57 protein-coding genes, 1 pseudogene and 1 riboswitch (2 of these 59 only partly in view) are annotated in these 55,739 nt (G+C 51.1%); of the genes and pseudogenes, 24 read left to right on the top strand and 34 right to left on the bottom strand.

The features are described 5' to 3' along the window. Positions 1-405: the 5' portion of an Lrp/AsnC family transcriptional regulator gene (locus ACF8OF_RS12735; RefSeq protein ID WP_004237343.1), read on the bottom strand. 60 nt of this gene lie to the left of the window's left edge; 405 of the gene's 465 nt are visible here — the first part of the coding sequence; its start codon is at positions 403-405; the stop codon falls past the left edge of the window. Between the two features lie 193 nt (positions 406-598). Here ACF8OF_RS12735 and ACF8OF_RS12730 point away from each other — a divergent pair, with 193 nt between their 5' ends. After that, positions 599-1,207, top strand: a complete 609-nt coding sequence (locus tag ACF8OF_RS12730) for a LysE family translocator (protein WP_262882893.1) — start codon at positions 599-601, stop codon at positions 1,205-1,207. Positions 1,208-1,259: 52 nt separating this feature from the next. Here the strand turns inward: ACF8OF_RS12730 and ACF8OF_RS12725 are convergent, their stop codons facing one another. The 3 genes from ACF8OF_RS12725 to ACF8OF_RS12715 form a co-directional block, all read right to left on the bottom strand. Further along, positions 1,260-1,664, bottom strand: coding sequence for a type II toxin-antitoxin system death-on-curing family toxin (locus tag ACF8OF_RS12725; RefSeq protein ID WP_262861215.1), 405 nt, complete (start codon positions 1,662-1,664; stop codon positions 1,260-1,262). Next, entirely contained in the window at positions 1,664-2,116 is a 453-nt protein-coding gene (locus ACF8OF_RS12720; RefSeq protein WP_392496825.1) for a type II toxin-antitoxin system Phd/YefM family antitoxin, read from the bottom strand. Before ACF8OF_RS12720 ends, ACF8OF_RS12725 begins: the two co-directional genes overlap by 1 nt. Before the next feature lie 83 nt (positions 2,117-2,199). Further along, positions 2,200-3,621, bottom strand: a complete 1,422-nt coding sequence (locus tag ACF8OF_RS12715; protein ID WP_392496824.1) for a PLP-dependent aminotransferase family protein — start codon at positions 3,619-3,621, stop codon at positions 2,200-2,202. A gap of 138 nt (positions 3,622-3,759) precedes the next feature. Between ACF8OF_RS12715 and ACF8OF_RS12710 the strand changes: the two genes are divergently transcribed. From ACF8OF_RS12710 to ACF8OF_RS12695, 4 genes are all read left to right on the top strand, one after another. Continuing rightward, positions 3,760-5,100: a cytochrome ubiquinol oxidase subunit I gene (locus ACF8OF_RS12710; RefSeq protein WP_392496823.1), complete on the top strand. Its 1,341-nt coding sequence runs from the start codon at positions 3,760-3,762 to the stop codon at positions 5,098-5,100. Further along, positions 5,090-6,097, top strand: a complete 1,008-nt coding sequence (gene cydB, locus ACF8OF_RS12705) for a cytochrome d ubiquinol oxidase subunit II (protein ID WP_392496821.1) — start codon at positions 5,090-5,092, stop codon at positions 6,095-6,097. Before ACF8OF_RS12710 ends, cydB begins: the two co-directional genes overlap by 11 nt. Next, on the top strand, positions 6,078-6,233 hold the full coding sequence (locus ACF8OF_RS12700; RefSeq protein ID WP_108657184.1) for a DUF2474 domain-containing protein: 156 nt from the start codon (positions 6,078-6,080) through the stop codon (positions 6,231-6,233). The genes cydB and ACF8OF_RS12700 overlap by 20 nt, the downstream gene beginning before the upstream one ends. A 199-nt stretch (positions 6,234-6,432) precedes the next feature. Then, positions 6,433-7,257, top strand: a complete 825-nt coding sequence (locus ACF8OF_RS12695) for a siderophore-interacting protein (RefSeq protein ID WP_274370081.1) — start codon at positions 6,433-6,435, stop codon at positions 7,255-7,257. Positions 7,258-7,301: 44 nt separating this feature from the next. Here ACF8OF_RS12695 and phoH read toward each other — a convergent pair whose 3' ends face one another. Both phoH and ACF8OF_RS12685 read right to left on the bottom strand, forming a co-directional pair. Further along, complete coding sequence (phoH, locus tag ACF8OF_RS12690) at positions 7,302-8,087, bottom strand: phosphate starvation-inducible protein PhoH (RefSeq protein WP_392496819.1); 786 nt, start codon at positions 8,085-8,087, stop codon at positions 7,302-7,304. Positions 8,088-8,397: 310 nt separating this feature from the next. After that, complete coding sequence (locus tag ACF8OF_RS12685; protein WP_279799308.1) at positions 8,398-9,396, bottom strand: endonuclease; 999 nt, start codon at positions 9,394-9,396, stop codon at positions 8,398-8,400. A gap of 180 nt (positions 9,397-9,576) precedes the next feature. On the opposite strand from ACF8OF_RS12685, the gene ACF8OF_RS12680 reads away from it, so the two are divergent. Then, positions 9,577-9,750 (top strand): hypothetical protein, encoded by a 174-nt coding sequence (locus tag ACF8OF_RS12680; protein ID WP_262861224.1) that lies wholly within the window; start codon positions 9,577-9,579, stop codon positions 9,748-9,750. Here the strand turns inward: ACF8OF_RS12680 and ACF8OF_RS12675 are convergent. Both ACF8OF_RS12675 and ACF8OF_RS12670 read right to left on the bottom strand, forming a co-directional pair. After that, positions 9,747-10,220 (bottom strand): threonine/serine exporter, encoded by a 474-nt coding sequence (locus ACF8OF_RS12675; protein WP_262861236.1) that lies wholly within the window; start codon positions 10,218-10,220, stop codon positions 9,747-9,749. The genes ACF8OF_RS12680 and ACF8OF_RS12675 overlap by 4 nt on opposite strands. Next, on the bottom strand, positions 10,220-11,008 hold the full coding sequence (locus ACF8OF_RS12670; RefSeq protein ID WP_004239502.1) for a threonine/serine exporter ThrE family protein: 789 nt from the start codon (positions 11,006-11,008) through the stop codon (positions 10,220-10,222). The genes ACF8OF_RS12675 and ACF8OF_RS12670 overlap by 1 nt, the downstream gene beginning before the upstream one ends. A gap of 204 nt (positions 11,009-11,212) precedes the next feature. Between ACF8OF_RS12670 and ACF8OF_RS12665 the strand changes: the two genes are divergently transcribed. Further along, a complete protein-coding gene (locus ACF8OF_RS12665; protein ID WP_262883009.1) occupies positions 11,213-11,851 on the top strand; it encodes a TetR/AcrR family transcriptional regulator in 639 nt (212 codons plus the stop codon). 26 nt (positions 11,852-11,877) lie between these two features. Here the strand turns inward: ACF8OF_RS12665 and ACF8OF_RS12660 are convergent, their stop codons facing one another. After that, positions 11,878-12,288 carry a hypothetical protein gene (locus ACF8OF_RS12660; RefSeq protein ID WP_392496818.1) on the bottom strand — a complete coding sequence of 137 codons (411 nt, stop codon included), beginning with the start codon at positions 12,286-12,288 and terminating at the stop codon, positions 11,878-11,880. Between the two features lie 253 nt (positions 12,289-12,541). Between ACF8OF_RS12660 and ACF8OF_RS12655 the strand changes: the two genes are divergently transcribed. Next, a complete protein-coding gene (locus tag ACF8OF_RS12655) occupies positions 12,542-12,835 on the top strand; it encodes a DUF5339 domain-containing protein (protein ID WP_025154138.1) in 294 nt (97 codons plus the stop codon). Positions 12,836-12,892: 57 nt separating this feature from the next. On the opposite strand, the gene ACF8OF_RS12650 is transcribed toward ACF8OF_RS12655, so the two are convergent. From ACF8OF_RS12650 to ACF8OF_RS12640, 3 genes are all read right to left on the bottom strand, one after another. Next, positions 12,893-13,330 (bottom strand): universal stress protein, encoded by a 438-nt coding sequence (locus ACF8OF_RS12650; RefSeq protein WP_262883011.1) that lies wholly within the window; start codon positions 13,328-13,330, stop codon positions 12,893-12,895. A 126-nt stretch (positions 13,331-13,456) separates the two neighbouring features. After that, complete coding sequence (locus ACF8OF_RS12645; protein WP_045139394.1) at positions 13,457-13,885, bottom strand: universal stress protein; 429 nt, start codon at positions 13,883-13,885, stop codon at positions 13,457-13,459. 78 nt (positions 13,886-13,963) lie between these two features. Continuing rightward, on the bottom strand, positions 13,964-14,827 hold the full coding sequence (locus ACF8OF_RS12640) for an NAD(P)H-hydrate dehydratase (protein ID WP_392496816.1): 864 nt from the start codon (positions 14,825-14,827) through the stop codon (positions 13,964-13,966). Between the two features lie 154 nt (positions 14,828-14,981). Here ACF8OF_RS12640 and ACF8OF_RS12635 point away from each other — a divergent pair, with 154 nt between their 5' ends. Beyond that, positions 14,982-15,203 carry a DUF2594 family protein gene (locus tag ACF8OF_RS12635; RefSeq protein WP_025154134.1) on the top strand — a complete coding sequence of 74 codons (222 nt, stop codon included), beginning with the start codon at positions 14,982-14,984 and terminating at the stop codon, positions 15,201-15,203. 170 nt (positions 15,204-15,373) lie between these two features. Here ACF8OF_RS12635 and ACF8OF_RS12630 read toward each other — a convergent pair whose 3' ends face one another. Then, positions 15,374-16,825: a DUF3999 domain-containing protein gene (locus tag ACF8OF_RS12630; RefSeq protein ID WP_392496814.1), complete on the bottom strand. Its 1,452-nt coding sequence runs from the start codon at positions 16,823-16,825 to the stop codon at positions 15,374-15,376. Further along, positions 16,822-19,524, bottom strand: a complete 2,703-nt coding sequence (locus tag ACF8OF_RS12625; protein ID WP_392496812.1) for a DUF2339 domain-containing protein — start codon at positions 19,522-19,524, stop codon at positions 16,822-16,824. The genes ACF8OF_RS12630 and ACF8OF_RS12625 overlap by 4 nt, the downstream gene beginning before the upstream one ends. 734 nt (positions 19,525-20,258) lie before the next feature. On the opposite strand from ACF8OF_RS12625, the gene hemB reads away from it, so the two are divergent. Further along, a complete protein-coding gene (gene hemB, locus ACF8OF_RS12620; RefSeq protein ID WP_262883015.1) occupies positions 20,259-21,233 on the top strand; it encodes a porphobilinogen synthase in 975 nt (324 codons plus the stop codon). A 90-nt stretch (positions 21,234-21,323) separates the two neighbouring features. On the opposite strand, the gene ACF8OF_RS12615 is transcribed toward hemB, so the two are convergent. From ACF8OF_RS12615 to ftnA, 9 genes are all read right to left on the bottom strand, one after another. Beyond that, positions 21,324-21,674, bottom strand: coding sequence for a DUF488 domain-containing protein (locus ACF8OF_RS12615; protein ID WP_279799843.1), 351 nt, complete (start codon positions 21,672-21,674; stop codon positions 21,324-21,326). Continuing rightward, on the bottom strand, positions 21,671-22,186 hold the full coding sequence (locus tag ACF8OF_RS12610; protein WP_392496811.1) for a methylated-DNA--[protein]-cysteine S-methyltransferase: 516 nt from the start codon (positions 22,184-22,186) through the stop codon (positions 21,671-21,673). Before ACF8OF_RS12610 ends, ACF8OF_RS12615 begins: the two co-directional genes overlap by 4 nt. A 443-nt stretch (positions 22,187-22,629) precedes the next feature. Then, positions 22,630-24,675, bottom strand: a complete 2,046-nt coding sequence (prc, locus tag ACF8OF_RS12605) for a carboxy terminal-processing peptidase (RefSeq protein ID WP_262861234.1) — start codon at positions 24,673-24,675, stop codon at positions 22,630-22,632. Positions 24,676-24,693: 18 nt separating this feature from the next. After that, positions 24,694-25,386 carry an RNA chaperone ProQ gene (gene proQ, locus ACF8OF_RS12600; RefSeq protein WP_262861235.1) on the bottom strand — a complete coding sequence of 231 codons (693 nt, stop codon included), beginning with the start codon at positions 25,384-25,386 and terminating at the stop codon, positions 24,694-24,696. Between the two features lie 95 nt (positions 25,387-25,481). Next, a complete protein-coding gene (locus tag ACF8OF_RS12595; RefSeq protein ID WP_025154126.1) occupies positions 25,482-25,979 on the bottom strand; it encodes a GAF domain-containing protein in 498 nt (165 codons plus the stop codon). A 377-nt stretch (positions 25,980-26,356) separates the two neighbouring features. After that, positions 26,357-26,695 (bottom strand): YebY family protein, encoded by a 339-nt coding sequence (locus ACF8OF_RS12590; RefSeq protein ID WP_004237373.1) that lies wholly within the window; start codon positions 26,693-26,695, stop codon positions 26,357-26,359. Positions 26,696-26,725: 30 nt separating this feature from the next. Next, complete coding sequence (gene copD / locus ACF8OF_RS12585; protein ID WP_392496809.1) at positions 26,726-27,625, bottom strand: copper homeostasis membrane protein CopD; 900 nt, start codon at positions 27,623-27,625, stop codon at positions 26,726-26,728. A 7-nt stretch (positions 27,626-27,632) separates the two neighbouring features. Next, positions 27,633-28,016, bottom strand: a complete 384-nt coding sequence (copC, locus tag ACF8OF_RS12580) for a copper homeostasis periplasmic binding protein CopC (protein WP_262883018.1) — start codon at positions 28,014-28,016, stop codon at positions 27,633-27,635. 191 nt (positions 28,017-28,207) lie between these two features. After that, the gene (gene ftnA / locus ACF8OF_RS12575; RefSeq protein WP_262861653.1) at positions 28,208-28,714 is read right to left on the bottom strand and encodes a non-heme ferritin; all 507 of its coding nucleotides are present in this window, start codon (positions 28,712-28,714) and stop codon (positions 28,208-28,210) included. Positions 28,715-28,951: 237 nt separating this feature from the next. On the opposite strand from ftnA, the gene ACF8OF_RS12570 reads away from it, so the two are divergent. Beyond that, on the top strand, positions 28,952-29,185 hold the full coding sequence (locus tag ACF8OF_RS12570; RefSeq protein WP_025154120.1) for a DNA polymerase III subunit theta: 234 nt from the start codon (positions 28,952-28,954) through the stop codon (positions 29,183-29,185). Positions 29,186-29,241: 56 nt separating this feature from the next. Here the strand turns inward: ACF8OF_RS12570 and yebF are convergent, their stop codons facing one another. Beyond that, on the bottom strand, positions 29,242-29,625 hold the full coding sequence (yebF, locus tag ACF8OF_RS12565) for a protein YebF (RefSeq protein WP_262861654.1): 384 nt from the start codon (positions 29,623-29,625) through the stop codon (positions 29,242-29,244). A gap of 143 nt (positions 29,626-29,768) precedes the next feature. Then, the gene (locus tag ACF8OF_RS12560) at positions 29,769-29,960 is read right to left on the bottom strand and encodes a YoaH family protein (RefSeq protein ID WP_262861655.1); all 192 of its coding nucleotides are present in this window, start codon (positions 29,958-29,960) and stop codon (positions 29,769-29,771) included. 124 nt (positions 29,961-30,084) lie between these two features. On the opposite strand from ACF8OF_RS12560, the gene pabB reads away from it, so the two are divergent. The 8 genes from pabB (at position 30,085) to mntP (ending at position 38,280) form a co-directional block, all read left to right on the top strand. Continuing rightward, positions 30,085-31,464, top strand: a complete 1,380-nt coding sequence (gene pabB, locus ACF8OF_RS12555) for an aminodeoxychorismate synthase component 1 (protein ID WP_392496807.1) — start codon at positions 30,085-30,087, stop codon at positions 31,462-31,464. Further along, on the top strand, positions 31,461-32,027 hold the full coding sequence (locus ACF8OF_RS12550) for a CoA pyrophosphatase (protein WP_262861657.1): 567 nt from the start codon (positions 31,461-31,463) through the stop codon (positions 32,025-32,027). The genes pabB and ACF8OF_RS12550 overlap by 4 nt, the downstream gene beginning before the upstream one ends. Positions 32,028-32,218: 191 nt before the next feature. After that, positions 32,219-33,583 (top strand): L-serine ammonia-lyase, encoded by a 1,365-nt coding sequence (locus ACF8OF_RS12545; protein ID WP_262883021.1) that lies wholly within the window; start codon positions 32,219-32,221, stop codon positions 33,581-33,583. 482 nt (positions 33,584-34,065) lie between these two features. After that, on the top strand, positions 34,066-35,049 hold the full coding sequence (gene manX / locus ACF8OF_RS12540; protein ID WP_262861659.1) for a PTS mannose transporter subunit IIAB: 984 nt from the start codon (positions 34,066-34,068) through the stop codon (positions 35,047-35,049). A gap of 63 nt (positions 35,050-35,112) precedes the next feature. Next, a complete protein-coding gene (locus tag ACF8OF_RS12535; protein WP_025154115.1) occupies positions 35,113-35,910 on the top strand; it encodes a PTS mannose/fructose/sorbose transporter subunit IIC in 798 nt (265 codons plus the stop codon). Between the two features lie 13 nt (positions 35,911-35,923). Beyond that, the gene (gene manZ, locus ACF8OF_RS12530; RefSeq protein ID WP_025154114.1) at positions 35,924-36,781 is read left to right on the top strand and encodes a PTS mannose transporter subunit IID; all 858 of its coding nucleotides are present in this window, start codon (positions 35,924-35,926) and stop codon (positions 36,779-36,781) included. A gap of 109 nt (positions 36,782-36,890) precedes the next feature. After that, positions 36,891-37,349 carry a DUF986 family protein gene (locus tag ACF8OF_RS12525; protein ID WP_392496806.1) on the top strand — a complete coding sequence of 153 codons (459 nt, stop codon included), beginning with the start codon at positions 36,891-36,893 and terminating at the stop codon, positions 37,347-37,349. A gap of 157 nt (positions 37,350-37,506) precedes the next feature. Next, positions 37,507-37,665: riboswitch (yybP-ykoY riboswitch) on the top strand. 45 nt (positions 37,666-37,710) lie between these two features. Next, positions 37,711-38,280: a manganese efflux pump MntP gene (mntP, locus tag ACF8OF_RS12520; RefSeq protein ID WP_262861347.1), complete on the top strand. Its 570-nt coding sequence runs from the start codon at positions 37,711-37,713 to the stop codon at positions 38,278-38,280. Positions 38,281-38,331: 51 nt separating this feature from the next. Here mntP and rlmA read toward each other — a convergent pair whose 3' ends face one another. Continuing rightward, on the bottom strand, positions 38,332-39,147 hold the full coding sequence (rlmA, locus tag ACF8OF_RS12515; RefSeq protein ID WP_392496804.1) for a 23S rRNA (guanine(745)-N(1))-methyltransferase: 816 nt from the start codon (positions 39,145-39,147) through the stop codon (positions 38,332-38,334). Positions 39,148-39,229: 82 nt separating this feature from the next. Between rlmA and ACF8OF_RS12510 the strand changes: the two genes are divergently transcribed. After that, positions 39,230-40,276, top strand: a complete 1,047-nt coding sequence (locus ACF8OF_RS12510) for a hypothetical protein (RefSeq protein ID WP_392496802.1) — start codon at positions 39,230-39,232, stop codon at positions 40,274-40,276. 101 nt (positions 40,277-40,377) lie between these two features. Next, the gene (locus ACF8OF_RS12505) at positions 40,378-41,100 is read left to right on the top strand and encodes a vWA domain-containing protein (protein WP_262864048.1); all 723 of its coding nucleotides are present in this window, start codon (positions 40,378-40,380) and stop codon (positions 41,098-41,100) included. A 651-nt stretch (positions 41,101-41,751) separates the two neighbouring features. Here ACF8OF_RS12505 and ACF8OF_RS12500 read toward each other — a convergent pair. The 4 genes and pseudogenes from ACF8OF_RS12500 to ACF8OF_RS12485 form a co-directional block, all read right to left on the bottom strand. Next, positions 41,752-43,347, bottom strand: coding sequence for an MFS transporter (locus tag ACF8OF_RS12500; RefSeq protein WP_392496800.1), 1,596 nt, complete (start codon positions 43,345-43,347; stop codon positions 41,752-41,754). Positions 43,348-43,419: 72 nt separating this feature from the next. Further along, positions 43,420-45,288, bottom strand: coding sequence for an amidohydrolase (locus ACF8OF_RS12495; RefSeq protein WP_392496799.1), 1,869 nt, complete (start codon positions 45,286-45,288; stop codon positions 43,420-43,422). Between the two features lie 106 nt (positions 45,289-45,394). Further along, a complete protein-coding gene (locus tag ACF8OF_RS12490; protein WP_392496798.1) occupies positions 45,395-46,039 on the bottom strand; it encodes a hydrolase in 645 nt (214 codons plus the stop codon). Positions 46,040-46,263: 224 nt separating this feature from the next. After that, positions 46,264-46,445 (bottom strand): annotated as a pseudogene (locus ACF8OF_RS12485) (IS6 family transposase); the annotation flags it as partial. 513 nt (positions 46,446-46,958) lie between these two features. Between ACF8OF_RS12485 and ACF8OF_RS12480 the strand changes: the two are divergent. After that, positions 46,959-47,390 carry a hypothetical protein gene (locus tag ACF8OF_RS12480; protein ID WP_392496797.1) on the top strand — a complete coding sequence of 144 codons (432 nt, stop codon included), beginning with the start codon at positions 46,959-46,961 and terminating at the stop codon, positions 47,388-47,390. A gap of 162 nt (positions 47,391-47,552) precedes the next feature. Here the strand turns inward: ACF8OF_RS12480 and guaA are convergent, their stop codons facing one another. Further along, complete coding sequence (gene guaA, locus ACF8OF_RS12475) at positions 47,553-49,130, bottom strand: glutamine-hydrolyzing GMP synthase (RefSeq protein ID WP_392496796.1); 1,578 nt, start codon at positions 49,128-49,130, stop codon at positions 47,553-47,555. A 59-nt stretch (positions 49,131-49,189) separates the two neighbouring features. Continuing rightward, positions 49,190-50,656: an IMP dehydrogenase gene (gene guaB, locus ACF8OF_RS12470; protein WP_392496794.1), complete on the bottom strand. Its 1,467-nt coding sequence runs from the start codon at positions 50,654-50,656 to the stop codon at positions 49,190-49,192. Between the two features lie 172 nt (positions 50,657-50,828). On the opposite strand from guaB, the gene xseA reads away from it, so the two are divergent. Further along, positions 50,829-52,205 carry an exodeoxyribonuclease VII large subunit gene (gene xseA, locus ACF8OF_RS12465; RefSeq protein ID WP_392496792.1) on the top strand — a complete coding sequence of 459 codons (1,377 nt, stop codon included), beginning with the start codon at positions 50,829-50,831 and terminating at the stop codon, positions 52,203-52,205. A gap of 44 nt (positions 52,206-52,249) precedes the next feature. Here the strand turns inward: xseA and ACF8OF_RS12460 are convergent, their stop codons facing one another. Next, on the bottom strand, positions 52,250-54,286 hold the full coding sequence (locus tag ACF8OF_RS12460) for a S9 family peptidase (RefSeq protein ID WP_392496791.1): 2,037 nt from the start codon (positions 54,284-54,286) through the stop codon (positions 52,250-52,252). Positions 54,287-54,438: 152 nt separating this feature from the next. Between ACF8OF_RS12460 and ACF8OF_RS12455 the strand changes: the two genes are divergently transcribed. Further along, a complete protein-coding gene (locus ACF8OF_RS12455; RefSeq protein ID WP_072867666.1) occupies positions 54,439-54,990 on the top strand; it encodes an NADPH-dependent FMN reductase in 552 nt (183 codons plus the stop codon). Between the two features lie 15 nt (positions 54,991-55,005). On the opposite strand, the gene ACF8OF_RS12450 is transcribed toward ACF8OF_RS12455, so the two are convergent. Continuing rightward, on the bottom strand, positions 55,006-55,739 hold the 3' portion of the coding sequence (locus tag ACF8OF_RS12450; protein ID WP_392496789.1) for an MBL fold metallo-hydrolase. It continues 73 nt past the right edge of the window; 734 of the gene's 807 nt are visible here — the last part of the coding sequence; its start codon lies beyond the right edge, outside the window — the gene reads right to left on this strand; it ends in the stop codon at positions 55,006-55,008.

Below are 55,739 nucleotides of genomic sequence, written 5' to 3'. Positions count from 1 at the left end.
TTGAATACTTGGTATTTGTGTCAGGTGATCGGCATGGAAGCGCCGGTATGAGGTCAGGTCTTTGGTCACAATGCGGATCATGGCGTCACATTCACCGGCCATCAGGTGACACTCAACAATCTCCGGCATTTCATTAATGGCGGCGACAAAATCATTGATAGTCTGTGCGTCCTGCCCCTTAAACCAGATACGGGCATAGAGCATCAGCCCCGCGCCTATCTTGCTGCCGTCCAGAATCGCCGCATAGCGCCTGATAACGCCGGTTTCCTCCAGCCGCCGTACCCGTCTCAGGCAGGGTGACGGCGAGAGCCCCACTTCGCGGGCCAGCTCCACATTCTGCATTCTGCCGTTACGTTGCAGCTGGTCCAGGATCCGCCGATCCATCTTATCCAGTTCAATTGACATTAAAATCACCACCTGACAGTTTCAGCGCAATAATATTGCTAAGAATAGTTTTTTCGGGTCAATTTAACAACCTAATTTCCCGCGAAGCCCCGTATAATTTGCATAACAAATCAGGACGTCACAATTCTGAATTAAATTCTTAATATTCAACAAATTGTGAATTATTCATCTATTTTTTAACTTGGGGTGTCGTATGGTCATAAATACATTGATGGTGTTTGGCGCAACCGTGTTACCCATTGTATTTGCTCCCGGACCCGATATTTTATTCGTTTCATCACAAGGTCTCGCCAGCGGTTCCCGCGCGGCCCTGAAAGCCAATATGGGTGTGCTGCTGGGTTACGGTATGCATTCCATTCTGGCGGCATTCGGGCTGGCAGCTGTGGTGGTGGCATCCCCGGTTCTGTTTAACGGCATGCGCTGGTTCGGCGTGGCCTATATTGCTTACCTGGCTGTCCGTATGGTGATGTCCGCCATGCACAAGAGCGAAATGCCGCCGATGCAGCCGGCAGCAAAATCGGTTATTACCAAAGGCTTTTTTACCAGTTTTCTGAATCCGAAAGGCTTGCTGGTCTACTTTGCTATCCTGCCGAACTTTATTTCCGGCAGTGAAAGTGTCGCGATGCAGTCCCTGCTGTTATCCGGGGTGTATATCGCCAGCTGCGCCATTGTTTACAGCGGTGTGGCACTGATTTTCGGTCAGATGAGCAAAGGGGAATACAACGACAAACGCCGCCGTCTCGGTGAAGGTGTTGCCGGGGGATTACTGGCTACTGCGGCAATGAGCCTGGCGTTCAGTTAATCTGCGGAAAGTCAGCGTAATCAGCAAAACGGGCACTGAGAAGTGCCCGTTTCTAATATCCGCCGGTTGTCTCTTCAAGCAGATCGTTGTGATAATCGGACAAGACCTTGAGAACAAACGCCGCGGTATCCCGTTCCGCTTCTCCGGTGGCTGCCAGTATGGTCAGCTTGACCAGCTCCATAGAGACATTAAGTTCAACACCATTCAGTATCAGAAATACACTGGCTGCCTGGAAAGCTGTTCTTTTGTTTGCATCATTAAAAGCATGCGCTTTGGCAATGGAAATCAGGTACATGGCTGAGAACTTAAAAATATCCTCACACTCCTCATAATCCCGCAATGCCTCAATACGGGATAATGCCCCTTCCAGTTTGCTGATATCCGGTTTACCGCTGTTGGGCAGCGTTGAACGTTGTATTTCAACCACTTCATCAACTGTCAGAAATCGGATAGTCATTATTTGTCTTCCAGCGCTCTGATGATGTCAGCGTGTTTGGTTTTCGTTCTTGCCAGTGCTTTCTGGAAATCAGTCAGATTTTTACCGGCAATATCCGAAAGCTGCCCGGTAATACGCAGCATCTCTTTCACTGCATCTGAATTCACCGCAGCTTCAAGCTGAGCCGATGCTTTACGCACCGTTTCGATAAAATCCGGAGAAGGCAGAACAGCCGTTACCGCTTCCTCCGTTTGCCGGCGCTGATTTATCATATCCGCCGTAAGCAGCATCTCCGGTTTACCGGCAACATACTCAGCCGCCGGTTCCTCTGCTCTGCATGATGACAAAACAGTGCCGGAAATCACTACATCCGGCTTTCCGCGCTGGGTAATTGTCACATTCTCACCATTTCTGAGGCTATCCAGGATAGCGGAAAGCTCCGTTCTCATCATGGTATAGGATACATTTTTCATCACCATAACCTGTACATGTACACAATTATGTTCAGATAATAGCCCGGATCCTGAGCTATGGCAATGTATACCAGATGTTCAAATCACCCCTGTGTTTTCTTCAGCACATGACACAACTGCCCCAGCACTTTCATGGCGTTATCCAGCCGGTCATTCCATTCAAATGAGCAGTTCAGGCGGAAGGCATGATTAAACTGATCGCTGGTGGAAAACATGGAGCCGGGTGCAATGCTGATCTGTTCATTGAGTGCCATGCGATACAGTTTGACCGCATCAAACGGCGGTTCAAATTCCAGCCAGAGGAAATAGCCGCCCTGCGGGCAGTTTACCTTCACGTCTGACGGGAAATATTCGCTGATGGCATACAGCATCCGGTGCTGGCGCTGTTCCAGCTGCTGGCGCAGTTTTTTCAGATGTGCATCATAACCCCCCTGACCGAGGTATTCCGCAATCGCCTGTTGTGTCGGCATACTGGCGGATACGGTACTCATCATCTGTAGCTGCTGCACTTTGCGGGCATGTTTTCCTGCCGCCACCCAACCGACCCGGAAGCCCGGCGCCAGACATTTGGAAAAGGAGGAGCAGTGGAAGAAATTGTTATCCTTGTCCAGGCTTTTCGCCGGTTGCGGAGCATTGCTGCCAAACCAGAGCTCACTGTAGACATCATCTTCAATCAGGGCGATTTCATGCTGTGTCAGGATCTCCACCAGCCGCCGCTTATTTTCCGGCGGCATGGTACCGCCGAGCGGGTTCTGGAAGTGCGTCATCAGCCAGCAGGCTTTGATATCATAACGTCCGGCCACCTCTTCCAGCGCATCAAGGTCGATCCCGGTTTGCGGATCAGTTTTGATCGCCACCGCTTTCAGGCGCAGACGCTCAATCGCCTGTAATGCACCGTAAAATGCCGGGGACTCAATCACCACCCAGTCCCCCGGTTCCGTGACCGCCTGCAGGCTCAGCGACAGGGATTCCATGGCTCCGGCGGTGATGACGATATCATCCGGCGAAACATGGATACCCTGTGCGGCATAGCGGCGGGAGATATTACGCCGCAGTTTTTCATTCCCCGGCGGCATATTGACCACGGCACTCTGTGGTGCGATACGCCGGGCCACTGCGCCCAGCGCTTTGGAGAGCTTCGGCTGCACCAGCAGCGAAGGATCGGGGAATGCCGACCCGAACGGAATAATAGCCGGGTCTTTGCAGGCCTGGAGTACATCAAACAGCGAGGCGTTGATCTCCACATTTTCACTCAGGTGCATCCCCAGGCCGCCTTTGGCCGGGGCAAACGCCGGAGCGCGTTTGGCAACAAAGTAACCGGACTGCGGACGGGCTACCACCCAACCCTGACTCTCCAGTAACTGGTATGACTGTACGACAGTCATCAGGCTCAGCCCCGACTGTTTTGCACTTTCCCGCAATGACGGCAGCCGGTCACCAACCTGCCAGATATCATCTTCGATCTGCTGTTTTATCTGCTCTGCTAACTGTTCATAGCGTGTCATGGAGCGCTCCCCGCAAAACTGTTATAGTCATTTCGTTATTAATTGTCACTATTATACTTTAGCAATTCATGGTGTACTGTGCCACACATTTCATCTGCGTAATTATTATTTGCATAGTTATAATAACGAGAGGTCACTATGTTTGGGTTAAGTGCCCTTGAGCTTGCGCGAATTCAGTTCGCCTTCACTGTGTCGTTTCATATCATTTTTCCTGCGATCACCATCGGTCTGGCGTCATTTCTGGCGGTGCTTGAGGGGATGTGGCTGAAAACCCGCAATGAGGATTACAAAAAGCTCTTTCATTTCTGGTCAGCCATCTTTGCCGTGAATTTCGGTATGGGGGTGGTTTCCGGTCTGGTGATGGCCTATCAGTTCGGCACCAACTGGAGTTTCTTTTCTGAGTTTGCGGGATCAATCACCGGTCCGCTGCTCACTTATGAAGTACTGACCGCGTTCTTCCTGGAAGCCGGTTTCCTCGGCGTGATGCTGTTCGGCTGGAACCGTGTCGGTGAAAAGCTGCACTATTTCGCCACCTGCATGGTTGCGCTCGGTACACTGATGTCCACCTTCTGGATCCTGGCGTCCAACAGCTGGATGCAGACCCCGCAGGGACATGAGGTGATCAACGGTGTTGTGGTGCCGGTGGACTGGTTCGCGGTGATTTTCAATCCGTCCTTCCCGTACCGCCTGCTGCATATGACAACCGCGGCATTTCTGGCATCCGCCTTTTTTATCGCTGCTTCTGCCGCCTGGCACCTGCTGCGCGGCAACAAATCCGGTGCCATGAAAAAGATGTTCTCCATGTCTTTGTGGCTGATTGTGGTACTCGCACCGCTCCAGGCACTGATTGGTGATGCACACGGGCTGAACACGCTGAAACATCAGCCGGTTAAGGTTGCGGCAATGGAAGGTCACTGGGAGAACAAACCCGGTGAGGCCACACCGCTGATCCTGTTTGGTATTCCGGATAATGCACAGGAAAAAACCCGCTATGCCGTGGAAATTCCCGGGCTGGCCAGTCTGATCCTGACACACAGCCTTGATAAACAGGTGCCTGCACTGACTGAATTCCCGCCGGAAGACAGGCCGGACAATGTGTTCGCCGTGTTCTGGTCATTCCGCGTGATGGTCGGCCTCGGCATGCTTATGCTCCTTGCCGCCGCGCTGAGTCTGTGGCTGCGCTACCGCGGGCGTTTATATGATTCCCGTCCTTTCCAGCGCTTTATGTTATGGATGGCACCGTCCGGGCTTATCGCGATTCTCGCGGGCTGGTTTGTGACTGAAATCGGTCGTCAGCCGTGGGTGGTTTACGGATTGCAGCGCACAACGGATGCCGTTTCGGCACACGGTGAGATACATATGAGTATCAGCCTGCTGATCTTCTTTGCTGTTTATGGTTCTGTGTTTGGCATCGGCTACATCTATATGATGAAACTGATCCGCAAAGGTATCGCGCCGGAGGTGTCTCATGGGCATTGATTTACCCCTGATTTGGTTCGTCATTATTATATTCAGTACGCTGATGTATATCGTAATGGACGGCTTTGACCTCGGTATCGGCATCCTCTATCCCTTTGTGAAAAGCAATGCTGACCGTGATCTGATGATGAACAGTGTTGCGCCGGTCTGGGACGGTAACGAAACCTGGCTGGTGCTGGGCGGTGCCGCGCTGTTCGGCGCTTTTCCGCTCGCTTATGCTGTGATTCTGGATGCGCTCGCCATTCCGCTGACACTGATGCTGGTGGCGTTAATCTTCCGTGGCGTGGCTTTTGAGTTCCGCTTTAAAGCGGATGAACATCACCGTTATTTCTGGGATCGCGCGTTTCTGATCAGCTCTGTTATCGCCACCTTTGTGCAGGGTGTGGTCGTTGGCAGCGTGATTGAAGGTTTTCCGGTCGCAAACCGCGCCTTTACCGGCGGTGCCTTTGACTGGCTCGCGCCGTTCCCGCTGTTCTGCGGTTTCGGTTTGGTGATCGCCTATGCCCTGCTCGGCTGCGGCTGGCTGGTGATGAAAACAGAAGGTCATTTACAACAGCAGATGTATAAGGTGCTGAAACCACTGACCCTGGTGATGCTGGCGGTGCTGGCCGTGATCAGCCTGTGGACACCGCTGGCGCATGACGCCATTGCGGCACGCTGGTTCAGTTTCCCGAACATTCTGTTCTTCCTGCCGGTGCCACTGCTGGTGCTTGTCTGTGTCGCTGCGCTGTTCCGCAGTGTCAGCCGTCATCTGCACTATACGCCGTTTTTTGCGGCACTCGGCCTGGTTTTTCTGGGCTTCACCGGGCTCGGTATCAGTATCTGGCCGATGATCATTCCGCCGGTGATTGATTATGAAATGGCCGCCGCCCCCGGTGAAAGCCTGAGCTTTATGCTGGTCGGTGCTTTATTCATCATACCTGTGATTCTGGTATATACCTGGTGGAGTTATTATGTCTTCAGAGGAAAAATCACCCATGACCAGGGCTACCACTGATCCTGCCGCAGCGGCACCCTGGTGGAAAAAAGCCGCCTGGATGGTCGCTATCTGGGCAGGCAGTGTGCTGGCACTGTTTGCCGTCTCATCACTTTTCCGCTTATTAATGACGGCGGCGGGAATGAAAGTAAGATAGTCGTCATGTCTCATCAGTAAGTACCTCATCAGTACATCATGCACTGTCTGAACAGCTGCATTGCCCGGCACACCGTACCCCCATACGGTGTGCTTTTTTAAATAATTTTATTGATAATGATTACCATTCTTCTGAATTCCTGATACACTCCGCGAAATAGATATAACTAAACTGATAACAATAGAACGGAGAATTGCGCATGAGCCGGGAAAAAAATATCTACCGCCCTGCACCGCCGCGTCTGATTCAGGTGAAATCCTTTACCGACGTTACCCCCAATCTGCGCCGCATCACCTTTACGGCAGAGTCGCTGGATACCTATCCGGCAGATTGCGAAGGTGGTCACCTGAAGCTGTTTATTGCCAAAGATGCACCGAATCCGCCTGCTCTGCCGGTACTGTCCGATAAAGGACCGGTCTGGCCGGAAGATAAGCCTCGTCCGATCGCCCGTACCTATACTGTACGTGCAATCCGCCCTGAACGGAAAGAAATCGATATTGAATTCGCTATGCATGATGATGCCGGTCCGGCAGTGGATTTCGCCAGAAATGCCAAACCGGGTGATTATATCGGTATTACCAATCCCGGCGGGCCGGATCCGCTGCTGCCGGCGGCGAAACACTACTATATGGCCGCCGATTTAACAGCACTTCCCGCTGTTGCCGCACTGCTGGAAAAAATGCCCGCAGAGGCGCAGGGCAATGTGGTGATCCGCATCGACCACGCGGATGATCAGCAGATGCTGAACAAACCTGCGGGCATCACCCTGCACTGGGTGACCGGCGGTACAGAGAAAACCGGTGAGGTCACCGCGCTGTTTAAAAGCTGGCCGGTCGCCGATGTGACAGAATGTACATTCTGGATTGCCGGCGAGGACGCAATGGTCAGGGATCTGCGCCGCTATGTGCGCCGTGAGCTGAACGGGGAACACAGCCAGATGTATGCGATCCCGTACTGGCGTTTCGGTTACGATGAGGAAGGTTATCACCGCCTGCGCCATGATGTGATGGATGCTGACGACTGATAATAAACCGGCTGCGGCGGTGTTTGCCGCCGCAGCCACGATACTCAGTTATAAGCCTGCAATGCCCGCAGACAAAGTGATGAACGCACACAGTCATCCTGTGTGAAGGACACCACCGACACCATATCGTCATCCCGGAAACGGCGCAGTACATCAGCCAGCCCTGACGGGACATTACCCGGTAAATCACACTGACTGACATCCCCGTTGACGATCACGGTCACATTCTCCCCCATCCTGGTCAGGAACATTTTCATTTGTGTGACAGTCACGTTCTGTGCCTCATCGAGGATCACCACCGCATTCTCAAAGGTTCGTCCGCGCATATAAGCAAACGGCGCGATTTCCACCTTACCTATCTCCGGACGCAGACAATACTGTAAAAATGAAGCCCCCATACGCTTCACCAGAACGTCATACACCGGCCGGAAATAGGGCGCAAATTTTTCACTGATATCCCCGGGCAGAAAGCCCAGATCCTCTTCCGCCTGTAATACCGGACGGGTGACAATAATCCGCTCGATTTCCTTATTGATCAACGCATCTGCCGCCAGTGCGGTACTGATAAAGGTTTTTCCGCATCCGGCCTCGCCGTTGGCAATAATCAGCTGTTTATGCGCTATCGACCTGATGTATTTATCCTGTGCATCATTTCGCGGTAAAACAGCACTGTTGTCGCGTTTTTCCCGCGCCATGCCGATAGCTTCCACCCCGCCTGCCGGGATAAACACCGCCACATTATCATCGTTAAAACGTGCCCTGCGCGACTCTTTCCGGCTCATGCGTTTTGCCTCTTTGCGTGCTCTGACTACCGCTTTTTGTCTGCCCATAATCTTAATCCTGTTGATTTCTGACGACGGAATAACTGAAACAGTGAGTTGGCAACCGGCGGCTCCCTTCAAGCCATGAGTGAACATTCAGATAAAAAAAAGCCGGTGATAAATCCGCCCTGTTGTTCAGGGGATTTATCACCGGCCGGGACTGTCGTTCGTCTGTATGTCGCATTCGTTATCCTCAGATGACAAACTAAAGCGAACACTAAACTGACTTTGTGACAGTATAATGACAATACTTTCTTTTCAGCAATTAAAATCGGCGGATATTTAACATTTTTGCCACATTTCTGTTATCCGCCGCACATCAGCGCGCTTTGCAGTTCTTCGCCATGCTGTAGCCTGCGGCCTGTGCAGAAGAAGCATCCGCGAACATCTCAACATTTTTACTGCTGATCCGGTTATAACCCGGGCAATCCGGAAAGTGGTATATTTTACTGTTGCGGTTACCACGAATACGCTGATCCGTTGCTTTTTTTTCTGCTTTCGGCGGCACATTCACCGGTGTCACCGGCGCGGACGGCAGACGGGTAAAAATACCGTCAGCACTGTTGATATGCCCCGACTCCCAGCGGCGTTCACCGGTCACAAACGGATTTGACTGCCCGGTCACCGCCCGGATACGGCGATCCCGTTCCCGCTCGGCGGCAGACGGCGGAAATTCGCTGTCCCACACCATCAGTAATTTTTGCTGCTGCTCTGACATCGCCAGATCATAGCGGTCATGCATATAAAACCAGACCCGTGCCACTTCCCCTTTGACTTCATCCCGCGGCTCGAAAACCCGCTGTTTGAAATCCACCCGGCTGGTGCACTGCCCGTAGCTTTGTGAACCCGCACCACGTGCGATCCCGTAGCGGAAATTACTGCGATCGCCATTGACTTCACCAACAGACGGCGCGAGATTGTGGAGGTCGGCTTCCATCACACGGAATACCGGATCCTCACCGACACAGTTTTTGCGCCCGCCGTTCTGCCAGCACTGACGCTGGTGTCCGAACACCCAGGCGGGGACGATATGCTCCCACTCAATCCGCTCTGCGCGGGTCACCTGAGAGCGTACACGATAACCGCAGCTGTTCAGATCAATCCGGCCGCCGGATTTCCCGGTCCACTCCCACTGACAACCGCAATACAGTGTCCCTTCCCCTTGCGGGTTTCGGTTCTGGTCGTAATAGATTTTTTCACGGGCAACAATTTTTGCTTCGTCGAACCGTTCCGGTGCAGCTGCAAATGCAGCGGACGAAATAATACAAAATAAAAATAATGAAAAACGAAATGATTGAAAAATGCGCATATAAATCATAAACCAACAGAATGCCAGAGGGGGGCAATTATGCCACGCCATGCGGGAATTATCGCCTCAGATTTTTTATTCATCAGCCAATCCGCCGGATAAGACAATTTCCGGGCGTTTTTTTACAGAATGATTTAAATCTGAAACTTTATACTCTGCTGACATTAATCATAAATCCGGAGAATAATCATGCATCCGCTGGTCGATGAAATGATAGATGAGCTAGTCGGCACGGCCTGTGCCTATGATGACGATGAAGTTGATGTCCGTGTGCAGGAGAGCAGTAACCGGGTGCAGATTCAGATTAGTGTGACCGATAAACCGGTCATGGATATTATCCTGAACCTGACCCGTATCAGTTAAACGCGCGGACGTTTGCGGTACAGCCACAAACCGGGAACAGACAGCCCGATAGACAATGCGCCGACCACAAAAGCCGCGCGCAGGAAATTGCTTACCAGCATCTCCAGCAGTTGCGGGGTAAAACCGGACTGTGACAGTTTAATCACTGCCAGCATTGCCATATAGGCATTAATACCGGGAAACATCGGGATAATGGCGGCGACGGTAAAGACTTTCGGGTGTGCCAGCCACCAGCGGGACCACTGAATACCGATGATCCCCACCAGCACCGATGCCCAGAATGTGGAAGCAACGATGTCAAAACCGGCGGCAATCAGCATAAACCGGCTGCCGTGACCTATCGCCCCCAGCAGCGCACAGTATTTCAGTGCCCGCTTCGGCACGTTAAATACCATGGCAAACCCGGCCGCCGGAATAGCTGCCAGCAGCATGTCCTGTGCCAGTGCGGCCAGAAAAGAGAGTACCGTCATCATATCCAGTCCCTCAGGCTGCCGAGTGTGATCGCGGTAAAGATACCGATACAGGTTGCCAGGGTGAGCAGGCTTGCCATCGCCCAGCGGGCCAGGCCGGTGTTAACATGCCCTTTGAACATGTCCGCGACTGCGTTGATCAGCGGAAACCCCGGCACCAGCAGCAGCACACTCGCCGCCATGGCAATACCGGACGTTGCCGAAAACAGCGGAATTTTCAGCATCATTCCCGCCACCATTGTGGCAACAAACGCCGTAAAACAGAAATTAATCAGCGGGTTCATATGCCGGGCGGTCAGCACCTGGCGGACGTACATCGCACAGCCGCTGGCGGCAAAGGTAATCACCGCCCCGTCCCAGCCGCCATTATTCAGTTTGCAGAAACAGGCGCAGGACAGCGCCACCATCAGCACCATTACCCAGCGCGGATAGCGCAGCGGTTTCATATGGGCGAATTTTTTCTGCACCCCTTTGCAGTCAAGATGTCCGTGCTCCGCGAGGATCACCACATGCTGCACTTCTGTGACGATATGCATATTAATACCGCGGTCAACCACTTTACGGGTGGATGTCAGGCAGTGTCCGTCAATAATCGTGGTGAGCACAATGGCATTCGCTGAAATGGCACAATCCACCTGGTCAGCCCCGAGCGCCTTTCCTGTCCGTCCCGCCAGCTCCTCCACCAGCATGCTTTCCGCGCCGTGCTGTAACAGCAGCAGCCCGCACTCAATACACAGACGGGTGATAGTCCGCTGCATATCCTGTGTAATCTCTTTCCCCTGTCCCATAGTTTTACCGTTAACCGTTGATGGTCCGACTTTCCCGCTATTCTAATTCTTTGTATTAACAACTCACTGGGTTTGATCAATAGTTTGATAATAAATAGTCTTACTATGCGTAATTGCAGTATGTCAGGGAAACACCCTATTGAGCAATACGGCGCAGCGTGGTTAAATCAGGACTTGTCACTATCACCGGAGCCTTTATCTGTTATGTCACCCACCCCGTCACCATTAACCCCGAAAGGGCAGCGCCGCCGTGATGCCATTCTTACCGCCGCTGCGGATGTTTTTATCTGTCATGGTTACGAAGGTACAACTCTGGATAGGATTATTGAACAATCCGGCGGGTCACGATCCACTCTGTATACCTCTTTCGGCGGAAAAGAAGCGTTGTTTCTGGCCGTTATTGACCATCTGATCAGCGGAATTTTTGAGGATAATGAAGAGGAAAAACCGGAAGCAGCACCCGATGCAGAAACACTGTTATATACCAGCGGCAGACGTTACCTGTACAGCATCGTTCACCCGCAGTCACTCGGCTTATATCAGCTGATTCTGGCGGAATCACAGCGCTTCCCGCAAATCAGTGAACAATTTTACCGCGCCGGTCCGCTGCGCGCCGCGCAACAACTGGCAACCGGACTGAAAGCACTGCCCGGCATCACTGCGTCTGAGGAAACATTACTGGCCGTGGCTGCCCGTTTTCTGGAAATGCTGAAAGCCGACCTTTATCTGCCGGTTTTCAGTCAGCGCCATGACAAGCCCACGGCGGAATTTATTGAAAAACAGCTGCCGTTATCCGTGGAGATAACCGCCTGTTACCTCCGCCACGCATTAACATCCCAATGAGCAGCGGTTACCATTAACCGCTGCTTTCAGGCGGTCATCTCTGCCGCCTTTACCCGCGCCGCTGCCATGTCATCAGCAACAAATACCGGCACACCGTAGACCGCAGCGGCCATCGGCGCGAATTTCTCCAGCTGTTCTTTATCCCCGGTTTCCTGATTAACGGTCAGGATCATCATACTGCAGTATGCCGTCATTTTTTCTTTTCCGGTTTTCAGCCAGCGACGGACATACTTACGCGCATCCATATCTTCCTGTGTATCCGGTTTTTCCGGTTCTTCTTTCGGCGGGTATATTAATGCGAAGGGTGTCTGCTTATCCAGCAGTGCATCCAGCTCATTCACCCACTGTTCTGTTTGTGCCCTATTTTCCGGGAATGACTGCATAATCACCACCGGGAAAGCACTGGTATCCATATGAACAACATTAACGGCTGACATAATGACTCCTTATTTTTTGTATTCATTGGTACATTATGATGCCGTCAAAAACCTGTCAACAAATAAGAATGCGTTTCAATTGCATCCGCACAAATTGTTCATTGCCTGCCCTCTGTGCCGGATTGCGTTATTCTTATGCGAAAAGTAAGTAGTTCTTCTGATATTCATCTTATTCTTATATATATTCCATGATATTTCAGGGCATATTGATTAATTATTTATATCCGTTCCTGCCTACAACATAAGGTTTATAATGAAAAAGCTGACACTAATTACACTGGGATGCCTGTTCTCTGTTACCGCCTTTGCTGCCAACGCCAGCAAAGTCTGTGATGAATATTTCACTGAAATCGACGAAATGGTCAAAGTGGCAGAGCAGGAAGCCAAAGGTGATGCTGATGCAACTGCACAGATCACAGCCATGAAACAGCAGCTGGAAACCGCAAAAACACAGATTAAATCTGTACCGGAAGAGACTCAGGACATGGCGTGTCAGCAGGGCCTTGATGCACTGAAGGAATTCAAAGCATCGATGGCAAAACAGTAATTCTGTTTTCATAAAAAAGGTCCGCGAACGCGGACCTTTTCGTTTTTATCGTTATATTCAGCGGACAACCAGCACGGAAACCTGTGCATGTGCCACAATCCCGGAGGCGGTTGACCCCAGCAGATGGGTTGAGATACCCGGCAGGCGCGAACCGACAACAATCAAATCAGCATGGATCTCTTTTGCTTTTGCCAGCACTTTGTCTCTCGGTGTGCCGTAATCCACAAAATAACTGACCTGCTCCGCCGGTAAATCCACTTTCTCCGCAATCGCTTTTAACTCGTCTTTTGAGCGGGCAATCGCTTTTTCCGCAAATGAATTCAGTAACTCATAGTGGTAGTTATAGCTTATTGAGAATTTTGAAATATCCGGTACAGAGTGAAACAACATCAGTTTCGCCTGTGACATCTTCGCCAGATAAATCGCGTGTTTCAGGGCATTACTCGTCAATACATCTTCTGTCACATCAATAGGAACTAATATCGTTTTATACATACCATCCCTCATTGTCAGTTCACTGTGTATTTGATTTAAGTATAGGCAATAAACCGGGAAGCACCGTGCCGGGAAACAGCCGGTGACACCGTATGTCACCGGAAAAATATCAGAGACGTGCAAAACTCAGCGGACAACCATCACCGAGACCGGTGCATAACGGACAACACCACCGGCGGTCGAGCCCAGCAGATGGGTGGAGATATTCGGACGGCGGGAACCGATAACGATAATATCGGCTTTAACCTCTTCCGCCGCCTGGATAATTTCATCACGCGGGGAACCGAAGGTAATCGTATAAGCAAGGCGCTCCGGCGGCAGATCAATAGAATCCATCAGCATATGGATGTCTTCTTCCGCCTTAATGGTCGCTTTATCTTTTATTTCCATATAACCCAGCGCATATGCATTAATAATCGCGGATGAGATCGGCAGGACATGGACAATATGCAGCTTAGCCCCTGTTTCTTTCGCCAGATAAAGCGCATGGCGGACTGCCTTGCTGGTCAGTTCTTCTTCTGAAATATCGATAGGAACCAAAATTGTATTATACATACTGCCTCCTTGAATAAATCATGCGGGATGTTGTCACTATATTAAACAGTGCAGAAAATATCTGTGAGATTGATACCGTTAACTCTTATTACCTGTGGTTTCTGTTATCAGACGGTTACGGATTAACCGCACATAATCAATAATTTCATGAGCGGTTAATCCGGCAGGACCAATACCGGCAGCCACACATTCATCTGCCGCCGCCCCGTGCAGCCAGACACCACCGCAAACCGCTTCCTGTACCGGCAACCGCTGCGCCAGCAGACTGCCGATAATACCGGATAACACATCTCCGCTGCCTGCGGTAGCCAGCCCGCGGTTGCCGCTGTGATTACACCATAACTCACCGTCCGGTGAGGCAATCAGGCTGCGGTGCCCTTTCAGCACCGCCCAGCAGTGATACCGGGCGGCCAGCGCCAGCGCCGCTGCAGGGCGATCCGCCTGAATATCCGCCACGGTGGTATGCAGCAGACGGGCGGCTTCCTGCGGATGCGGGGTTATCACACATTTATCATCCAGCGCGATGCCCGGTGTGGCGGCCAGAATATTCAGTGCATCCGCATCCAGCACCTGCGGTTTACCGGTCTGCATAAACGCCGCTTCCGCAAGGGCACGGCTCTCTGTATTCTGCCCCAGTCCGGGGCCGGTAACCTGTGCAGTCAGTGCCGGATCATCCGCGAGCGCGCGGGCAGTACGCAGCATCAGCTCCGGTGCATTCTCAACAAACGGTACCGGCAACTGCGGCTGATTAAACCCCAGGATCACTTTTCCGCACCCGGTTTTCAGTGCGGCGCATCCGGCCAGAATAACCGCGCCGGTCATACCGGCCGCGCCGCCGGTGATCCCGAGCGTACCGAATGTACCTTTATGGCTGTCTTCCGGGCCCGGCATTTTTAATACCGGGTAATCACGGGTTATGGCATTGATATCAATAATATTCATCTGATTATTTTGCCTTTTTCAGCGGATAATGAATACACCCTGTTTATCAGCATAACGGGAAAATAAAAAAGAAGGTAGAGCAGTGACGGGCAGATCTGGTATTCTTTGCGGCTGATATATCCGGGACTGATAAATATAACGGTTGAGGTTAACCATGAATCACGCATTTAAAACTGAAAACGATACTGAAAAACTGGCTGCGGAAGTGACCTGTTTAAAAGCACTGGTGACATACTTACTGAAAGCGGTCGGCCAGGCAGACGCAGGTCGTATTATCGTCAATATGGAACGCCAGATCAGCGAAATTGATGATGAGCATCTGTCCGGTACATTTAAAGATACCATTGCCCAGATTAAAACAGAGTACCGGAAATAATCTCCGGCCCGGCAATTAATGCTGTCCGGGGATAATGCAACGAATCGCTAAAGAGAAAGTGTACTGTTTGTGTCAGGATGATGTTCCTGTACTAAATACCCTTTCTTTTTTATTTTCGTTTCTGTCCGCACGCTGTTATACAACGTGCGGACTTTTTTTATACTGTACGGTTATTTCTGTTCCGTTTTCACTTCTTTCAGCAGGCGGACAGCAAAGAATCCGAGTATTGCCACACCGGCCACCAGCACACCCCACAGCAGCCAGGTTTTCCAGGCAAACGGTGGCGGGGTTTCCGGTGCAGGCAGTAACTTCGCTTCCCCGCCCAGTGTAACCACTTTTTCTGACACATCCGCCCGCGGAATCGCATCCTGATTATCCAGATTATGGCCTGGCAGAAGCTGGGACAGCGGTAAAAATGCCGCACTGGCATCATGCGCCCCCCACACCAGCAGATAAGGTGCGGAACCCTGCGCGTTAAAGGTCAGATATTGTGCATCTTTAACCCCGGTGACCTTCGGCGGACTATCACGCCAACTACTGTTAATCGCCGTCAGCCGTATCTGGCGGACAGGCAGATCATTGAGCCGGATACTGCTGTTACGGTTTTCCGCATTATCCGATACCAGTGAATAAAGTACTTTGTTACCCAGCGGCAGCCAGTTGCCCTCCGTACCGCTCCGGTACTCTGCCCGCACCGGCAGCACGGTATTTTCCTGGTCAATATGAAAATCCAGACGGCTGAGACGCTGTGTATTCGGCAGACTGTAAATCATACTGCCGTCAGTGTCCGCCGCGGGCACAAAATCAAAACGGTTCACCTCACGGCGCTCCACCGTCCGGGAACTCACCCCTTCGGCGGTGGTGATCTGCGGCGGTGCCTGATTGTTATCTCCGGTCACAGAAAGCAGCCAGTACTTCGCCCTGCTTTCATCACCGCTGATGTAGTCCGGAATTTTTATCTGCTGTGCCAGCAGCACATCCTCACCGGATTTCAGATCCATCAGCGGCACATCGAGGATCACCGGTGACCAGTTCTGTTTGTCATCACTGCTGAACAGTGAGGCTTTGGCCTGTATATTACCGGCCTGCTGCGGCCAGTTCAGTGTGACTTCCCGCAACGGCAGCGGGAGCTGCTGTTTGTTATCCGGCACCAGCAGATACGTCGCGGTGGACGGACGCGCCAGGCTGTCCGCATTATCATTGTAAATCGTCAGTTCCGTGCCGTTATCCGCTTTCAGGCGGATTTTGCGGTGGCCGTCCTGCTCTTCTGCCCGGCTTTGCGACAACGGATAAATCACAAAACGAATGCGCGCACTTTCATCTTTTATCTGTTTTGCCACCGTCAGCGACATCGGCACCGGGGTGCCGGTGCTGTCAAAGATACGGATATCCCGCAGATCCGGCCAGGCACTGTTCAGCCAGACATTATCCGGCACCGTCAGCCGGTAAAACGGTGAATTTTCTGCCTGAAGCTGTAACTCCGCCCCCTGATTAAAATCATTCAGTGTTTTCACCGGGGTGTCCGCCCGGGAAAACGTGGCCACCGATGCCAGTACCGCCGCCAGGAGCACCGCCCCGGTATGCCATTTGCAGCACAGTGCCGCCTTTTTACCTGTGATCATCCGTTATTTTCCTTATTATTCTGTATGTCAGTGCCCGTTTTCGGCGGTAACGGCGAAAAATATCCCACAACCAGTATCAGCAGTGCCACCCCGATAAAGGCACCGGCTCTGGCAAGCCCGCTGCTCTGATTCATATCAACCACAAAGAGTTTAAGAATCACCACGGCAAAGACAGCCGCCCCGGCCAGCCACAGATGGCGTTTATGCCTGCGGGTTGCGGTGGTCATCAGGATCACGGCAGTCAGTGCCCAGACAATCGCCAGCGTGGTCTGGATAAGGCGGGATTGCAGCAGTGCCGCAGTAGTCCAGGCAGTGCCGTCTGCAAAGGCCAGCGCGCGGATCAGAATACCGTTCGCCCACCAGATACCCAGCGCGGCAACAGCAATACCCAGACCATACACCACATCTGCCCGGAAACGGACTTTCGGTGTGGTCCGTATCAGCGCATCACGCAGGCACCACAATGCAGCGAGCCCGAACAGCCCCGCTTCATCCAGCGGGTTCAGCAGCGGCACATACTGCCAGAGCGACAGCTGACCATCCTGCATATTTCCGGCAAACAGCGCCAGCCCGAGCAACACAGCCAGCGGATAGGCACTCTGCCAGTACAGCGCGGCATGGTTATCCATCGGCGGCCAGCGCAGGCGCTGCATGGCGTAAAGCACAAAAAATACGCCGCACGCCGCCAGCATGGCAATAAAGTAGGCCCACTCTTCCATGCCCCACGGCAGTTGTCTTTCCGCCCACAGGACTTCGGCGGCGACCAGTCCGATGACAGTCCAGAGTGACGCGCCGTGCATCAGATTACTGACAATCCGCGGTGCTTGTTCCGGCAGCAGCCGGATAAAGGTGATCATACTGCCGATAATCAGCAGCCAGATAACGCCGCCGTACAGCGAACCGGCCGCATGTGTTCCGGTAAGCATATAGTCACACAGTATCAGCAGACTCACTATCCACAGCGCACTGATGCAGTAATACAACTGAATCCACTGCACTTTACGCGCCAGGAAGAACCAGCTCCAGACCGAGATCACAAGCCCGGTCAGTACATATTCCTCACCGGACAGCCATTCACCCGCCGGTGATAACCACGGCAGCATCCACAGCCACGAGAGCCAGGTGATCATAGCCGGGATAATCAGCAGTCCGGAAATCAGTTTGCTGCGGTTCATCAGTCGGAAATGGTGATGAAGTGCCCCGGCAACCAGCAACCCGACCCACTGGAAGATATACATCAGGGTGCTTTGTTCCGACCACCAGATGAAGTCCATACTGTAGAGCAGAGAGGCAAACCCGAGTAATACCAGCCCGGTGGCACTCCAGCCGACAATCCGCTGTTTTTGCAGACAGGCAAACCACAGTATTGCCAGCCCTTCAATCGTCCAGGCGACCGAAGTCCACTGCGGCGACAATGCCAGCGGCACGGCCAGTGAGATAAAGCCGATACTGAGCAGCAGGAAGCCAAGCGACAGGCGTTGCCCGTCAGCGCGGAAGCGACGCAGACTGACTACCGTGAGCAGCAGATAAAGCAGTCCGAAGGCCAGTGATGATATTGCGGTACCGAGATAGAACGGCTCCGTAATGGCATATTGCAGGGAAAACGCCAGCACCGGCGGCGCAAACAGCAGTACCGGATCCACCATCCGCTGTTTTCGCCTGTCGTCGGTCATAACATGATGGCGTGCATATTGCTGCGTCATCAGCCCGTAGACCACCAGATTCAGAATAATGAAGATCTGACAGTTCAGGTAATACTCCGGCCGGTAATTATCGATGCCCCAGATCACGCCGACCACAAAGGTAAAGGTAAAACCGACAATATTCAGCACCCGCCAGCCCTGCCGGTAATTAATGACCAGAATGGAGACGGAGAGCATCAGATAATAGGAGAACAGCGCGATATAGTTACCACTGCCGGTGGAAAGCAGCACCGGTGCCGCATAACCGCCGATCACCGCCAGAACCGCCAGGCTGACAGCGTTTTGTATCACCGCAAAGAAAACCGATGCCAGGCAGATAACCACCATCAGCGCCAGTGCAAAGGCCAGCGGCAGGAACTCATAAAGCTTATAGGCGGCAAATATCGTGATATAAAATGCACCGAGGCTGCCGCCCTGAACTATCAGGCTGTACAGCCGGTTTTTATGACGGACACACCAGCCGATAATAAAGAGTGTCACTGACAATATCGCCGCGCCGATCAGACGGACTTCCGGGGTCAGGATATTATTTTCAATACTGAATTTCAGCAGATACGAAAGGCCGATAAACAGCAGCAGAATACCGATTTTGGCCGGGAGGTTGCCGTTAAGCAGCCATTCGAGAATATTGGCCGCCGGGCTTTTGCGCTCCGGTGCTGCTGTATCCGCCGGGAGCGGCATTGCCGCCGCCGCGATAACCGGTTCCGGTTCAGAAACAGGATCTGGTTCCGGCTCTGGCACCGGTTCATACTGCACTTCCCGCTCCGGCTGTAACGGGATCGCCTCAGACAGCGCAGCAGCCTGAACAGTGCTTTCCGTCGCCGGCTGACCGCCGGTCAGGGCATCCAGCTCGCGGCGCAGTGATTCCGTTTCCTCTGTCAGAACGCTGACCTGCAACTTCAGCAGCGTTGTGCGCCGCAGCGCCGCAACAGCAATAAACGGCGTCACAACAATGAGCGCCACTAACACAAAACCCCAGAAGAGTAATGAATCCATGTTCATCCTGTTTTTCAGTCTTTAACGTATAGTGCAGATAATTTTTAATTTCCGTTATCTCACATACTGCCTGTTATGCTGCTAAAAAGCAGGTGAATAAATCTGGGTATTTAACAAATACCATAAAATACTGTTTTACCCCGTTAATCCATTGTTAAAACACCGGAAACATCTGCGGACACACGGGTTTCACACCTGTTTTGACTGAAAATCATTTTTCCGGATTTTAGATATTGACTGTTATCACAAAAAGGGGCAATTTTGGGATGCAGATCACAACAATATAAGGACACTCATTATGCGATTTTTAGCCCGCTTCTTAAAAGAGTTAGACAACGTCACCGCGTCCTTCTGTGTGGTCGCGTTTTACCGCAACCGTCTCTGACGGACAGGCTGAGCATTTTTTTGCTGTACCGTTTCAAATCAAATTTAGTTTAAATGTTAAATTTAATTTGTAAGAAAGATTGACACTCATCAACAAAGTGCTAAAGTTATGTCATCGAATTGTGAGAACACAATAAACAAGAACGCAATTATGTTACCTGCAATAAAAAATATCAGACGTTTTATCTCAGAGCTCAATAAAATCGCCCGTATTATATTCTGAAGATAAACGCACATCGTTTTCAGGCTCCCTCTGCGGAGCCTTATTTTTTTCTGCCTGTACCCCATCCTCCTCTGAAAGGTTTATACTGACCGCATTATTTTTTATGCAATAAGGAGCAACTGTCGTTATGCAACATGACATCCAGCGTCTCAGAAGAATTCGCCAGACCCCGCAGATGCGTGATCTGTTCCGGGAAACCACATTAAGCCTCAATGACCTCGCGTTACCGATTTTTGTCGAAGAAGGCGCCGATGACTATAAAGCCATCGACAGTATGCCGGGCGTGATGCGCATTCCGGAAAAGCGGCTGGCCTATGAAATCGAGCGGATCGCCAATGCCGGGATTAAATCCGTGATGACATTCGGTGTTTCACATCACCTGGATGCAACCGGCAGTGATGCCTGGGCGGAAGATGGCCTGGTGGCGCGGATGTCCCGTATCTGCAAAGAGACGGTGCCTGAAATGGTGGTGATGTCCGATACCTGTTTCTGTGAATACACCAGCCACGGGCACTGCGGTGTGGTGCATGACGGCGTGGTGGATAATGACGAAACCCTGCATAATCTCGGGTTACAGGCGGTGGTTGCCGCGCAGGCGGGTGCTGACTTTATCGCCCCTTCTGCCGCCCAGGACGGTCAGGTCCGGGCTATCCGTCTGGCACTGGATGCCGCCGGGTTCCATCAGACCGGAATTGTGTCCTACTCCACCAAATTCGCTTCTGCCCTTTACGGCCCGTTCCGTGATGCTGCCGGTTCCTGTCTGAAAGGCGACCGCAAAACCTATCAGATGGATCCGATGAACCGCCGCGAAGCCATCCGTGAATCCCTGATCGATGAGCAGGAAGGTGCGGATATGCTGATGGTCAAACCGGCCGGGGCTTATCTGGATATTTTGCGTGATGTGCGTGAGCGTTCAAATCTGCCGCTGGCGGCCTACCAGGTGAGCGGTGAATACGCAATGATCAAACTGGCTGCACAGGCCGGTGCGATTGATGAAACCCGCGTTGCACTGGAAACCCTCGGCTCCATCAAACGTGCCGGGGCGGATTTAATCTTCAGTTATTTCGCCCTGAGCCTGGCAGAGAATAAGATCCTGAGCTGATAAGCTGAATTATCCTCTTTGCTGAAAAATCCCGGTTCGCCGGGATTTTTTTGTGCGGTGACGCTTCCGGTACAGGCCGCAGATATATCATCAGGATAGTTTTTCTTCCAGAAATGCCTTCAGCACTTTTGCCTGGTTATGCTCTTTATCTTTTGCCGCAAACAACAGTGTCAGATTGCCCTGCACCGCTTTTGCCACCAGTGGTTGCCAGCTTTGCGGCCTGCTCTCAAGCTCCTCACGGTAGCGCCGTTCAAACTCCGCAAACTGATCACTGTTAGCGTGGAACCACTTGCGTAATTCTGTATCCGGCGCAACATCCTTATTCCATTCATCGTAATTCAGATCGGTTTTTTTAATTCCGCGCGGCCACAGCCGGTCAACCAGTACCCGGTAACCGTCACTCTCCGCGACCTCATCATAAACCCGTTTGCAGAAAATCATATTGCTGCTCCTTTAACCTGTTTTTCATGCGCCAGTAACCAGGCTTTGCGGTCCATCCCGCCGGCATAGCCGGTCAGTTCACCATTTTTACCGGTAACACGGTGACACGGCACCAGCACGGAAACCGGATTCATCCCGTTGGCCCGCCCGACAGCCCGGACAGCACGCGGGCTGGATAACAACTCAGCCAGCATACTGTAAGTAACCGTACAGCCAAACGGCACTGCCAATAATGTATCCCAGACTTTTTGCTGAAAAGATGTTCCCGGCAGCACCAGCGGAACCGTAAATTCTGTCAGTTTACCGGCAAAATAGTCCTGCAATTGTGACTCCAGCAGTGCCAGATGAGGATGATTTCCGTCTGTTACCGGCATGTTCAGCCGTGCAGAGACCCGCTGTAAGGTATCTTCGCGGCGGTTGTCTTCCGTAAATTCCAGAAAACAAACACCCTGCTCCGTTGCTGCTGCCGACATTTCACCCAGTACTGTGCTGAATTGTGTACGAAATATCATCAATATTCCTTTGTTCTCCGTACATCACCGGCAGATGTACCGTTTTCTTTACGAAACTGTCTATTTTATGAGTTAAAATTGATTTTATTATGCTCAACTTCTTTTGAGTGAAAACTTGATTGAACTCACACTAATGAGTAAAGTACATCCCATCGATACAGCACATTAACTGTACCCGTTCAGATTAACAGATAAACACATTCACCTGAGTATTAAACATTATTTTCAGAAATAATGGAGGAATTGTTATGGCTAAATTAATTAAATCCACAAAAACAACGTTTGATCGTATTACCAATGCAGTTATGACAATTTCTGTACCGCGTTTCTTTTAATTAATTCGCGACAAATTGCCGGTGCCGCTGTGTTTATGCGGCACAAAAAAAATCGACAGCCTGAATGCTGTCGATTTTTTTATTGATGTTATTCCGTAAAATAACCGGTCACTGCGCGCTATTTGCGATATCCGGCACTTTTGCCAGATCGGCTGCAATTTTAACGGTTTCATCAAGATACGCATCCGGCCCTTCATAATCTTTCGGCAGTGCCTCGAGATTCGCCAACGGTTTCTTACCTTCACGGGCATAACGTTCATTAATCCGTTTCAGCCTGATCCCTTCCAGTTCTTTGTCTTCCTTATCACGCTTCGCATAATTCAGGGAAATAATATACTGTGTCGGTTTATTGGCTTTAAACCGTGCCAGATCTTCGTAAATATACGCGAATTCCGGATCGGTTTTTGAGCGTTCCTGATATTTCTGTGCCAGTTCAGGTATCGCTTTACGGATAATATCCGTCTGTGAATACTGTGCCGGGGCAATGCTGTCCCACGGCAGTGCGTTATCCTCGAAACTTTCACCAATATCGTCGTTATCAAAGCCGGTCGGCATAATAATATCAGGCGTTACCCCTTTGCGCTGGGTACTGCCGCCGTTAATACGGTAAAATTTCTGGATAGTATATTGCACAGAGCCCAGATCCGGCCATTCAGGGCGCAGCATCTGGTCGTAAATACGGCTGACCGGACGGTGCTGCTGCACAGTACCTTTACCGAAGGTCGGCTCACCGACAATCAGCGCACGACCGTAATCCTGCATTGCCGCAGCGAAAATCTCAGACGCGGATGCGCTCAGGCGGTCAACCATCACCACCAGCGGACCTTTGTAATAGATAACATCATCGCTGTCCGCATCTTCACGGACACGACCGTTATTATCCCGCACCTGCACCACCGGACCACTGGAGATAAACAGGCCGGACAAATCCACCGCTTCTGTCAGTGCGCCGCCGCCATTACCACGCAGATCGATAATGACCGCATCCACTTTCTCTTTTGCCAGTTTCTGCAACTGCGTTTTGGTGTCATTGGTCAGACCCACATAGAAGCCCGGAATATTGAGCACCGCGACTTTCTGGTCACCGACCTGTTTGATAGTCATTTTCACCGCTCTGTCTTCCAGGCGGATCTGCTCACGGGTCAGGGTCACAATACGTGGTTTGGCCCCTTTGGTATCACCCAGCACTTCCAGGCGGACTTTGCTGCCTTTGGCACCCTTGATTTGTGATACCACATCATCCAGACGCCAGCCGACCACATCCACCATCGGCTTGCCTGCCTGACCGACAGCCAGAATTTTATCCCCGACCGCCAGTTCCTTGCTCTTCAGCGCAGGACCACCGGCGACCAGTGAATTAATCACGGTGTAATCATCATCCATCCGCAGCACGGCACCGATACCTTCCAGAGACAGGCTCATTTCAGAGTTAAACTGCTCGGTATTGCGCGGGGAGAGATAACTGGTGTGCGGATCGATCTCACGGGCAAACGCGGTCATGATCAGCTGGAAAACATCCTCACTTTTCGTCTGCGTCAGACGTTTAAGCGCATAGGTATAGCGCTTGGTGAGGGTTTCTTTGATTTCATTGTCATCTTTGCCGGACAGTTTCAGGGTCAGCCAGTCGTATTTGACTTTGGCATCCCACAGTTTATCCAGCTCGGCTTCTGTCTGCGGCCACGGTGCTTTACTCCGGTCCACATCAATGACATCGTCGCCGTCAAAATTCATCGGCTGTTTCAGGCGGTTCAATGCGTACTGAAAGCGCTCAAAACGGCGTTTTTGTGACAGGTTAAACAGGTCGTATAATGGCTGTAACTCCCCTTTGCGGAGATAGTTGCCGACATCTGCTTTGTTTTTACTGAATTTCGCCACATCAGACGCCAAAAAGACGTTGTGGCTGTAATCCAGCAGATTCAGATAGCGTTCCAGAATTTTCGCTGAAAATTCCGGGTCCAGCTGAAACTGGCGGTAATGGGAATGCAGAAACCGGGATGTCACACGTTCACTGACCGTGGAGTGCTCCGGTGCCTGCTGAGTATCCGGCAGCTGGCTGATTTTGACATCCGGCAGCGCTGTGGTGCCGGTTCTTGCCATCGCATTACCGGTTAAACTGAATCCGATGAGCAACGCCAGGGGTAAAAATTTGTTCATGCCTCGGTTGACTCCGTATCAGAATTTTAAGTGTTCCGCACGCACGATCATTGCCAACCCTGAAGGCAGCTGAACACGTACACCATCTTTTGTGATCTCGAGAACCTGCGCATCCATAACGCCGGAACCGACTGTCACCTTCAGTTGCTGCCCCACCTTCAGTGCCTGAATATCAGTAATTGGTGTCAGTGCAGACTGAGATTCGGGACGGGGTGCCCGTGGTTTACGTGGTGCATCGGCGGATTTCGGCGACGGAGCTTTACCGGTACGCGGCGCTTTAGGCTTATCCGTACGGCTGCGGCGGGAGTCAGCGGCGGCTTTGTCTGCCGGGCGCGGTTTTTTCTCACCCTCCTGCTCACGTTTCTGCGCACGCTGCGCCTGGACTCTGGCTTTCGCTTCCGTTAACTGAGTGCGGGCATGTTCAACATGTTCCGCTTCCAGATCGCCGCAATCGTTACCATCCAGATCAACACGTTTGGCCCCTTCTTTGACGCCGTACAGATAGCGCCAGCTGGAGGTGTACATCCGCAGTGCGGTACGTAACTGTGTTTTACTGATACCATCTTCTTCAGTGATACGACTGACGATATCGCGGAAGATGCCGATTTTCAGCGGACGGGCCTCGCCTTCTGCCACAAAGCATTGCGGGAAGCGCTGAGCCAAAAATGAAATAATTTCTTTACTGCTATTCAACTTGGGTTGATTTTCCATGAATTTTCCTGATTACAACGGTGCTTTGCCAACCAGCAGGCATGAACAGGCGTCATTATAATAGTGTTACAGACAAATGCTATGCTCCCGGAGGCCTAACTTGCGATCATTTCACGATATTTCGGCATAAAGCACGTTGCCAGATGTACGCAGAGCGCGTCATTCAAGGCTTTAAGACCAATTTCATCATTATTATCAAAACGATTAAAAACCGGGCTGTCGATATCCAGCACGCCGATAATCTGACCATTTACGATAAGCGGCAACACAATTTCTGAGTTACTGGCCGAATCACAGGCAATATGTCCGGCAAAATCATGCACATCATCCACCCGGATAACCTGCCCCTGAGCAACCGCCGTTCCGCAGACACCACGGCCAACCGGAATACGGACACAGGCCACTTTTCCCTGGAACGGCCCCAGTACGAGAGTATCCCCCTGAAGGAGATAGAATCCGGCCCAGTTTATCTGTTCCAGCTCGTCAAAAAGGACGGCACTGACATTAGACAGTGTCGCGATGACATCTTTCTCATCACTGATAAGCGATGTTAAACGGCGGGTTAAATCCTGATAAAACGCGAGTTTATTCATGTGTCACACTACAGTTACGGGTTAATTATCCGGTTAAAGTAATGTTTAATTTATATCAAATAACGGGGCTGCCCTATAGGATTATTACAAATCCTTGCGCATTTTTCGTGAAAATGAGGGAAAAAACGGCGGGAATAAAAAAGAGACCGGATAAAGTCCTCTATCCGGTCCAGGGAAAAAGGCTCATAGCGAGCCGTGCGCTAAAATTGCCATTGAAAATATCGTACAACCTACATGATTAAGATTAGTCGGTTTGGTTACATATGCAAAATATTTATTTATCAAATCGTTAACATGCATCTGATTTAAATGGCTTATATTTCAGTTGGTTAATTAATAACCGAATATTAATCGTTAAATTTCATAATTAATATGTGTTATTTATCACCACACAGCGCACCGGCTGCTTCAATGATCGGGGTAAGATCCATGCCTTTTTCCGCGTCTCCGGTTTGTTTTAATGTGATAACTGAGAGATCAGTCACCTTTATTTTTTGCTCTTTTGCCTGTTGTGCTGCCACATCATTCAGCGGATACGACATCAGTGTGGACGGATTAATCACCCACAGTGCATTTCCGTCCCGGCAGTTGATCATCACTTCCTCACGGGTAAACGGCCACTTTTCACCAAACTCAAACTTGCTGATGGTTTTCAGCGGCGCAGCCTGTGCCGCACCTGCCAGTAAAAGAGGAATTAATGCCAGAGCTTTCTTCATAGTGTGTCCCGGTTGTCAGCCTGCCCGGCGTTATGCAGGCTGATAAGTTGCAAAAATCGCCACCATTAAAATGGCCAGTGTGCCGAGAATTATCTCAACCCAGCTGTTAATCATCAACAGGCGGAAGCGGCCTGATTGTGCGATTTTAGGTACCACCGCATAACGGTTTATCACCGCCAGCAGCACCATCGTCAGCACCAGCCCGGTTTTCAGCCATAACAGTGCCTGATAATCACTGCCGCTCCACTGCGGCCAGTCCGGCAACAGCAGCATAGTGCTGATAAGGCCGGTTACCAGTACCAGAAAGACAGCGAGATGCCCCAGGTTTGAAAAACGGATCAGGGTTGCCACCACGTCTTTCGGCAGTCCCTCTGCGAGGGTATCACGCCGCAACAATATAAGCAGGCAGACCAGGAACGGCCACAACCCGCCGAACCAGTAAGCGGCACTGAGCAGATGAACAACCTGATTAAGCTGATAGAGCCGCCCTGTCCAGCCGCTGTACAGCATGCCGTGGCCGGTAAACGCATGCAGCACCAGCATCACTGCGGCACAGCTAAGAAACAGACCGCTTTGCGTCCGTCCGGACGGCAGCAGCAGCCCGCTGCAGAGAATAACGGCAAGCACCAGCTGCCAGCGCCAGATCTCCCCGAAAGAGGTGGAAAGCACCGCGAGGATAATCTCCGGGTCCCGCATATCCGCCCAGCCGTCCCCCATCAGTGCTGCCTGTAACAGCAGCCAGAGGAACGTTGTCAGGACGGTAAACACGGCTGCACTGCGGGCAGTATGACGCAGACGGGCCCGCAGCAGCAGTGCCACCCGGTTACCGGACAGCAGAACAGTAAACAGACCGCAGCCCGCAAGGAGCATTACGGCCGTAAAATGAATGAAGCGGCAGATAATCAGCAGCGCTTCCGGTGTCAGTTCCATAACCGGCTTATTTCACCGTAAACTGATAGTCACCATTAGTTTTGTGCCCGTCAACAGAAACCACTTTCCATTCAACGTGATAGATACCGGCCGGCAGCGTTTCTGTCAGCGGCAGGATCAGACGGGTATCATTCCCTTCGGCCAGTTCCGGTTTTCCGGCAGCAACCGGTTTATTCTGTGCATCTTTCACACTGATTTTACTGAATTTCAGTTCAATCCCTTCGGAAAAGTCCAGAGAGATATTTTCCGGTGAACCAGTCACCGCAGTATCTGCCGCCGGAACCAGGGTTTTGACATGAGCGTGAGCGAATGCCTGCTGGCCGGATAAACCGACAAATAAAACAACAACAGCAGATAATTTGCGCCAGTGCGCGGTCAGGTTGGTTAACATAATGGTATGCCTCATTTTTGCAGGTGATGTAATTATGCGGGACATACTAGCGCAACCGGGGGCATTGCGGAAACCTTCACAGGCCGGAGAGTGTTTTTTGTGATCGGTAACACAAATAAAAACCACACAAATATCAGTCTATTATGATAATTGTGTGGTTATATTATAAATAACAGTGCTGTTAAAAATGATTAGCTTGCTGATGGTTCACTTGCCATACGGCCCAGATCTTTATCCAGCAGGAACATCGATTTACCACTGTCACCCACCATCGCAAATTTATCGAGGACAGATTTAAACAGTTTTTCTTCTTCGTGCTGTTCAGCCACATACCACTGCAGGAAGTTAAACGTGGAGTAATCCTGTGAGGTCAGCGCGGCATGCACCAGTTTATTAATTTCATCAGTAATTAATTTTTCATGTTTCAGCGTCAGGGTGAAAACCTCACTCACTGAACCGAATTCAGTCGGTGGTGCATCAATGGCCCCCAGCAGCGGCATTGCCCCGGTATCGCTGAGATAATTAAACAAGCGCTGCATATGCTCCATTTCTTCTGCTGCATGCGCTTTTAAAAATGCGGCAGCACCTTCGTAGCCTTTATCAGCACACCATGCGCTCATCTGTAAATATAAATTTGAGGAATAAAATTCGAGATTCAGCTGGGCATTCAGTTGGTCAACCATATCCGGCTTTAACATATACAGGCTCCTGTGCAGTCGTTTATTTCATCATCTGCGGTCATTATGCACACTCCTGCCGGGAAGAAAAGTGCTATTTAATAAATTCACAACATATTGAAAACAAAATGATTTTGTAAAGATAATCAGAATTAATCGTATTCTCTTTATGGGAAGACTGAATACCCCTCAATCCGGGCTTGCAGTCAGGCGGCAGCTCAGTTAAGTTAAGGCCGTCAGCCGTTACAGGAGCATATCGTGGGTTATAATCTTGCCGAACTCAGTCAGGAAGAGATGGATAAAATCAATGCGGATTTAGCCGCATCCGGTGTCGCGTTTAAAGAGCGCTATAATATGCCGGTAATTGCCGAGCAGGTGCAGCAGACTCTGCCGGAATCCCTGCGCGCCTATTTTGCAGAACGTCTGGTGTTTTACCGTCAGCGCAGTGCCGGATTATCCCGCCTGCCGTATGAGCCGAACGCCAAACGCTGAATACAGAAAAGGCGTGCTGTGCTGCACGCCTTTTTACAGTTTAACCGTCAGTGTCATTACTGCGGCAGACTGTAGGTCATGGTCTTCGCCGCACAATTAACATCCACGGTGTAACTGACCTGTTTTTTCGCGCCGCGCACAACCAGCGGTACGCTGTAATTACCGTCTTTCTCAGTCACTTCCGCCACATTCACCCAGGCAACCGGCTTGCTGCCCAGCAGCGCTTTGTCATCCTGCCAGCGCGGGTAGCGGCTCTGCACAAAGTCATATTTTACCTGGGCCGCTATCTGATCTTTGTTCAGCGATTCACACGCCGGGAAAGTCACCATACGCTCATTTTTGACTTCCGCCGTGGCCGGAGCCTGTGCGCTGACGGTGAATGCCAGCAGAATACCTGCACCTGCCAATCCGGTACGGGTGAACAGATTCATTGCCTTCATAAAACCTCCTGTTTTAATCCCGAAAGAGACTAAATGTCATTTTTATACAATAGCGCTTAATTAAATTTCACTTAATGCTTATTGCTGCAAAGTAACATATTTATTATCAGGAAATTGTGACACTTGTTAAATATTTGTTTCTATTATTCACTGTCGTCATCTTCTTCATCAAACAGCGCGCGGATCTGCTCACCGCCGTGATGCCGTTCGCGTAACTCTGCCGCGACCTGCGCGATAGCCTCACCACTGCTCATTCCTTCCTGCATCAGGGTGTGGATCCGCTCAACAGCGGCCTGCTGTTCTTCATGACTTAACGCGGGCATTCCGGTAAACATAATCACCTTCTATAACATTTCAGTAAAAAACACATTATACTCATAAAGATGGCGGGACGCACCCGCCTGTTTTCCGATAAGATAACCGGCAGTTTCCGGACACAGATTACTGACAGACTGAATTATGACATCACATTCCGTACCTGTACTGACACCACTTGACTATCATCCCGGTCTCGCCCTGACCCTGTTTGCCCCGCTGTCACATCAGCCGTGGGCCATGCTGCTGCACTCCGGCAGTGCTCAGCACCAGCATAACCGTTTTGATATTCTGACCGCCGATCCCCTGATGACACTGACTACCCGGGGCGATGAGACCTTAACTGAAGATAGCCGGGGGCAGCGCGTCCGTCAAAATGATGACCCGTTTCAGTTACTGGATGCGGCGCTGGCACAGTGCGGGCTGGATCCGCAACCGCTCGATGACTATCCGTTTGCAGGCGGCGCGATGGGATTATGGGGATATGACCTCGGGCGGCGCACTGAATCCCTGCCGTCACTGGCACGTAATGAGCTGTCTGTGCCGGATATGGCCATTGGCATTTACGACTGGGCGGTGATCGTTGACCACCGGCGTCGCTGCGCCACATTACTCACCTATACCGATCCTGCCGCTCGTCTGCACTGGCTGGAGAGTCAGAAAGCGCCTGACAGCCGGCCTTTCGCCCTGACCGGCCGCTGGCAGTCCGACATGACCGAAGCGGAATACCACGAAAAAATTGCCCGTATTCATGACTATCTGCAGGCTGGTGACTGTTATCAGGTCAACCTGTCCCAGGGATTTTCCGCCCCGTATGAAGGGGATGAATGGCTGGCATTTCTGCAGCTGAATGACGAAAACCGGGCACCGTTTTCCGCGTTTCTCCGTCTGCCGGAGGCCGCCATTCTGTCTGTTTCGCCGGAACGTTTCCTGTGGCTGAAAGACGGCAGCGCAGAAACCCGGCCTATTAAAGGTACCCGTCCGCGTCATTTGGATGACCTTCAGGCCGACGATGCTGAAAAACAGGCACTGGCGGCATCAGAGAAAGATCGCTCGGAAAACCTGATGATTGTGGATCTGATGCGCAATGATATCGGCCGGGTGGCACTTCCGGGCTCTGTCAGTGTGCCATCACTGTTTGCGGTCGAGCCATTCCCGGCGGTCTGGCATCTGGTCAGCACCATTACCGCACAGTTACCGGCTGCATGCCGGGCGGCACAGTTGCTGCGCGCCTGTTTCCCCGGCGGCTCCATTACCGGCGCCCCGAAAATCCGCGCAATGGAAATCATTGAAGAGCTCGAGCCTGTCCGCCGCCACGCCTATTGCGGTTCTGTCGGCTATATCAGTGCCTGCGGCACCATGGACACCAATATCGCAATCCGGACCCTGATTGCGGAAAATAATCACCTCTATTGCCGGGCGGGCGGCGGGATCGTCGCAGACAGCCGCGCCGCAGACGAATATCAGGAAACATTTGATAAACTGGGCCGCATACTGACCGTTCTGCCGGAGAAAATATCATGAGCCCGCTTGAGCGCTTTATTCCCCGGTTTCAGTTAACCCGCCCTTCCGAAGCGGAGATTGCCGGTGAGCGGGATCGCCGGGCGGCGGTTTTGCTGCCTATCACCAATAAAGCCCGGCCCGGGATCCTGCTGACACAACGGGCAGCGTCACTGCGCTCCCATCCGGGACAGATTGCCCTGCCCGGCGGCGCGGCGGATCCGGGCGAAATTTCCCCCATCGCCACCGCATTGCGCGAAGCCCGTGAGGAAGTGGGTATTCCGCCGCAGGCCGTGCAGGTGCTGGGACAAATGGCCCCGGTGGACAGTGTGACCGGTTTCCGGGTCACCCCGGTCGTCGGGATCATCCCGCCGTCTCTGCCGCTGGCGGGTAACCCGCAGGAAGTGGCGGATATCTTTGAGCTGCCGCTGGATGCTGCCCTTGATCTGAGCCGCTACCGCTACATTGATATGACCCGCAATACCGTTGAACGCCGTCTCTATTTTTACTTATATGAAGGACGGATGATTTGGGGATTAACAGCGGGTATTTTATATCGCCTCGCAACGCAAGTGAAAAATGATTGATTTGTAACCAATTTCACACTTCTGCCCTATTTCCCCCTGTTTTTTTTCATCAGGTATGCCTGAATTTTATCTAAAATCGCTGTTACGCAGTGAAAAATGCGATAAACTACTTTATCCGTGTGAGCAAATAACAGTAAAGTAACGCGCTTTACGATAAATCACTATTACATTGTTTTTTTAAGGAGTCTGACGTGATTAGCGTTTTTGACATGTTTAAAGTGGGTATTGGTCCTTCCAGTTCCCACACCGTAGGGCCAATGAAAGCCGGGAAGCAGTTTGCTGATGAGTTGGTTGAGAAAGGTCTGATTTCCCGTGTGACCCGCGTTTCTGTTGATGTCTACGGATCACTCTCCTTAACCGGGAAAGGTCACCATACCGATATCGCCATCATTATGGGCTTGGCCGGTAACTTACCGGCAACCGTGGATATCGATGCCATTGACGGTTTTATCCGCAATGTGGAAGAGACTGAGCGTCTGTCACTGGCCAATGGTCAGCAGACCGTGGATTTCCCGCGTGAAGGCGGCATGAATTTCCACACCGGTAACCTGCCGCTGCACGAAAACGGCATGAGCATCACTGCATTTGCCGGTGATGACGAGTTATACACCAAAACCTATTACTCCATCGGCGGCGGGTTTATCGTCGATGCAGAGCATTTCGGTCAGGATAACGCCAACGAAACCCCGGTGTCCTATCCGTATGCCTCAGCCGAAGAACTGCTGAATCACTGCCATCAGACCGGGCTTTCCATCTCCTCGCTGATGCTGAAAAATGAACTCGATATGCACAGCCGTGAAGAGATCGACGCCTATTTCGCCGATGTCTACAAAACCATGACGGACTGTATCGCTCATGGTCTGGAAACCGAAGGCATTCTGCCGGGGCCGCTGCGTGTCCCGCGCCGTGCCGCTGCACTGAACCGCCTGATCAACTCCGCCGGTAAACTCTCCAAAGATCCGATGAACGTGGTTGACTTGGTTAATATGTTTGCTCTGGCTGTCAACGAAGAAAACGCCGCGGGCGGCCGAGTGGTCACCGCACCGACCAACGGTGCCTGCGGTATCGTCCCTGCGGTGCTGGCATATTATGATCACTGCATCGAAAAAGTCACTCCGGATACCTATCTTCGCTACTTCCTCGCCTGCGGCGCGATCGGCATTCTGTACAAAATGAACGCCTCTATCTCCGGTGCGGAAGTCGGCTGTCAGGGCGAAGTCGGTGTGGCCTGCTCAATGGCGGCTGCCGGTCTGACTGAAATCCTCGGCGGCAGCCCGGACCAGGTCTGTGTGGCAGCTGAAATCGGCATGGAACACAACCTGGGCTTAACCTGTGACCCGGTTGCCGGTCAGGTTCAGGTGCCGTGCATCGAGCGTAACGCCATTGCTTCTGTGAAAGCGATCAACGCCGCCCGTATGGCCATGCGCCGTACCAGCGCACCGCGCGTTTCTCTCGATAAAGTCATCGAAACCATGTATGAAACCGGGAAAGACATGAACGCCAAATACCGTGAAACATCACGCGGCGGTCTTGCAATCAAGGTTCAGTGCGACTGATTTTGTGAGTTAACTCACAAAACATAATTCGATAACATTAATATCCCTGCAACATTGCAGGGATATTTTTTACCTGAAGCGCATCAGCACGGGTTGTTTTTTAATCTGCTTGTGCCATTTTCAGGTAAAGATGCTAACAACATGTAAAACACCCCGATATATCACGCTGCCAAATAAGCAAAAATCGCCCTATCACTCTGGCAAATAATACATTCAACACAATAATTAACTATAATTGCGTCTTCAATGTTTCTGTTTTGTTGTTTTCTGACAGAAAGCAAGTTTTTTTACCTTCATAGAATGTTACCCTCTGATTTAATTAGTGCCCCGAAATTAATTATCGCTGTTTAAACGTAAATAATTAGCGGTAACCCGGGCCTGAGACTATCTTTACACCGGAGTCTTACGGTTTTTTTCTGACCCATAAAAGATTCTGTGTAATACACAAGAACCATCCTGACTGATGTTAAGGGGGAACAGAGGTGAGTATAGCCATTATGATTGGCACCCACGGCAAAGCCGCTGAGCAGTTACTGCGCACAACGGAAATGCTGATCGGTGAACAGGAGAACGTCTCCTTCATCGATTTCGTACCGGGGGAAAATGCCGATACACTATATGCGAAGTACAATGAGAAGCTGCCCGGTTTATCAACCGCTGACGGGGTATTATTCCTCGTTGATACCTGGGGCGGCAGCCCGTTCAACGCAGCAAACCGCATCGTGACTGAGCAGGATCAGAGCGCAGGCGGCAACAGCAATTATGAGATAGTCACAGGCGTTAACGTACCGATGCTGGTCGAAACCTTTATGTGCCGTGATGATAATCCGTCATTGCAGGAACTGGTTGCGGTCGCGCTGGAAACCGGCCGTGAAGGGATTCGTGCCCTGAAAGCACAGGATGAACCGGCACCAAAAGCGGCTCCTGCACCTAAACCGGCCGCACAGCCGGCGGCACCGGCAGGCCCGGGCGGACACATGACTATCGCCCTCGCCCGTATCGATGACCGTCTGATCCACGGCCAGGTCGCCACCCGCTGGACCAAAGAAACCAACGTCAAACGCATTATTGTCGTCAGTGACGAAGTTGCCAACGATACCGTCCGCTCAACACTGCTCAAGCAGGTTGCGCCTCCGGGTGTGACCGCACACGTGGTGGATGTGGCGAAAATGGTGCGCGTCTGGAATAACCCGAAATACGCCAATGACCGCTGCATGCTCCTGTTCACCAACCCGGCGGATGTTCTGCGCCTGGTGGAAGACGGCGTGGAGATCAAATCGGTCAATATCGGCGGGATGGCCTTCCACGAAGGTAAAAAACAGGTTAACAATGCGGTTTCTATCGATGAAAACGATATCGTGGCATTCAAAGCGCTGAATGACCGCAACATCGAGCTGGAAGTCCGCAAAGTCTCCACCGATTCAAAAATAAAAATGATGGATTTAATCAGCAAAGCTGAAAGTTAATTTGACCCATTACTCAATACAAAATTTGTTGTCTGCAAAATGACTGGTTAAAGGAGAAACACAATGGAACTTTCCGTTGTACAAATCGTCCTGGTCTTCATCGTTGCCTGTATCGCGGGTATGGGGTCAATCCTCGATGAATTCCAGTTCCACCGCCCTCTGGTCGCCTGTACGCTGATGGGGATCGTACTGGGTGACATGAAAACCGGGATCATGATCGGCGGTACGCTGGAAATGATCGCACTCGGCTGGATGAACATCGGTGCGGCAGTGGCACCGGATGCCGCGCTGGCATCCATCATTTCCACCATCCTGGTTATTGCCGGAGGTCAGAATATCGGTGCCGGTATCGCGCTGGCTATTCCGCTGGCGGCGGCCGGTCAGGTGCTGACTATCATCGTCCGTACCATTACCGTGGCCTTCCAGCACTGGGGTGACCGTGCGGCTGACAAGGGCAATCTCACCGCTCTGGGGATGATCCACGTCGGTGCGCTGCTGTTACAGGCAATGCGTATCGCGATTCCGGCAGTTATCGTGGCCGTGTCTGTCGGGACAGATATTGTCCGCGAAATGCTTGACTCGATTCCGGTCTGGGTCACCAGCGGCCTGAATATCGCCGGCGGCATGATTGTTGTGGTCGGTTACGCCATGGTTATCAACATGATGCGTGCCGGCTACCTGATGCCATTCTTCTATCTGGGTTTCGTTACCGCCGCATTTACTGAGTTCAACCTGGTTGCGCTGGGTGTGATCGGTGCGGTGATGGCTGTGCTGTATATCCAGCTCAGTCCGAAATACAACAAATCGGAAGTCGTTGTCGCTGCCGGCAGCAAAAACGACCTGGATAACGAGTTAGACTAAGAAGGTGAGCAACATGGTTGATACTACAAGCAACGTAACCGGCAGAAAACAGTTAAGAAAGAGCGACATCCGGGGTGTCTTCATCCGCTCAAACCTGTTTCAGGGTTCATGGAACTTTGAACGTATGCAGGCAATGGGCTACGCCTTCTCCATGGTACCGGTGATCCGCCGTCTTTATCCGGAAAATAATGAAGAACGCAGACAGGCTATCAAACGCCATATGGAGTTCTTTAACACCCACCCGTATATGGCTGCACCTATCCTCGGTGTGACCTGTGCGATGGAAGAACAGCGCGCTAACGGTGCGGCTATCGACGATGGTGCCATCAACGGTATCAAAGTCGGTCTGATGGGGCCGCTGGCCGGTGTCGGTGACCCGATTTTCTGGGGTACCGTGCGTCCTGTCTTTGCCGCCCTCGGTGCGGGGATTGCCATGACCGGCAGCCTGCTCGGGCCGTTACTGTTCTTCTTCCTGTTTAACCTGGTCCGCCTGGCAACCCGTTACTACGGTGTGGCTTACGGCTACAAAAAAGGCCTGGATATTGTTCAGGATATGGGCGGCGGCTTCCTGCAGAAACTGACCGAGGGGGCGTCAATCCTCGGCCTGTTTGTCATGGGGGCACTGGTAAACAAATGGACAAAAGTGAATATCCCGCTGGTGGTGTCGGAAATTAAAAACCCGACCACCGGTGAGATGGAAATCACCACTGTCCAGACCATCCTCAATCAGCTGATGCCGGGCCTGATGCCGCTGCTGCTGACATTCGGCTGTATGTGGCTGCTGCGACATAAAGTGAATGCCCTGCTGATTATCATCGGCTTCTTTATACTGGGTATTGCGGGTTATGTCTTTGGTTTCCTCGGACTGTAACCGGTAAAAAACACGTTCTGACGAACGCGTATTTTCAGAAAGAGTATGATAGTTTAAACGGGAGGCTTGCCTCCCGTTTTCTGTTTCATTTCAGGGGAAAAGAACCACAATGAGTGTAAATGATATTGTTCTGCTGGCTGTGATTGTGCTGATGCTGCTGTTTGCCGTCTACGACGAATTCATTGTCAGCACACTGAAAGGCAAAACACAGCTGCGGATAAAACTGCGCCGTAATCACCGTGCGGATGCCGTGATCTTTATCCTTCTTATCGGTATTGTTATTTATAATAATATAACCGGGCACGGCAGTCCGTTAACAACCTATTTACTTTCCGGCTGTATTATCATTGCTATTTATCTGGCTTTTATTCGTTCACCGAAGTTATATTTTAAACAGGACGGATTTTTTTACGCCAATGCCTATATTAAATATGACCGAATTAAAACCATGAATTTATCAGAAGACGGTATTCTTCTTGTGGGTTTGGAAAATCGTAAAATTTACATCAAGGTGATGCATCTTGATGATTTACAAAGGATTTATAATTTTATGATTAATAATAAATAATAACTCCTCCTTTTTATCCCCCTACAAAAATAAAGACTAATAATAATATTAGTCTTTATTATCTTATTAAAATACCATGTAATGAAAATCATTCTCATTAGCATCTTTTGAAATCAGAATATATATTCTTGCCTTTTTTATTTTCTGTGATATCTTTCCGGTCACGTCATTGGGGAGTAGCCTGTTCTGTTATTAACCTCTCAGAGAAATAACAGAAAATCCGTGTCAACATACTTGCGTGATATTATATCAGCATGGTACGGATGCCGTTTCGGTTGGCAAGACCATAAACACGCAGTTCACCGGAGGTCGGGGTTGGATTGTGTGTATATGGATAAGCTACCCGACCGAGACTGAGTTTATGAGTTTTTACGCCACCCTCGTCCTTGCCCTGGCCCTGTCTATGGATGCCTTCGCCGTTGCCGTCTGCAAAGGCGCTACCCTGCACAAACCACCTTTACGTGAAGCCCTGCGCACCGGTTTTATCTTCGGTATAATCGAAGCAGTCACCCCGCTTATCGGCTGGGCCATCGGTATTTTTGCCAGTCAGTATGTTATTGAATGGGATCACTGGATTGCCTTCGCACTGCTGTTTATCCTCGGCGCACGTATGATTTATAACAGTATCACCGCCGGTGATGACTGCTGCGAACGTCATGAAAAACCGCAGCGCCACAGCGCATTACATCTCGCCACCACCGCCGTTGCCACCAGTCTGGATGCGATGGCAATTGGTGTCGGCCTTGCTTTCCTGGAAGTTAATATCGTCCATACCGCCATGACCATCGGGCTGATGACCATGATTATGGCCACCACCGGAATGATCCTCGGGCGCTATATCGGCCCGCTGCTGGGCAAACGGGCAGAAATTATCGGCGGGATTGTCCTGATCCTGATCGGATTTACCATCCTGTATGAACATATTGGTTAATTGGTTAATCCGTTCTGATGACCCGCTGCGGCGGGTCTTTTTGTTTCTGAATTATGCTTCCCGGCAGTAAACCCGGATCAGAAAATCCGTTTCACAGGAAAATGCCGTTTCTGCCGCCAGCTGATGTTTAACTGCCTCTGTCGCTTTCCACGCAAACGGTGTCATTGACAACAGCGCCAGTGCATCCGCGCCGTTCAGCACCATCGGGTAAGCCACCTGCTGCTCCTGCGCCGGACCGAATCCGGGGAAATGCTCTTCCTTCAGCGGATGCAGATGCACTTCATCATAAATAAGGGATTTCAGCTGATACAAATGACGCGGGCCCGGAGTTACGGTTATCACAATGCCGCCCGGTTTCACCACACGGGTTAACTCATCAGGATTACATGGTGCATAGATCCGCAGCACACCGTCCAGACTGTTATCCTCAAACGGCAGCCGCTGGCTGGATGCCACACTGAAGCTGACCTGCGGATAGCGTTTTGCGCCGTAACGGACAGCAACCTTCGCCACATCCAGCCCGTACACCGTCACCTGCCGTGCTGCAAGGCTTTCCGCCAGTGCGCCGGTGTAGTAACCCTCACCGCAGCCGATATCCAGTACCTGCTCCGTCTGTGCCGGTAAATGCTGTTCAAATGCCGCGATTACCTGCTCCCGCATCGGGCGGTAATGGTGATTATCCAGAAATGCCCGGCGCGCCTGCATCATCTCTTTACTGTCGCCCGGTTCTTTTGAGCGTTTGAACTGAACAGGCAGGAGGTTGATATACCCCTCTTTCGCGAGATCAAACTGATGATGGTTTTCGCAGCTGTAACTGCCGGGGCGGTGCGTCAGCGGGTGCTGGCAAAGCGGACATTGGTAAGACATAATCATTCACTGTGAAATAATGTAAGGGTGCAACCGGCAACGGCCTGTGCCGGTGACGGAAAATCTGAGGCGAAACCATACCATGAAAACCTACTGGTGGCAGGATAAAATTGATGATTATCAGCAATGGCACAGCCTGCTTGTCAGGGTTAATCCTGAAACAGTAAATGACGATGCTCCTGCGCTGCTCAGCGGCCATAACAGCCGGATGCAGTTGCAGTTGAGCGGCAATCCGCTGTTCTGGGCAACCGTTCTGAAAGATCACAGTGGTGTCTGGCTGATTTATAATCAGAACCATCCGGCTCAGCAGAATCTGTTATCGCCGCTTCGCTCACAACAGACTGAGAAAATTTCTGCTCTGCCGGCAGAACAGCAAACTCCGCAGTGGTGCCGTTACTTCGCCTGGGATTTGCAGGAACGGTCTTCCCCGCTGCTCACCGCCGGAGAGTGGTTGCTGCGCCCGATGAATATTGCACCGCCGTCCGCCCCTTATATTGTCAGCGCACCGCATCCCCGCGAAAAATGGTGCTTCCGTTCGCCGTTCACCAAAGATATCAGTAATGCGGACTGGCAGTTATACCCCGGTGATTTACCTGATCTGCAATCCCCCGAACGGGTTATGTTTGTGGACTGGTGGTTCGGCGGTTACCGGCTGCTGCCGCGCTATACCGTTGAACCGCAGAGCAGCCGCCTGAAATACTGGCGCAAAGTGGCCCGCGAAGGAAAACTGCCGCCGGTGCTGCTCTGGTATATCAGCGGTCTGGCATCCTACATTATACTGGATGGTCATCTGCGGTTGCAGGCAGCGTATGATGAAAATATTCCGCCAGCCTTTATTGTGCTCAGCCAGTACCATGAATGCAGCTATGAGCCGGATCCTGCCGCGATTGAAAAAGTACAACGGGCAATAGCGCATCAGATGGATAAAACCCCGCGCCCGGACGTCCGCAAGGTCAACCAGACATTAATCAGCCTGTATCAGAACCGCTACGGACGCCATTCCACCCGCAGCCGGGCAATACTGGGTGACGGTCATTTATGGGAAGAGGCCGTTTCCCGTTACCTGCGCCTGCATCAGGACACCGGATATCTCACCGCTATTTTGCAGCGGACGGAAGAAACAGAGTGACCCGCTAATCGGATAAATCTGCTGTGAATATTTTTTGTTCACCTCAGAATACATCATTATCCGTCGTGTTATCCCGTCAGAAAATAGTATAAGGAATATCTATGTTCAGACTCTCCCGCACCTTTATTGCACCACTCCTGCTGTTATTTTCCGCCTCGCTGTTTGCGGCCACAGAAACCAAACCTGCGGCACCGGCAGATTTGGATCTGGTCTTTGTTCTGGATAAAAGCGGTTCCATGTCCGGTTTTGAACAGGACACCATCGGCGGTTATAACGCCGTTCTTGCCGAAAACCGTAAAAAAGAAGGCAATATTTACGTCACCACCGTTTTATTCAACCACGAAAACAGCACGCTGCATAACCGCGAGCCTATCAGTAAAATTAAAAATCTGACATTGGATGATTATTCTGTCGGTGGTAATACCGCATTACTGGACGCTGTCGGTATCACTATTGAAAAAATTCGTGAAAACCGCAAAATCACCAAGAATAATAATGTGTTATTTGTGATTATTACTGACGGTGAAGAAAACAGCAGCCGTAAATACAGCCGGGACAAAATTAAATCAATGATTAATTCTGCGGAAAAAGAAGATAAGTGGGACTTTATTTTCCTCGGTGCCAATATTGATGCTATTGCAGAAGCCGGTAATATCGGGATTAAAAGTGATAACGCCACCGGTTATGTGCAGGATAAAGCTGGTTACGGTAAAGCATATGATGCTGTCAACAAAGCCGTTGAAGTAAAACAGCAATCAAAACCGATTACTTCCGAATGGAAAGCGGAAGTCGAGAAAGATAACAACGAACGCAGTAAAAAATAACACACTATTTCTTATTTATTCACTAAAACAGTACGGTCCGCCGTGCTGTTTTATTTTCTCATCCCGTTCCGTTTTTTCCTCTCAACGCTGCTTACCATGAACATGATATGACTGACGTTCAGCCGGATAAATACGCCAAAGTGACTGGTGGCAAAAGCCGGCTATGATAATGCTTACCGGCAGACGGATTTATTTCCCCGGAAAAACCAACCGCAATCCGGTAATCAATTGCGGACAACGACACCCCGGTGAAATATAAAATTTAAAATACCGCCACCTTATAATAAAAACAGCATTAAACACTCACAGACAGCCCGAAAAAAGATGCTGCCGGTGCCATTCACAGCACAGAAAAGAGAATAACCGGCAATAAAAACGCAATTACAATCAATGAGAGTAATATCCTGAATATCCCCTTAACTGTCTGCTCAAGAAATACCAGTCCGTGTTTGTTACCCATACTGCTCAGAATCCATCACGTTGCTCATTATATTTTAGTTATGTGAAAACCATCGCATCATAATGATATTACTTGGCTGTTTAGTCAATAAATATACTGTTACCGGACTCTTTTTTTGATGACTGTTAGTGTCTTTCACCTTATCAGCAGGATAGTGCCCTTCATTATTTTTGTTATCAGTACCTCCCGTTTTATTCCTGTTTTCCGGCAGTCACTGAATATGAGAGATAATGCACAACCGTCTTACTCCGGATAATGGCATTTAACTGACTGTCAATCCGGCGATCATCCACGGTTGCCCGTTTATGCTGACGGTGATGTTCTGCCGGGGATGACACCATAAATGTCTCCATAAATTCATCCTGCGTGCCGGGAACCGAAAACAGCCCTCTGGAATAACCGCCATCCCGTAACCGGATCCGTTTTAATTGCTCCATCAGTGCAAAGAATTGCGCCTGATGTTCCGCATCCACTTTATACTGAATACACACCATCACCGGTTTTTTATCTTCCTCAGAATAAAACGGTAATTCCTCCGGCATTGTCAGATGTTCCGACGGTGATAAATTGATAGTGTCGTGGTCAATTTTCACTTTCAGCACACATAACCAGACAACAATAATTCCGGCCGCCGCCGCAAGCAGTGCGATTGTTATTGATGTGTGTGAGGCTATCTGCCCCCAGATTAATGACCCCAATGCCATTGACCCCGAGAATACGGTCAGATACAGCGCCAGTCCTCTTGCTCTGACCCAGTCCGGCAGTGCTGTCTGCGCTGATACCATCAGGGTGGAAAGTGTGATCAGCCAGCTGAACCCGGCAATAATACTGCCGGCGATTGCCGGGTATTTTGATGTGGTCACGGCAAATATCACCAGCACAATGACCGTTCCGGCAGTCCCTGCAGTCACTAATATTCCGCTACTGAACCGGGCCCGCAGCGCAGATAAACTGAATGCCCCGGCAACCGCCCCGATACCGATACTGGTGGTTAAAATCCCGTATAACGTGGCATCCCCCTGAAGCGACACTCTGGCAACCAGCGGCAGCATCGCCCAGTACGCACTGGCGAACACAAAGAAGGCAGCGGCTCTGATAATGGTTTTAATTAATGCCGGACTGTAACGGGCATAACGCAGCCCGGAAATCATAGCGGCGACAACAGATTCCGCCGGTAAGGTATTTTCTTTGTGTTTCTCCCCTTTCCACCACCATACCGCCACAATAATGGCAATAAAGCTGAGTGCATTAAGCATAAAGGGAAGATAAAGCCCCACCTGTGAAATCAGCACACCGGCCAGTGCGGGACCGATGGCACGGCTGATATTAATCCCCATGCTGTTCAGTGCGATCCCCGCTTTTAATTCTTGCGGTGCCACAATCCCCGGGACAATCGCCTGCCACGCCGGGCCTAAAAAGGCAGCACCGGATCCGAGAATAAAGGTAATTAATAATAACCAGCCGATACTGACCACATTGAAATAAACCAGAACAGCCAGTAATGCAGCGGCAAAAAACATCATGATATTGACAACAATAAGCAGCTTACGCTTATCAAAAATATCGGCAATCGCCCCGGCCGGTAAGGCTAATAAAAAGACAGGTAAGGTTGTCATCGCCTGAATGGCGGCAATCATGACAGGATCAGGACTCAGATTTATCATCAGCCATCCCGCACCGACATCATTCATCCATGTTCCGATGTTAGAAAATAATGTCGCCATCCATAACACAAAAAATATACGGTTACGCAGCGGCGACCAGGCTGATGATTGCGGATTAGTCATATGAATATGATCTCCGGTTTAATATGGCCGGTGTTTTACCACCAGCCACAGTATTAACATGTACAGCGATAATTAAAATGCAAAACAGGAACAGCCCAGCGCCCCCCAGAAGGCATTATCATCCGCAACCGGCACAGACGATTTACGGGCGATATCATGCTGATGTCCGTGAATATGACACGAACCGCAGCACTGGTGTAACTGATTCAGAATCGCCGCTTTATTTTCCTGCTGTAAATAAGAGTAGTGTCCCGGCACTTTAATAACCGGTGACCAGTCCGGTAAAACCGGAATTGACGGCGGCGCCAGCGGCCCGAAAATACCCTTACCGTAAACAATCTCCCCATTCACCACGGTCAGCAGAGATTCAATCGCTTTAATTTCCGCTTCCGGTACACGGAAATAGTCGTCAGACAAGGCAATAAAATCTGCAAACTGTCCTGATTTGATCTGACCTTTTTTGCCCTGCTCATCAGAAAACCAGGCGCTGCCGATAGTCCATAACTCCAATGCGGTATCTCTGTCTAACCGGTTATTGTCGTCATACATCTTCATGCCGCCGACTGTCCGGCCTGATACCAGCCAGTAAAGGGCTGTCCACGGGTTATAACTGGCTACGCGCGTCGCATCTGTTCCCAGACCGATCGGCACCTCTGCATTCAGCATTTTCGCCACCGGCGGCGTGTGTTTCACCGCTTCATGACCATACCGATCCGCAAAGTATTCCCCCTGGAAGGCCATACGGTGCTGAATTGCCAGTCCGCCGCCCAGCGCTTTTACCCGTTCAATATTTTTTTCACTAATGGTTTCTGCGTGATCGAAAAACCAGTGCAGGCCGTTAAACGGGATCGCTTTATTTACTTTTTCAAACACATCCAGCATACGGCTGATGGATTGGTCATAAGTGGCATGCAAACGAAACGGCCAGCGGTGCTCAACGAGGTGGCGGATCACGGCTTCCAGCTCCGCATCCATATTGTCCGGCAGATCCGGTCTTGGTTGCAGAAAATCCTCAAAATCAGCCGCAGAAAATACCAGCATTTCCCCCGCACCATTGTGACGGAAAAAATCAGTTCCCTCTCCCGGCGATACCATCGATGTCCATTCGCGGAAATCCTCCAGCTCCTGTTTCGGACGCTGGGTAAACAAGTTATAGGCGATACGGATAGTCAGCTGATTCTGTTTTGCCAGTTCCGCGATCACCTCATAATCTTCCGGGTAGTTCTGAAAACCGCCACCGGCATCTATCGCACTGGTTACCCCGAGGCGGTTAAGCTCGCGCATAAACTGACGGGTTGAGTTAACCTGATAATCCAGCGGCAGTTTCGGGCCTTTCGCCAGCGCGGAATACAACAGCATGGCATTCGGTTTCGCAATCAGCATACCGGTCGGGTTACCGTGCTCATCCCGCTGAATTTCACCGCCCGGCGGGTTCGGGGTATCTCTGGTATAACCAATCACCCGCAGTGCTGCCTTATTCAGCAGCGCACTGTCATAAAGATGCAGTACAAAAACCGGGGTATCCGGTGAAACGGCATTGATCTCGTCTAATGTCGGCATCCGTCTTTCGGCAAACTGGAATTCACTCCAGCCGCCCACAACGCGGACCCATTGCGGTGCCGGTGTCACATCGGCCTGTGCTTTTAACATCGCCAGGGCATCCGATAATGACGGCACCCCTTCCCAGCGTAATTCGAGGTTATAATTCAGTCCGCCGCGGATAAGATGAAGGTGCGAGTCATTCAGGCCGGGAATAATCACCTGCCCTTTAAGATCAATAATCTCTGTTTCTTCATTCCGGAACTGCATAACTTCATCGCTGGTTCCGACAGCAATAAATTTGCCGTCACGGACAGCAACAGCCTGAGCAACGGGATTTTCACGATCGAGTGTATGAATATCACCGTTGATAAATATTTTTGATGCGACGCGTTTATTCATGATGATGTGTTTCCTGTTTATGAGGAATTCACTGCTTATCAAATACTGTTGCGGCAAGCGGTATAGGAAAAATAGCCGGTGAGTGACCTCACCGGCTGTCACGCTGTTATCTGATGACGCGCTGAGGTGCTTTATGAACCATAGTATAGGCGTAATCTACACCCATACCGTAAGCACCGCTGTGCTCCTGAACCAGCCCCATCACTGCGTCATAGGTTTCTTTGCGGGCCCAGTCGCGCTGATACTCCAGCAATACCTGCTGCCAGGTCACAGGAACAGCCCCGGCCTGCACCATACGGTCAATGGAACGTTCATGCGCATCAACTGACGTACCGCCGGAGGCATCAGTCACAATATAGACTTCATAACCGGCTTCAATCGCCATTAAGGTCGGGAAATTTAAGCAGACTTCTGTCCATAATGCCGCCATCACTAATTTTTTACGCCCGGTGGCTTTAACGGCTTCGACAAATTTCGGGTCTTCCCAGGAGTTCATGGACGTACGTTCGATAGGTGTTGATTCAGGATGGACGGCGAGTAATTCAGGCCAGATATATCCGCTGAAGCTTTCTGTTTCAACGGAGGTATAAATTGTCGGCACATTGAAAATTTTTGCTGCTTTTGCCAGGCCAACGGTATTATTTTTCAGTTGCTGGCGGTCAATATTAGCTACACCGAAAGCCATTTGCGGCTGATGATCAATAAAAATAACGGCGGAGTTTTGCGGACTTAACAGTTCTAATTTAGACATAATGTGTTCCTGTTCAATTGGTTAAATTGATAAAAATAAATATTAATCTTGCTCACTGACAGGAAACATAATAGGCCGGTACCGGATAATGACCAGATGCCAAATTTGACTTTAGAAGTCAAAAATAATGAACGACATTTGTTATCTGTTGATTAGGTTGTCCTTTGTATTGAAGAAAGGGAAAACCATTTTCCGTTAATCTTGACGCAGGTTGCATCAGGTTACCGGAAGGAAACAGCCCGAATAAATTGATATTTTTTGAGTTTTTACGCAGCACACACGCATATTCGATAAACCAACGATAAATGGCTGCACGATGAACGGAAATTCCCCTTTCAGCCAACATATCGCTGCCGTTGACATAGCTTAGCGGTGCCGGGCCATACCATCGAAGGCACCATTGAACTTTTCTCTGAAAGAGACGCCGGCTGCAGTGTTCATCATCAGCTCAATTTTTACTGCAAGCCTCCATGGATTACCCGATTCACAACGTATATTAGCGACTGCTACAAATTGAGTTAGTCACAAACGCTTTTTGAAGGAGGTACTATGTCGTTTTGTGTCGGTTCACGTTATTTTCGTGCCAGCATAAGTCATGATCAAATTAACAATATACTCAAATCAGATATTCCCCCTAAGATGAGTATATGGGAAAAAAATTAAAGATTTTTTCTGCTTTACTCATCAGGCTGAAGCTCTGAAATGTTTTCATCAACTCTGCCATCCCCCCGCAGGAACAACGAAAGACGATGTAAAGATACTGTTTGAACGTCTGCAGAAATTAGCCCATCCGGGGAATGCGGGTAATATTCAGATTTTCCGTGATGGGTTGAACCATTTCAGTATCACAGATAAAGACGGTAAGGAAATATTGTCGGTAGTGTTTGCCGATAAGTATACCGTCACAACGGGGGGAGGTATGACTTACTGCGATGACGGGAGAACGCTCAGTTACCCTTTAACTAAAAATAAATGTGTAAGTAATGTTCAACTTGACAATACACTCATATCGGAGATTCCCTCTGGTTTATGGAATAAAATTAACGATTTTTTCTGCTTTACTCATCAGGCTGAAGCTCTGAAATGTTTTCATCAACTCTTCCATTTACCCGAAGGAACAACGGCAGACAATGTAAAGATGCTGTTTGAACGCCTGCAGGAATTAGCTCATCCGAAGGATGTGGATAATATTCAGATTTCCCAGGGTGGGTCGAACCATTTCAGTCTCACAGACAAAGGAGGTAAGGACATGTTATCGATAGTGTTTGCAGATGATTATGTCGTCACAACATGGGGGCGGATAACTTACTTCGATGAGAAGGGCTGTGCGCACAGTTCTCCTTTAACTTAAAGGAATTGTAAGCATCACATCAAAAATTCTCTTGAAAAAACCGATCATCCCGTCGCTGACAGTGACCAGAAAGTGCCAGACACAAAAACAAAAAAGCCCGCAGTTACGCGGGCTTAGAGGTACTTTACTGCTTTTACGTGCAGGCTGTTGCCAGACGCGAAATTATTCCCACTCAATCGTCGCCGGTGGCTTACCGCTGACGTCATACACGACACGGGAAATACCGTCAACTTCATTGATGATGCGGTTGGAGACACGGCCTAACAGATCGTATGGCAGATGTGCCCAGTGAGCGGTCATAAAGTCGATAGTTTCGACGGCGCGCAGTGAGACAACCCAGTCGTATTTACGGCCGTCGCCCATAACGCCGACAGAGCGTACCGGCAGGAAGACAGTGAATGCCTGGCTGACTTTGTGGTACAGATCCGCTTTGTGCAGCTCTTCGATAAAGATAGCATCGGCGCGGCGCAGGATGTCACAGTACTCTTTTTTCACTTCGCCCAGTACGCGGACACCCAGACCCGGGCCCGGGAACGGATGTCGGTACAGCATATCGTACGGCAGACCCAGTTGCAGACCGATACGGCGGACTTCGTCTTTAAACAGTTCGCGCAGCGGCTCAACCAGCCCCAGCTCCATATGTTCCGGCAGGCCGCCGACGTTATGGTGAGATTTGATCACGTGCGCTTTACCGGTTTCAGAGGCGGCAGATTCGATCACATCCGGATAGATAGTGCCCTGTGCCAGCCATTTAACCTGCTTCTGTTTTGACGCTTCTTCATCAAAAATTTCAATGAATGTATGGCCGATAGCTTTACGTTTGGCTTCCGGGTCCGCAATGCCTTTCAGGGCATTCAGGAAGCGGTCTTCCGCTTTGGCGTGGATAATATTGAGGTCAAATTTGCCCGCAAACATCGCCATAACCTGCTCTGCTTCGTTCAGGCGCAGTAAGCCGTTATCCACGAATACACAGGTCAGGCGCTTGCCGATAGCACGGTTTAACAGCATAGCAGTCACAGAGGAGTCCACACCGCCGGAGAGTGCCAGGATGACATGGTCGTCACCAATCTGCTCACGCAGACGGATAACGGTGTCTTCGATAATGGCTTCCGGGGTCCACAGCGCTTCACACTGACAGATATCCAGCACGAAACGTTTGAGGATTTCCTGGCCCTGGTGAGTATGGGTCACTTCCGGGTGGAACTGTACACCGTAGAAACGTTTTTCGTCATTTGCCATGATCGCAAACGGACAGGTTTCGGTGCTGGCGACGGTCACGAAATCAGACGGGATAGCAGTGACTTTGTCACCGTGGCTCATCCACACATCCAGCAGCGGTTTGCCGTTGTCATCCAGCATATCCTGAATACCACGGAACAGTTCGCAGGTTTCGCGGATTTCAACCTGTGCATAACCGAACTCGCGCTCGTCAGAGGTTTCCACTGCACCGCCGAGCTGCATAGACATGGTCTGCATGCCGTAGCAGATGCCGAGAACCGGCACACCGGCGCTGAAGACATATTCAGGTGCGCGCGGGCTGTTGTGTTCAGTGGTGCTTTCCGGGCCGCCGGAGAGAATAATACCGTTCGGATTGAAATTACGGATCTGTTCTTCAGTGACATCCCATGCCCACAGTTCACAATAAACACCGATTTCACGGATACGGCGCGCGATCAGCTGAGTGTACTGCGATCCGAAGTCGAGGATAAGAATGCGGTGCTGATGAATATTCGTTGTCATTAAAGTATGTTCCAAAAGCAAACAATTATAGGCTGGCGGTCCGCAGACCGCCGCATGAATCAGAGACCTGAACGGTAGTTTGGTGCTTCTTTGGTGATAGTCACATCATGAACGTGACTTTCCTGAATCCCGGCACCACTGATACGGACAAACTCTGCTTTAGTATTCAGTTCGTGAATAGTTGCACAACCGGTCAGTCCCATGCAAGAGCGCAGGCCGCCCATTTGCTGGTGAACGATGGTTTTCAGCACGCCTTTGTAAGCCACACGGCCTTCGATACCTTCCGGCACCAGTTTGTCAGCGGCGTTATCGGTCTGGAAGTAACGGTCAGAAGAGCCTTTGGACATCGCACCGAGTGAGCCCATACCACGGTATGATTTGTAAGCACGACCCTGATAGAGTTCCACTTCGCCCGGAGATTCCTCGGTACCGGCGAACATCGAACCGACCATCACGCATGCCGCACCGGCTGCCAGCGCTTTCGCGATATCACCGGAAAAACGGATACCGCCGTCAGCGATAACCGGAATACCGGAGCCTTCCAGTGCCTCAACAGCATCGGAAATAGCGGTTAACTGCGGTACGCCCACGCCGGTTACGATACGGGTGGTACAGATAGAACCCGGGCCGATACCTACTTTCACTGCGCTGACACCCGCTGCCGCCAGGGCTTTCGCGCCTTCGGCTGTGGCGACGTTACCGCCGATAATTTCAAGTTCAGGGTATTTTTCACGGGTTTCACGGATGCGCTGTAATACGCCTTCGGAATGGCCGTGGGAGGAGTCGATTAACAGAACGTCCACACCGGCAGCCACCAGCGCATCAACACGCTCTTCGTTACCGGCACCGGCACCGACTGCCGCGCCGACACGCAGACGGCCGTGCTCATCTTTACAGGCGTTTGGTTTGCGCTCTGCTTTCTGGAAATCTTTTACGGTGATCATGCCGAGCAGATGGAAGGAATCATCCACCACCAGCGCTTTTTCCACGCGGCGCTCGTGCATTTTTTTCAGAACCACTTCGCGGGCTTCGCCTTCACGGACGGTCACCAGGCGCTCTTTCGGCGTCATAACGGCAGTCACCGGCTGATCCAGGTCAGTCACGAAACGCACATCACGACCGGTGATGATACCGACTAATTCGTTATCGGTCGTGACCACCGGATAACCGGCGAAACCGTTCTGTTCAGTCAGGGTCTGGACTTCGCGCAGTGTGGTGCACGGAGTAACAGTCTGCGGATCAGAAACAACGCCGCTTTCGTGTTTTTTCACACGGCGGACTTCATCAGCCTGACGCTCAATGGACATATTTTTGTGAATAAAACCGATGCCGCCTTCCTGGGCAAGGGCAATCGCCAGACGGGCTTCCGTTACGGTATCCATCGCCGCCGAGATCATCGGGACGTTCAGACGGATTTTCGCGGTGAGTTGTGTCGATAAATCGGCAGTGTTGGGCAGAACAGTGGAGTGAGCAGGAACTAAGAGAACATCATCAAAGGTTAAAGCTTCTTTTTTAATACGTAACATGTGCAATATCTCACCAGGCAGCAGGATTGAAAGAAGATAAAATATTGCCGCGGCATTATACAGGTGGTAATCGGTTGCGCCTAGCCTTTTTTTCAAAAATTCGTTGCTAATCTGTCAGAAGGCGGTAGTATCGGACAATTAAGTCCTTGTTTTATTATTTGATCTGGCTCACATGTTGCTACCTGAAAATACCGCAATTTTTACTGTTACCCGGTTAAATACAACTGTCCGGCAGTTACTCGAGCTGGAGATGGGCCGGATTTGGATCAGCGCGGAGATCTCCAACTTTTCGCGTCCGTCTTCCGGTCACTGGTATTTTACCCTGAAAGATGAAAAATCCCAGGTGCGGGCAGCCATGTTCCGCGGCAATAACAGCCGTGTGACATTTGCGCCGCAGAACGGGCAACAGGTGCTGGTACGCGCCGCGATCACGCTGTATGAGCCGCGCGGGGATTATCAGCTGATTGTTGAATCTATGCAGCCCGCCGGTGAAGGTCTGCTTCAGCAGCAGTTTGAGTTGCTGAAAGAGAAACTGAAAGCCGAAGGACTGTTTGATACCCATTTGAAAAAACCGCTGCCGGTGCCGGCCACCTGTGTCGGTGTGGTGACATCCGCCACCGGGGCCGCCCTTCACGATATTCTGAATATTCTGCGCCGCCGTGATCCGTCACTGCCGGTGATTATCTATCCCGCTCAGGTTCAGGGTGCTGATGCACCGGCACAGATTGTCCGCGCGATTGAAACCGCCAACCGCCGTAATGAATGTGATGTGCTGATTGTCGGGCGCGGCGGCGGTTCACTGGAAGATTTGTGGAGTTTTAATGATGAACGGGTGGCGCGGGCTATTTTTGCCAGCCGTCTGCCGGTGATCAGTGCCGTCGGTCATGAAACGGATATCACTATCGCTGATTTTGTCGCGGATTTACGGGCACCTACACCGTCTGCGGCGGCAGAACTGGTCAGTCGTGACCTGACAGAGCGCCTGCGGCAGATCCAGTCAGTACAACAACGGCTGGAAATGGCGATGGATTATTTTATCGCCAGAAAACAGCGGTTGTTCAGCCAGTTACACCACCGGTTACAGCAGCAACATCCGCAACTGCGTCTGGCACGCCAGCAACAGCTGATTCAGCGCCTGGAGCAACGGCTGGTTCAGGCCGGACAGCTTATGCTGACACAAAAGTCCCGTCAGCTGACACAAACAGAACAGCGTCTGATGCGCCGGGATCCTCGCCCGCAACTGCAACAGCAGCAGCGCCATGTTCAGCAGTTGCAGTACCGTCTCTCCTCCGCTATGCGTGAACAGCTCAGTCAGCAGCGCGAGCGGTTTGCCCGTCTCTGTTCAACCCTCGAGGGTGTCAGCCCGCTGGCAACGCTCAGCCGGGGCTTCAGTATCAGCCAGACGGACAGCGGTGAGGTGCTGAACAAAACCCGTCAGGTAAAAGTCGGGCAGAAAATCACCACGCTGTTACAGGATGGCAGTGTGGAGAGTGAAATTATCGCCGTACACAAAAAAGCGGCTGCCCGTAAACGGAAAGCCGCTGAGTAATATACGATTTTATCGGTGACATTGTCACACATTTGGTGACAGTGTCACGAAGGCTCTTGCTCATCCACCATCAGCAGGAACACATAACCCAGTGCCACATCCCACAAATAGTTGAACCGCCCTGACTTACCGCCGTGCCCCGCTTCCATATCGGTATAAAGCAGCAGCAGATTATCATCCGTCTTCAGTTTCCGCAGTTTTGCCACCCATTTTGCCGGTTCCCAGTACTGAACCTGAGAATCATGCAGGCCGCTGGTCACCAGCATATTGGGATAGGCTTTCGCCTCAATGTTGTCATACGGGCTGTAGGCGCGGATATCCCGGTAAGCTGATTCATTTTCCGGGTTGCCCCACTCGTCATATTCGCCGGTGGTCAGAGGAATGGACGGATCCGACATGGTAGTCAGTGCATCCACAAACGGCACCTGTGCCACGATACCGCGATACAGCTCCGGCGCCTGATTAATCACCGCGCCCATCAGCAACCCGCCTGCACTGCCGCCGGTGGCGTAGATCCGGTTTTCCGCGCCGTAACGCCGGGCAATCAGTTCGCGTGTCACATCAACAAAATCATTAAAGCTGTTGATTTTATGCTGCATCTTTCCGGCATTGTACCAGCGTTTACCCAGTTCACCGCCGCCGCGGATATGTGCCTGAGCATAAACAAAACCGCGATCAAGCAGGCTCAGCCGGTTAGCGTCAAAATCCGGATCCATACTGGCACCGTACGCACCATAACCTTCAATCAGCAGCGGATTGAATCCCGGCTGATAGTGATCTTTATGCCAGACCAGTGAAACCGGTACCTGTACGCCATCACGGGCGGTGATCCAAATCCGTTCACTGTGATAATTATCCCGCTGAAAACCGTTTACCTGCGCCTGTTTCAGCAGTATCCGTTCGCCGCTGACCATATCCAGCTCATACACCGATGCCGGTGTCGTCATCGAGGTATAACCGTAGCGCAGCAACTGACTGTCCGGCTCCGGATTCAGCCCGAGCCACGCACAGTAAGCACCATCATCAAATGCAACGTGTGTTTCTTTCCCGCTCTGCCGGTGAATAATGCGGATCTGCGGCAGTGCGGCGTGCCGTTCCTGTAACACCAGCCAGTCACAGAACAGTGTGAAATCTTCCAGATCGGTATCCGGCTGCGGCGCAATCAGGGTTTGCCACGGATTTTCCGGTGCATTCGTCTGATAGAGACCAAACAGTTCGTTTTCATGATCAGAGCGGATATAAAACTGACCATCCAGATGATCGACGTGATACTCACGCCCGTCCTGACGCGGTGAGAAACAGACCGGTGACTGTAGCGGGTCATTAGCATTGATCAGATGAACTTCAGACGTTACCGGGCTGTGACAGCCGATAAAAATCCATTCACGGGAGGATGACAGGGATAACCCGGTATAAAAACGGTCATCGTCCTCGCGGTATACCAGTTCATCCAGTGTGCTATCTGTGCCGAAACGGTGGCGATATACCTCAAACGGCAGCAATGTCTGCGGATCCTGACGGACGTAGAACAGCACCGAACCGTCAGCAGACCAGACCAGATCGTCAGCCACTTCAGTCAGCACGGATTCCTGCCAGTGATTATCGGTCAGATCACGATAAGCCACCTGATATTCACGGCGGCCGACTTTATCCTCGGCAATCGCGATGCGGCGGTTATCCGCACTGACCACCAGAGAGACCAGCTCATAATAGGCCAGCCCCTGTGCCCGTTCATTGCCGTCCGCCAGCACTTCCCACTGGTCGCTGTTTATGTTGCACCGCTCATACAGCGGATACTCTTTGCCCGCTTCAAACCGGGTGCGGTAAATATAGCCATTGTAAGTGTATGGCGCGGATTCATCCGCCTGCGGCATGCGGGCGACCATCTCCTCATACAGCGCTTCGCGCAGCGGCGCTGCCGCCTGCAATTTCTGCTGCGTATAGCGGTTTTCATCCGTCAGATACTGAATCACCTGCGGATCACTGCGGGTATCATCCCGCAGCCAGTAATAGTTATCCGTCCGGGTTTCACCGTGTGCGGTGAACGGTACCGGGCGTTCCGGGGCGTGCGGGATAGTCATTCCGGCTCCTGATAAGATCTTTTTTTGTTGTGATGTCATAAAAATTTACTAAATGTTGCTCTCTGTTCTGCGATTCCGCACTATGATAATAACGTTTTTATTTGTTTTATTGCTTATTTATCGCCGGATTATCACCGGTTCAGGAGGTTACAATGAAACAGTACCGCGTTGCTGTTGTTGTCGGTTCGCTGCGTGAGCAGAGTTACAACCGTCAGCTGGCGCATGCTCTTGTCTCTCTTTTCCCTGCACACATTCAGTGTGAATTTGTCAGTATCGGCTCACTGCCGCTCTATAATCAGGACTGTGATGCGCAACCGCCTGCTGAGGTGCTGGCATTCAAACAGCAGATTTCACAGGCTGACGGTGTGATTTTTGTTACACCGGAATATAACCGTTCTATCCCGGGTGTGCTGAAAAACGCGCTGGATCAGGGCTCCCGTCCGTGGGGACAAAACAGCTGGGATAACAAACCGGCCGCTGTAATCGGTACTTCTGCCGGCGCGATGGGTACTGCAATGTCACAGCAGCATCTGCGCAATGTGCTGGCATTCCTGAATATGCCGACACTCAATCAGCCGGAAATGTACCTGCAGTGGTATGACGGCATGATAGGTGAAAACGGTAAATTCAGTGAAAAAACCGGTGCGTTTGTGCAGAAATGGGCAGATGCCTATGTCCGTTTCCTGGAAGCACACCACGAATAAAACCGGCGGGCAGATTCAGCGGAATGTCAGCTGCTGCCCGGTATTAAAATCGTCCGCATTCAGGGCATTACGCCCTCTGGCACCGGTACAGTGACAGCCGTACACCCGGGTTTGCGGATCCACTGCCTTCTGTGCCCGGCGCAGTGCTGCCGGTGTTGCCCGGCGCAGATGCAGCCCGCCGACCACCGCCTGCACCGGCGCATTATCTGTCAGAGCCCGCGCATGCTGTATCACTGACTCAATGCCTGAATGACTGCAACCGGTGATAATCACAATACCCTCCTCCCCGTGCCAGATCAGAAAACTGTCATCACGGACATAGTCCGCCTCTCCGTTACTGAGCAGAACCCCGTAGCGGCGCACCACTGCCCGCTGCGTGATTTCTCCGGCGAACAGAAAACGCGGTGAGATAGCATACGGTTTTTCCGTCAGCACAAACTGATAGTCACGGCGTAATGTTTCTTCACAAAACGGCGGTGATAACCGCTTAAATTTCAGCGGGTAACTGCCCAGCCACAATGCCGCCCGGCGCGGCTCGAAAATATGCGGGTGTGCAATCACTTTCAGCGGTGACGGCAGATTATGCCGTTCTGTGCGGCTTAATCCGCCGAAGTGGTCATAATGACCGTGCGACAACACCACGGCATCAATATTGTCCAGTGAAATTCCCAGTGCCTGCGCGTTACTGATATAAGTATCATCCGCTCCGGTATCAAACAGCAGCGAGGTTTCCCCGTCCTCCAGCAGCA

It is taken from the genome of Morganella sp. TYF_1, from assembly GCF_043105645.1.
GTDB classification, from domain to species: Bacteria; Pseudomonadota; Gammaproteobacteria; order Enterobacterales; family Enterobacteriaceae; genus Morganella; species Morganella morganii_B.
Note: the sequence above shows the minus strand (reverse complement) of the source record. Positions and strands in the feature narration are given on the sequence as shown.

What these genes read in the sequence shown, in the direction of transcription:
- manZ (WP_025154114.1), top strand. Translation starts at nt 35,924, where the DNA reads ATGGTTGATACTACAAGCAACGTAACCGGCAGAAAACAGTTAAGAAAG.
- ACF8OF_RS12660 (WP_392496818.1), bottom strand. Translation starts at nt 12,288, where the DNA reads ATGTCAGCCGTTAATGTTGTTCATATGGATACCAGTGCTTTCCCGGTG.
- ACF8OF_RS12680 (WP_262861224.1), top strand. Translation starts at nt 9,577, where the DNA reads ATGCATCCGCTGGTCGATGAAATGATAGATGAGCTAGTCGGCACGGCC.
- hemB (WP_262883015.1), top strand. Translation starts at nt 20,259, where the DNA reads ATGCAACATGACATCCAGCGTCTCAGAAGAATTCGCCAGACCCCGCAG.
- ACF8OF_RS12625 (WP_392496812.1), bottom strand. Translation starts at nt 19,524, where the DNA reads ATGGATTCATTACTCTTCTGGGGTTTTGTGTTAGTGGCGCTCATTGTT.
- guaA (WP_392496796.1), bottom strand. Translation starts at nt 49,130, where the DNA reads ATGACAACGAATATTCATCAGCACCGCATTCTTATCCTCGACTTCGGA.
- ACF8OF_RS12495 (WP_392496799.1), bottom strand. Translation starts at nt 45,288, where the DNA reads ATGAATAAACGCGTCGCATCAAAAATATTTATCAACGGTGATATTCAT.
- ACF8OF_RS12640 (WP_392496816.1), bottom strand. Translation starts at nt 14,827, where the DNA reads ATGAATATTATTGATATCAATGCCATAACCCGTGATTACCCGGTATTA.
- ACF8OF_RS12645 (WP_045139394.1), bottom strand. Translation starts at nt 13,885, where the DNA reads ATGTATAATACAATTTTGGTTCCTATCGATATTTCAGAAGAAGAACTG.
- copC (WP_262883018.1), bottom strand. Translation starts at nt 28,016, where the DNA reads ATGTTAACCAACCTGACCGCGCACTGGCGCAAATTATCTGCTGTTGTT.
- ACF8OF_RS12720 (WP_392496825.1), bottom strand. Translation starts at nt 2,116, where the DNA reads ATGAAAAATGTATCCTATACCATGATGAGAACGGAGCTTTCCGCTATC.
- ACF8OF_RS12560 (WP_262861655.1), bottom strand. Translation starts at nt 29,960, where the DNA reads ATGTTTACCGGAATGCCCGCGTTAAGTCATGAAGAACAGCAGGCCGCT.
- ACF8OF_RS12730 (WP_262882893.1), top strand. Translation starts at nt 599, where the DNA reads ATGGTCATAAATACATTGATGGTGTTTGGCGCAACCGTGTTACCCATT.
- copD (WP_392496809.1), bottom strand. Translation starts at nt 27,625, where the DNA reads ATGGAACTGACACCGGAAGCGCTGCTGATTATCTGCCGCTTCATTCAT.
- ACF8OF_RS12490 (WP_392496798.1), bottom strand. Translation starts at nt 46,039, where the DNA reads ATGTCTAAATTAGAACTGTTAAGTCCGCAAAACTCCGCCGTTATTTTT.
- ACF8OF_RS12725 (WP_262861215.1), bottom strand. Translation starts at nt 1,664, where the DNA reads ATGACTATCCGATTTCTGACAGTTGATGAAGTGGTTGAAATACAACGT.
- ACF8OF_RS12715 (WP_392496824.1), bottom strand. Translation starts at nt 3,621, where the DNA reads ATGACACGCTATGAACAGTTAGCAGAGCAGATAAAACAGCAGATCGAA.
- ACF8OF_RS12665 (WP_262883009.1), top strand. Translation starts at nt 11,213, where the DNA reads ATGTCACCCACCCCGTCACCATTAACCCCGAAAGGGCAGCGCCGCCGT.
- pabB (WP_392496807.1), top strand. Translation starts at nt 30,085, where the DNA reads ATGACATCACATTCCGTACCTGTACTGACACCACTTGACTATCATCCC.
- ACF8OF_RS12615 (WP_279799843.1), bottom strand. Translation starts at nt 21,674, where the DNA reads ATGATTTTCTGCAAACGGGTTTATGATGAGGTCGCGGAGAGTGACGGT.
- rlmA (WP_392496804.1), bottom strand. Translation starts at nt 39,147, where the DNA reads ATGTCTTACCAATGTCCGCTTTGCCAGCACCCGCTGACGCACCGCCCC.
- ACF8OF_RS12510 (WP_392496802.1), top strand. Translation starts at nt 39,230, where the DNA reads ATGAAAACCTACTGGTGGCAGGATAAAATTGATGATTATCAGCAATGG.
- ACF8OF_RS12650 (WP_262883011.1), bottom strand. Translation starts at nt 13,330, where the DNA reads ATGTATAAAACGATATTAGTTCCTATTGATGTGACAGAAGATGTATTG.
- proQ (WP_262861235.1), bottom strand. Translation starts at nt 25,386, where the DNA reads ATGGAAAATCAACCCAAGTTGAATAGCAGTAAAGAAATTATTTCATTT.
- ACF8OF_RS12535 (WP_025154115.1), top strand. Translation starts at nt 35,113, where the DNA reads ATGGAACTTTCCGTTGTACAAATCGTCCTGGTCTTCATCGTTGCCTGT.
- ACF8OF_RS12595 (WP_025154126.1), bottom strand. Translation starts at nt 25,979, where the DNA reads ATGAATAAACTCGCGTTTTATCAGGATTTAACCCGCCGTTTAACATCG.
- ACF8OF_RS12460 (WP_392496791.1), bottom strand. Translation starts at nt 54,286, where the DNA reads ATGACTATCCCGCACGCCCCGGAACGCCCGGTACCGTTCACCGCACAC.
- guaB (WP_392496794.1), bottom strand. Translation starts at nt 50,656, where the DNA reads ATGTTACGTATTAAAAAAGAAGCTTTAACCTTTGATGATGTTCTCTTA.
- mntP (WP_262861347.1), top strand. Translation starts at nt 37,711, where the DNA reads ATGAGTTTTTACGCCACCCTCGTCCTTGCCCTGGCCCTGTCTATGGAT.
- yebF (WP_262861654.1), bottom strand. Translation starts at nt 29,625, where the DNA reads ATGAAGGCAATGAATCTGTTCACCCGTACCGGATTGGCAGGTGCAGGT.
- ACF8OF_RS12480 (WP_392496797.1), top strand. Translation starts at nt 46,959, where the DNA reads ATGACTTACTGCGATGACGGGAGAACGCTCAGTTACCCTTTAACTAAA.
- ACF8OF_RS12505 (WP_262864048.1), top strand. Translation starts at nt 40,378, where the DNA reads ATGTTCAGACTCTCCCGCACCTTTATTGCACCACTCCTGCTGTTATTT.
- ACF8OF_RS12675 (WP_262861236.1), bottom strand. Translation starts at nt 10,220, where the DNA reads ATGACGGTACTCTCTTTTCTGGCCGCACTGGCACAGGACATGCTGCTG.
- ACF8OF_RS12630 (WP_392496814.1), bottom strand. Translation starts at nt 16,825, where the DNA reads ATGATCACAGGTAAAAAGGCGGCACTGTGCTGCAAATGGCATACCGGG.
- ACF8OF_RS12700 (WP_108657184.1), top strand. Translation starts at nt 6,078, where the DNA reads ATGACCAGGGCTACCACTGATCCTGCCGCAGCGGCACCCTGGTGGAAA.
- ACF8OF_RS12590 (WP_004237373.1), bottom strand. Translation starts at nt 26,695, where the DNA reads ATGAAGAAAGCTCTGGCATTAATTCCTCTTTTACTGGCAGGTGCGGCA.
- ACF8OF_RS12685 (WP_279799308.1), bottom strand. Translation starts at nt 9,396, where the DNA reads ATGATTTATATGCGCATTTTTCAATCATTTCGTTTTTCATTATTTTTA.
- ACF8OF_RS12710 (WP_392496823.1), top strand. Translation starts at nt 3,760, where the DNA reads ATGTTTGGGTTAAGTGCCCTTGAGCTTGCGCGAATTCAGTTCGCCTTC.
- ACF8OF_RS12670 (WP_004239502.1), bottom strand. Translation starts at nt 11,008, where the DNA reads ATGGGACAGGGGAAAGAGATTACACAGGATATGCAGCGGACTATCACC.
- xseA (WP_392496792.1), top strand. Translation starts at nt 50,829, where the DNA reads ATGTTGCTACCTGAAAATACCGCAATTTTTACTGTTACCCGGTTAAAT.
- ACF8OF_RS12610 (WP_392496811.1), bottom strand. Translation starts at nt 22,186, where the DNA reads ATGATATTTCGTACACAATTCAGCACAGTACTGGGTGAAATGTCGGCA.
- ACF8OF_RS12655 (WP_025154138.1), top strand. Translation starts at nt 12,542, where the DNA reads ATGAAAAAGCTGACACTAATTACACTGGGATGCCTGTTCTCTGTTACC.
- ACF8OF_RS12550 (WP_262861657.1), top strand. Translation starts at nt 31,461, where the DNA reads ATGAGCCCGCTTGAGCGCTTTATTCCCCGGTTTCAGTTAACCCGCCCT.
- ACF8OF_RS12455 (WP_072867666.1), top strand. Translation starts at nt 54,439, where the DNA reads ATGAAACAGTACCGCGTTGCTGTTGTTGTCGGTTCGCTGCGTGAGCAG.
- cydB (WP_392496821.1), top strand. Translation starts at nt 5,090, where the DNA reads ATGGGCATTGATTTACCCCTGATTTGGTTCGTCATTATTATATTCAGT.
- prc (WP_262861234.1), bottom strand. Translation starts at nt 24,675, where the DNA reads ATGAACAAATTTTTACCCCTGGCGTTGCTCATCGGATTCAGTTTAACC.
- ACF8OF_RS12635 (WP_025154134.1), top strand. Translation starts at nt 14,982, where the DNA reads ATGAATCACGCATTTAAAACTGAAAACGATACTGAAAAACTGGCTGCG.
- phoH (WP_392496819.1), bottom strand. Translation starts at nt 8,087, where the DNA reads ATGGGCAGACAAAAAGCGGTAGTCAGAGCACGCAAAGAGGCAAAACGC.
- ACF8OF_RS12500 (WP_392496800.1), bottom strand. Translation starts at nt 43,347, where the DNA reads ATGACTAATCCGCAATCATCAGCCTGGTCGCCGCTGCGTAACCGTATA.
- ACF8OF_RS12525 (WP_392496806.1), top strand. Translation starts at nt 36,891, where the DNA reads ATGAGTGTAAATGATATTGTTCTGCTGGCTGTGATTGTGCTGATGCTG.
- ftnA (WP_262861653.1), bottom strand. Translation starts at nt 28,714, where the DNA reads ATGTTAAAGCCGGATATGGTTGACCAACTGAATGCCCAGCTGAATCTC.
- ACF8OF_RS12695 (WP_274370081.1), top strand. Translation starts at nt 6,433, where the DNA reads ATGAGCCGGGAAAAAAATATCTACCGCCCTGCACCGCCGCGTCTGATT.